Consider the following 44,462-nt stretch of genomic DNA (forward strand, 5'->3'; position numbering starts at 1 on the left):
GTACGGAGCGTACGGCGGGGCGGCCGGGCGGTGCGTCGTGCGTACGCGGCGCGGGGTGCGCGGTCGCGTCAGGAGGCGTTGTCCGCGACCTCGACCAGCTTGTCCTTGGTGACCGCGCCGACGTAGATCCGGCCGTCGTCGGTCATCAGGGTGTTGACCACGCGGGTCTTGAAGACCGTGCCGGAGCCGAACTTTCCGCTGACCTTGTCGCCCAGCGCGTCCAGGAACTGCCGGGCCTCGGGCGGGGCGGCCTCCGACGCCTTGTCGGGGAGACCAGCGGCTCCCGGGACCTTGATCTCGGCGACGGCGCTCCAGCCCTCGCCGATGACCCGGGTCTCCTTGACTCCCTGGTCACCGGCGCCCAGCTGCCCGGCGCCCGGGATCAGGCCGCCCAGGCCCCCGGGCCGCGCCTTCGCGTCGTCGGACCGGCCGGCCTTGTCGCTCCGGTCGTTCTTGCCGGCCTCGGTCACCTCGGTGCCCTTGGGCGGGGTGAAGGCGAACAGGGAGGCATCCGGCTTCCCGAAGTCCACCTTGGTGAACCCGGCGTCGACGATCGCCTTGCCGCCCGCGCTCGGCAGCAGCGTGAACTTCAGCGGTACGCCGTTCTCCGCGTCGACCGCGATGGTGGCCGAGCCGATCGTGGAGCCGCCCTGCTTCGGCTTGATCACCAGCCGGTACGCGTCGCGTCCGGCGACCTGCGCGGTGCCGTCGACCGTCACCGAGGTGGTCGTCCCGGCGGCCTCCAGCACCTGCTCGGCCAGGGCCTTCGGGGTGGTGGGCACGCCTTCGGGGGCGGACCGCTTCCCGGAGCGCGGCCCCGCGTGCTCACCCGCCCGGTCCTCGGTGGCGTGGTAGGCGGTGTCGGACTTGCTGTCGTACGCCCAGACCTGGTCGCCGTTGCGGATCAGGCTGTACTCGGCGGCGTCGTCCAGGATGGACAGCCGCTGCTTGTCGGGGCCGTCCGCGGCCACCCGGAGGGTGTGCGTGCCGGACGCCAGCTGCGTCATCCGGTCCTTCGGGTCGGCGCTCGCACCGCCCCGGCCGTCGGGACCGTCCTGGCCGCCTCCGGCGAAGGCCCCGGCCAGGCCGCCGAGCGACGGGATGCCGAAGTCCGTGCTGATCCGCATCGTCCCGGAGAGCCGCTGGGTGTCCGAGGCGGCGATCTTCTCGATGAGCTGCTGTGCGCTGATCTTCGGCAGTTCGGGGTCGCCGGAGCTCGCGAGTGCCGGGACCAGCCCGATCGTCGCGGCCGCCACCCCCGCCACCGCGACCGGGACGATGTAGCGCGCCGCCTTCCGGCGTCCGGCGCCGCTTGCGGCCGTGGCCGTGACGTCGGTCCCTGCGCTGTCGTTCGGTGCCATCTGTAGCCCTACCTCCGTGGTCGGCGGCTTCCATCCGGTTGCACGTTCCGTCCCCACTCCGCGCCGCCATTCTCACCCGATCTGGTCAGGAGTGGTTGTTCTCCATCTGACCAAATCGGGGACCCCGGAACGTCAGCCCGCGGGAGCAACTCCGCCTACCTCTGCGGTATGACTCGGTGCCGGGCCGTACTGCGGACCGTGGGGGACGGTCTCAGGGATACCCCTGACCCCGGCCACTCCCCAGCTCCGGCCCCAGCCTCAGCCCTCGGGAACGACGCGCAGGAACGACGCGCGGGAACGGCGCCCGGAAACGGCACCTGCGAACGGCCCCCGGGACCGGCCGCGGAACCCGCCGCGGAACCCGCCGTGGGACCGGACACGGGTCCGGCCGCGGAACCGGCCGCGGAACCGGCCGCAGATCCGTTCACGCCCGCCGCCCCGGCGGCCGGACCCGCCAAGCACCTCAGCCCGCGCGGTGCACCACCGCGTCGCACAGCTCGCGCAGCGCGGTCTTCGCGTAGCCGTCGGGCAGCGGCGTCAGCGTGGCGCGCGCCTCCTCGGCGTACCGGACGCTGGCCTGCCTGGCCTGCTCCAGTGCCGGGTGGGCGCGCAGCCTGCGCAGCGCCTCGGCGTGCCGGGCGTCGTCGCTGAGGTCGCCGTCGAGCAGTTCGAGGAGCTCCAGGTCCTCCGGCCGTCCCTCGGCCGCGGCCCGCGCCCGCAGATGGAGCACCGGGAGCGTCGCGACGCCCTCGCGGAGGTCGGTGCCCGGGGTCTTCCCGGACTCGTGGGAGTCGGAGGCGATGTCGAGTACGTCGTCGGCGAGCTGGAAGGCGACGCCGAGCCACTCCCCGTACTGGGTGAGCACGTCGATCGCCGACTCGTCCGCACCGGCCGTCATGGCACCGAAGCGGCAGGCCACCGCGACCAGCGAGCCGGTCTTGCCGCGCAGCACCTCCAGGTAGTGCTCGACCGGGTCGACGCCCTCGCCCGGCCCGGCGGTCTCCAGGATCTGGCCGGTGACCAGCCGCTCGAACGCCTCCGCCTGGATGCGTACGGCCTCCGGGCCGAGGTCGGCCAGTATGTGCGAGGCACGGGAGAAGAGGAAGTCGCCGGTCAGCACGGCCACCGAGTTGCCCCAGCGGGTGTTGGCGCTGGGCACACCGCGGCGGACCTCCGCCTCGTCCATCACGTCGTCGTGGTAGAGCGTCGCGAGGTGTGTCAGCTCGACGACCACGGCGGCGGGCACGACACCCGGCGCTTCCGGGTCACCGAACTGGGCCGCCAGCATGGCCAGCAGCGGCCGGAAACGCTTGCCCCCGGCGCGGATGAGATGCTGCGCGGCCTCCGTGATGAAGGGAACGCTGCTCTTGGTGGCATCGAGCAGCCCGGACTCGACAGCGGCCAACCCGGTCTGGACACCGGCCTCAAGGGCCTGGTCCCGCACGCTCAGCCCGAATGGCCCGACGACGGTCACGAGGGGATCTCCTGTCTGCTGACGATCACACGGAATGTCGATGTGTCGCTGTCATCACTCAAGTCAGCGTATCCGGTCCCCTTTGGATCACCGTGGGCGCCTTCCCGCCACCGCCGGTATGTTCGGGATCAGCTCATACGATCAGGAGTTCTCCCTTTGTCCCCCACAGCCTCCGACACACAGCCGACTCAGCGGCCCCACACCGACGACCATGCCTTTTTCGGCCAGCCACGGGGGCTTATGACCCTGTCGGGGCTGGAGGTCTGGGAACGTTTCTCGTTCCTGGGCATGCAGGCGATCCTGGTCCTGTACTTCGCGGACACGGTGGCCCGCGGCGGCATGGGCATGTCGGCGGGCACCGCGCTCTCGGTCTCGGCCGCCTACGGCACGCTGGTCTACCTGGTGTCCGTGGCGGGCGGCTGGCTGGCCGACCGGATGCTCGGCTCGTACCGCGCCGTGCTGTACGGCGGCATCCTCATCGCCTGCGGGCACTACGCCATGGCGGTGCCCACCGACGCGATGACCTGGATCGGTCTCGGGCTGATCAGTGCGGGAACGGGCCTGCTCAAACCCAATGTGGCCACGCTGGTCGGCAAGCTGTACCGCACCGACGACGACCGCCGCGACGCCGGATTCGCGCTCTACTACATGGGCATCAACATCGGCGCGTTCCTCGGCCCGCTGGTCACCGGCTGGCTCGGCGACCACGCGAGCTGGCACTGGGGCTTCTCGGCCGCCGCCTTCGGCATGACCCTCGGCCTGATCCAGTACGTACTGGGCCGCCGTCACCTGGCCGGGCGAAAGCACTCCGCCGAATTCGCGCTCGCCCCGGAGCCGATGCGGCGGGCCGTGCGGCTGATCGTGGCGGGCGCCGTGGTGGCCGCCGTCCTCGCCACCGCCCTGTCCCTGGCGGGGTGGCTCACCATGGGGCGCTTCGTCGACCTGCTCACCCTGGTCTCGGTGATCGCGCCGGTGGTGTACTTCGCGGTGATGTTCCGCAGCCCCCGGGTCACCGCCGAGGAGCGCGGCAGGCTGCGCCCGTACGTGGTGCTCTTCCTGGCCTCGGTGGTCTTCAACTTCATCCTGTTCCAGGCGTACTCGACGATGATCCTGCTCGCGTCGACCAACGCCCGCACCGAGATCTTCGGCTTCCACTTCCCGGCGAGCTGGTACGCCTCCGCGCTCGGCGCCTTCGAGGTGGCGCTCGCCCCGGTGGTCGCCGCCGTCTGGTCCCGGATGGGGCCGCGCCAGCCGCACGCCTCCAACAAGATCGCGATCGGGGTGGTCCTCGGCGGACTGTCCTTCCTGCTGATGGTCCTGCCCACCTCGGGCCACTCCGGCGACACGTACAAGATGGCCGCCTGGTGGATCGTCGGCTCCTACCTGCTGCTCGGCCTCGGCGACGTCCTGCTGGAGACCTCCGGCATGTCCGCGACCACCAAGCTCGCCCCCAAGGCCTTCGCCAGCCAGACGATGGCGCTCTGGTTCCTCTCACTGGCCCTCGCCAACGGCATCCAGTCCCAGGTCGTGAAGATCTACGGCGAGGTCTCCAACCCCGTCTACTTCGGCGTCAACGGCGCGATCGCGGTGGTGGGCGGCGCGGCCGTCGTCGCCGCCGCCCCGTGGCTCAGGCGCACCATGCACCCCGTTCACTGAGGTACCGCCATGCACATCCGCACCACGTTCCCGTACGAGACCGTCCGCGAGGACGTCCGTGTCCCGCTGCCGGACGGCACCCTGCTGTACGCCCGGATCTGGCGCCCGGTCACCGAGGAGCCGGTGCCCGCGCTCCTGGAGTACCTGCCCTACCGGCTGACCGACTGGACCGCGCCGCGCGACTGGCAGCGCCACCCCTGGTACGCGGGCCACGGCTACGCCTCCGTACGCGTCGACGTGCGCGGGCACGGCAACAGCGAGGGGATGCCGGGCGACGAGTACGACGCGACGGAGCTGGCGGACGGCGTCGCCGTCGTCCACTGGCTGGCCCAGCAGGAGTGGTGCTCGGGCCGGGTCGGCATGTTCGGCATCTCCTGGGGCGGCTTCAACTCGCTCCAGATCGCCGCGCTGGCCCCCGAGCCGCTGAAGGCGGTCGTCACCGTCTGCTCCACCGACGACCGCTACGACAACGACGTCCACTACATGGGCGGCTCGGTCCTCGGCGTGGACATGCACGCCTGGGCGGCCACCATGCTGGCCTTCGTCTCCCGCCCGCCGGACCCGGCGCACGTCGGCGCGGACTGGAAGTCCATGTGGCTGGAGCGGCTGGAGAAGGTCGAGCCGTTCATCCACACCTGGCTGGCCCACCAGACCCGCGACGCGTACTGGAAGCACGGCAGCGTCTGCGAGGACTACTCCGCGATCCGGGCGAAGGTCCTCGCGGTCGGCGGCTGGCACGACCCGTACCGCGACACCGTCCTCCGGCTCGTCGAGCACCTGCCGGCGGACCGGGTGCGGGGGCTGATCGGCCCGTGGTCGCACCAGTACCCGGACCGGGGGCTGCCGCCGGGACCGTCCATCGGCTTCCTCCAGGAGACGCTGCGCTGGTGGGACCAGCACCTGAAGGACGAGGACACCGGCGTGATGGCCGAGCCGCTGCTGCGGTCCTGGATCAGCGCCTCGCACCGCCCCGCCACGGTGTACGAGACGCTGCCGGGGCGCTGGGTCGGGGACGACTCCTGGCCGTCCCCGAACGTCTCCCCCGTCACGTACGCGCTGGGCGGCGGCCCGCAGACCGTCGACTCGCCGCAGCGCACCGGACTGGACGCCGGGCGCTTCTTCCCCTTCGGCAACGACGCCGACCTGCCGCCCGACCAGCGCGACGAGGACGCCAAGTCGGCCTGCTTCGAGTTCCCGGTCGAGGGCGCCCCGATCGAGATCCTCGGCCGCCCCCGGGTGACGCTGCGCATCCGGATGGACGTACCGCGCGGCCAGGTGATCGCCCGGCTCTGCGACGTGGCGCCCGACGGCTCCTCCACCCTGGTCACCCGGGGCGCGCTCAACCTCTCCGCCCGCCACGGCCGCGACCGCGCGGTGGACTGGCCGGTCGGCGCCACCGAGGACGTCACCTTCGAGCTGAACGGGATCGGGCACACCTTCCCGCCCGGCCACCGCATCCGGCTCGCGGTCTCCTCCGCGTACTGGCCGTGGATCTGGCCGCAGCCGGGGTCGGTGGGGTTCACCCTGGACGCCGACGGCAGCCTCGTCGAGCTGCCCGTGCGTCGGGCCGCCGCGGAGCCGGAGATCCGGTTCGGGGAGCCGGAGCAGTCGGAGCCGCTCGGCGTGGTGTACCCGGCGACCCTGGACGAGCAGCGCCCGGAACGGCTGGTGGTCCGGGACGTGGCCAGGGGCGAGTGGCGGCTGGAGGTCGACCCCCGCTACGGCGGCACCCGGGTCTACCCGGACGGCCTGGAGTTCACCGAGGACGCGCTGGAGACCTACACGATCCAGGAGGAGGACCCGCTCTCCGCCCGCACCCGCTCCGACTGGACGATCCGGCTGCACCGGCCCGAGATGGCCTGGGACGTACGGATCGAGACCCGCTCCGAGATCACCGCGGACGCGGACGACTTCGTCACCTCCGACGAGGTGGTCTGCACGGAGGGCGGCGAGGTCGTCTTCCACCGCACCTGGGAGAAGCGCATCCCGCGCACGGCGGGGTGAGCCCGGCCGACGTCCGGGGCAGAGCAGAACTTTCCGGGCATCGGCCCCAGTTGGGACACTCCCGCGACCGGGCGGCGCCGACGTAACGTGTCCCCCAAGCGACCTGGAAAGCGAGGCAGCAACACATGCCCGAGCAGAGCAGCCCGCTCGATCTGGCCGAGGGCGACCCCTTCGGCCCGCACAACCTTCCCTACGGTGTGTTCTCCACCCCCGACCACCCCGAGGACCGCCGGGTCGGCGTCCGCATCGGCGACCACGTCCTGGACGCCGGCGCGGCGGCGCACGCGCTCGGCTCGCCCTACGCCCGGCTCCTCGCGCAGCCGGACCTGACCGCCCTGCTGGCGGCGGGCCGCACCGCCTGGCGGGACGTCCGGCGGGCCCTCACCGCATGGGTGACCGTCCCCGCACACCGCGCGGACATCGAGCCGCTGCTGCACCCGCTCGGCACCGTCACGCTCCACCTGCCGTACCGGGTGGCCGACTACGTCGACTTCTACGCCAGCGAGAACCACGCCACCAACGTCGGGAAGATCTTCCGCCCGAACGCCGAGGCGCTGACGCCCAACTGGAAGCACCTGCCGATCGGTTACCACGGCCGCTCCGGCACCGTCGTCGTCTCCGGCACCGATGTCGTCCGCCCCTCCGGCCAGCGCAAGGCCCCGGCCGACCCGGCCCCGGTCTTCGGCCCCTCCGTCAAACTGGACATCGAGGCCGAGGTCGGCTTCGTCGTCGGCGTCGGCTCCGAGCAGGGGACCTCCGTCCCGCTGGGCGACTTCCGCGACCACGTCTTCGGGCTCTGCCTGCTCAACGACTGGTCGGCGCGGGACATCCAGGCCTGGGAGTACGTCCCGCTCGGCCCGTTCCTCGGCAAGTCCTTCGCCACCTCCGTATCGGCCTGGGTGACCCCGCTGGAGGCCCTGGAGCAGGCCCGGATCGCACCCCCGGCCCGCGACTTCCCGCTGCTCCCCTACCTGGAGGACGCCGACGCCGACGAGCCCGGCGGCCTCGACCTGCGGATCTCCGTAGCGATCAACGGCCAGGTGGTCGCCGAGCCGCCGTTCTCCACGATGTACTGGACGGCCGCCCAGATGCTGGCCCAGATGACGGTGAACGGCGCCTCGCTGCGCACCGGCGACCTGTACGGCTCCGGCACGGTCAGCGGCGCCGAGCCCGGCCAGCGCGGTTCCCTGCTGGAGCTGACCTGGAACGGCAGCGAGCCGCTGGACCTCCCGGACGGCAAGCGCACCTTCCTGGAGGACGGCGACACGGTGACGATGACGGCCTGGGCGCCCGGGCCGGACGGCACCCGGATCGGACTCGGCGAGGTCACGGGACGGATCGTGCCCGCGTCATGACCCAGCCCGCCCCGGAGCTCACGCTCCCCGAGGAACTGCTGCTCCTCGCGCTCGACCCGCTGCGCGGCAAACCGCTGTGCCGCGCCCGCTTCCTGGAGTACGGGACGGCCGGCGCGGCCCTGCGGGAGCTGGAGCTCCAGGGGCGGATCACCGAGGAGCGCGGCCGCGTCCGGGTCACCGGCCTGCCCGCGCCCCCGGACCCCTTCCTGGGTCAGGTCCTGGGGAGCCTCCCCGCGAGCGGGCACGAGATCTCCGTACGGGGCTGGGTACGGCAGGCCGGGCGGCACACCGGGGAGCTCTGCCTGGAACACCTGGTGCGCCGCTCGGTGCTGCGCCGGGAGACCGGCCGCCTGCTGGGCCTGCTGCCGTACCACCGCCACCCGGCGGCGGACCCGGCCCTGCCGCTCGCGGCCCGGGGCCGCTTCACCGCCGCGCAGGACGCGGGCTTCCCCGAACCGCGCGGCCGGGCCCTGGCGGCCCTGGCCGCGGCGGTCGGCCTGGCGTCCGAGGTGGGCCGGGGCGGCCTGCGCGCGAGCTGGGCACTGCACGGCCTGATCGACGACGACTGGGCCGCCCACGCCGTCCACCACAACGTCCGCCGCGACCGCTCGTCCGGCAACCGCGCCCCGTCCATCACCTCGAACACCACGTCCGGCGACGACTGACCGGACGGGCACCCCCGGGAAACCCGCTGGTCAGCCGCATGCCAGACGTTCACACGTTCGGGGGAGCCATGTCCCGTTCCCGGCGGATACGCTGAAAAGCCCCGCGAGACTCCACGTCATGGGAGCACTGATGAGCGTCGGACCCGAGGCCAACGAGCCGCGGTGGGCGGTTCCGCCCGTGGGCGGCTGGACCGCCGATGACCTGGACACACTCCCGAATCTGCCTCCGCACACGGAGCTGATCGACGGGAGCCTCGTTTTCGTGAGTCCGCAGACCTTGTTCCATATGCGAGCGGTCGACTTCTTCAACTGGCAGTTGCAGTCGCTGGCACCACACACCTACGAAGTCATGCGCGAGTTCACCATCGACATCGACCGCTACAACCGGCCCGAACCCGATGTGATCGTCGTGGACGGCGAGGTCGTCCAGGAGTCGAGCCAGACCCGCTTCCCCGCCGGTTCCGTGCACCTGGCCATCGAGGTCGCCTCCCCGGAATCCCTCACCCGGGACCGCGAGACCAAGCCCGTGAAGTACGCGCGGGCGAGGATCCCGCACTACTGGCGGGTGGAGAACCACGACGACCGGGCCGTGGTCTACGTCTTCGAGCTGGAGCCGTCGACCGGGGCCTACACCTCCACCGGCATCTTCCACGACCGGATGAAGGTCTCCGTCCCCTTCCCCGTCGATCTCGACCTCACCGCGATCACCGCGCGCCGCCGGGAGGCGGAGCGGTAGCGCACCACCCGCCGCCCCGCCCGCGCCCTCACTCGTACTCGGGCGGCTCCTCGTCCCAGCCGAACTCCGCGTCGTCGTACGGCACCTGGGCCTTCGGCGCGGGAGCCCGAGGCGGCGCGGCGGCCTGAGGCGGCGCGGAGGCCGGGACCGGCGCGGAGGCCGGGACCGGTGCGGGCGCCGGGGACTCCTGGGCGGCCGGGGACTCCTGGGCGGCCGGGGACTCCTGGGGGGCCGCTTCGCCGAACTCCGTCAGCACCTCCAGCACCCCCTCCCCGTACGTCGCCAGCTTCTTCTCGCCCAGGCCGCTGATGCCGCCCAGCGCGGACACCGAATCCGGCCGGGCCGCGGCGATCTCGCGCAGGGTCGCGTCGTGGAAGATGACGTACGCCGGGACGCCCTGCTCCTTCGCCCGGCCGGCGCGCCAGGCCCGCAGTGCCTCGAAGACCGGGACGGCCTCGGGGGCCAGCTCGGCGGTGGCCGCCTGCGCCTTCGGCCTGCGCTCGGCCTTCGTGGACCGCGACGCGGGCTTCGGGGCCTCCTTGCGCAGCAGCACCTCGCGCTGCCGCCCGAGCACCGAACCGCTCTCCTCGGTCAGCACCAGCGTCCCGTACTCGCCCTCGACGGCGATCAGCCCCTGGGCGAGCAACTGGCGTACGACACCGCGCCATTCGGCCTCGCCCAGCTCGTCGCCGATGCCGAAGACCGAGAGCTGGTCGTGGTCGAACTGGATGACCTTCGCGGTGCGGCGGCCGAGCAGGATGTCGATGATCTGGCCCGCGCCGAACTTCTGCCCGCGCTCCCGCTTCAGCCGTACCACCGTCGACAGCAGCTTCTGCGCGGCCACCGTGCCGTCCCAGCTCTCCGGCGGGGTCAGGCAGGTGTCGCAGTTGCCGCAGTCCGTCGTGGTGGGCACCTGGCCGAAGTACGTCAGCAGCCGGGCGCGGCGGCACTGGACCGTCTCGCACAGCGCCAGCATCGCGTCGAGGTGGGAGGCGGCGCGGCGGCGGAAGGCCTCGTCGCCCTCGCCGCCCTGGATGAGCTTGCGCTGCTGGACGACGTCCTGGAGCCCGTACGCCATCCAGGCCGTGGACGGCATCCCGTCCCGGCCCGCGCGGCCGGTCTCCTGGTAGTAGCCCTCGACCGACTTCGGCAGGTCGAGGTGGGCGACGAAGCGGACGTCCGGCTTGTCGATGCCCATGCCGAAGGCGATCGTCGCGACGACGACCAGGCCCTCCTCGCGCAGGAACCGGGACTGGTGGGCGGCGCGGGTGCCCGCGTCGAGCCCGGCGTGGTACGGAACGGCCTCGATGCCGTTGCGGCAGAGGTACTCGGCGGTCTTCTCCGTCGAATTGCGCGAGAGGCAGTAGACGATGCCCGCGTCCCCGGCGTGCTCGTCCTTGAGGAAGGTGAGCAGCTGCTTCTTCGGGTCGGCCTTCGCCACGATCCGGTACTGGATGTTGGGCCGGTCGAAGCTGGCGACGAAATGCTTCGCGTCGGGCATGCCCAGACGGCCGGTGATCTCCTGGTGGGTGGCGTCCGTCGCGGTCGCCGTCAGCGCGATGCGCGGTACGTCGGGCCAGCGCTCGCCGAGGACCGAGAGGGCCAGGTAGTCGGGGCGGAAGTCGTGGCCCCACTGCGCGACGCAGTGCGCCTCGTCGATCGCGAAGACGGAGACCTCGCCGCGGGCGAGCAGGCCGAGCGTGGAATCCAGCCGGAGCCGCTCCGGGGCCAGGTAGAGCAGATCGAGCTCACCGGCGACGAACTGCGCCTCCATCGAGCGGCGCTCGTCGAAATCCTGCGTCGAGTTGATGAATCCGGCGCGCACGCCGAGTGCCCGCAGCGCGTCGACCTGGTCCTGCATGAGGGCGATCAGCGGGGAGACCACCACGCCCGTACCCGCTCTGACCAGGGCCGGGATCTGGTAGCAGAGGGATTTGCCGCCGCCGGTGGGCATGAGCACCACGGCGTCGCCGCCCGCCACCACATGGTCGACGATCGCTTCCTGCTCGCCGCGGAACGCCTCGTAGCCGAACACCTTGTGCAGCGTCCGCCGTGCGTCGCTCTCGGTCACATCCATCGTTCCGCCCGTGCTCATCGCTCTGCTCCGTGTCGCCGTCTCCCCTGCCACGATAGGCGCCGCGTACGACAGCGCCGGACGGGCTTGACTCGCGGGGCCCGTCCGGCGCTGTTTCGTGGCGTGGGAAGTGCGCTACCTCACGAAGACTCCGGCCTGGCTCGCCAGGTCCAGGAAGTACTGCGGGGCCAGGCCCAGCACCAGGGTGACCGCGACTCCCACCGCGATCGTCGTCATCGTCAGCGGGGACGGGACGGCGACCGTGGGGCCGTCCGCCTTCGGCTCGCTGAAGAACATCAGCACGATGACCCGGATGTAGAAGAACGCGGCGATCGCCGAGGAGATCACACCGACCACGACCAGTCCGCCCGCGCCGCCGTCCGCCGCCGCCTTGAACACGGCGAACTTCCCGGAGAAGCCGGAGGTGAGCGGGATACCGGCGAAGGCCAGCAGGAACACCGCGAAGACCGCGGCGACCAGCGGCGAGCGGCGGCCGAGCCCGGCCCACTTCGACAGGTGCGTGGCCTCGCCGCCCGCGTCGCGCACCAGGGTGACGACGGCGAAGGCGCCGACCGTCACGAAGGAGTACGCGCCGAGGTAGAAGAGGACCGACGAGATGCCGTCCGGGGTCGTCGCGATCACACCGGCGAGGATGAATCCGGCGTGGGCGATCGAGGAGTAGGCCAGCAGCCGCTTGATGTCGGTCTGGGTGATCGCGACGATCGCCCCGCCCAGCATCGTGACGATCGCGACGCCCCACATGACCGGGCGCCAGTCCCAGGCGAGGCCCGGCAGCACCACGTACAGCAGGCGCAGCAGCGCGCCGAACGCGGCGACCTTGGTGGCCGCGGCCATGAAGCCGGTGACCGGGGTCGGGGCGCCCTGGTAGACGTCCGGGGTCCACATGTGGAAGGGCACGGCGCCGACCTTGAAGAGCAGGCCGGTGAGGATCATCGCGCCGCCGATCAGCAGCAGCGCGTCGTTGCCCATGGTGTCGGCGAGCGCCGGGTCGATCTGGATGACCGAGCCGTCGACGACCTGGGCGATCCGGGCGTACGAGACGGAGCCCGCGTACCCGTAGAGCAGGGCGATCCCGAAGAGCAGGAACGCCGAGGAGAACGCGCCGAGCAGGAAGTACTTCACCGCGGCCTCCTGCGACATCAGCCGCTTGCGGCGGGCGACGGCGCAGAGCAGGTAGAGCGGGAGGGAGAAGACCTCCAGGGCCACGAAGAGCGTCAGCAGGTCGTTGGCCGCCGGGAAGACCAGCATGCCGGCCACCGAGAACAGCACCAGCGGGAAGACCTCGGTGGTGGTGAACCCGGCCTTGACCGCGGCCTTCTCGCTGTCGCTGCCGGGGACCGAGGCGGCCTGGGCGGCGAAGGAGTCGACCCGGTTGCCGTGCGAGGCGGGGTCGAGCCTGCGCTCGGCGAAGGTGAAGACGGCGACCAGGGAGGTCAGCAGGATGGTGCCCTGCAGGAAGAGCGTCGGCCCGTCGATCGCGACGGCGCCCATCGCGGCGATGTGCGCCTTCGTCGTCGCGTAACCGCTGGCCGCCAGGCCGACCACCGCGGCGAACGCGGCGGCCAGCGCGACGACGGTGAGGAAGACCTGCGTGTAGTAACGGGCCCGGCGCGGCACGAAGGCCTCGACGAGTACGCCCACGACGGCGACACCGATCACAATGAGGACCGGCATCAGCTGGGTGTACTCGATGACCGGCGCCTTGAACCTCTCGACGGGGGCGGCCGATGTCACCCCGCCCGCCGTCGTCCACAAGCTGTGGACAGCTGTTGCGCTCACTTGGCGGCCTCCACCTCAGGCTGGGGGTCCTTCTTCTGGACGTCCGACATGGTGTGCTGCACCGCCGGGTTGACGATCTCGGTCAGCGGTTTCGGATAGACGCCCAGGAAGAGCAGCAGCCCGATCAGCGGCACCACCACCGCCAGCTCCCGGACCTTCAGGTCCGCCATGCCCTGGACCTCGGCCTTCACCGGGCCCGTCATCGTCCGCTGGTAGAGGACGAGGACGTAGAGCGCGGCGAGCACGATGCCGGTCGTGGCGACGATGCCCGCCGCCGGGTAGGCGCTGAACGCGCCGACCAGGACCAGGAACTCGCTGACGAACGGGGCGAGTCCGGGCAGCGACAGGGTGGCCAGGCCGCCGATCAGGAAGGTGCCGGCCAGGATCGGCGCCACCTTCTGGACCCCGCCGTAGTCGGCGATGAGCCGGGAGCCGCGCCGGGTGATCAGGAAGCCCGCCACCAGCATCAGCGCGGCGGTCGAGATGCCGTGGTTGACCATGTAGAGCGTGGCGCCGGACTGGCCCTGGCTGGTCATCGCGAAGATGCCCAGAATGATGAAGCCGAAGTGCGAGATCGAGGCGTAGGCGATCAGGCGCTTGATGTCGCGCTGGCCGACGGCGAGCAGCGCCCCGTAGACGATGCTGATCAGCGCCAGGACGACGATCACCGGCGTCGCCCACTTGCTGGCCTCCGGGAAGAGCTGGAGGCAGAAGCGGAGCATCGCGAAGGTGCCGACCTTGTCGACGACCGCGGTGATCAGGACGGCGACCGGGGAGGTCGCCTCGCCCATCGCGTTGGGCAGCCAGGTGTGCAGCGGCCACAGCGGGGCCTTCACCGCGAAGGCGAAGAAGAACCCGAGGAAGAGCCAGCGCTCGGTGCTCGTCGCCATGGAGAGCGAGCCGTTGGCACGGGCCTCGGCGATCTCGGAGAGCGAGAACGTCCCCGCGACGACGTAGAGGCCGATCACGGCGGCCAGCATGATGAGCCCGCCGACCAGGTTGTAGAGGAGGAACTTGACCGCCGCGTACGAGCGTTGCGCCGCCGCGTTCTCGTCGCTCCCGGCGTGTGCCCGGTCCCCGAAGCCGCCGATCAGGAAGTACATCGGGATGAGCATGGCTTCGAAGAGGATGTAGAAGAGGAAGACGTCGGTGGCCTCGAAGGAGAGGATCACCATCGCCTCGACCATCAGGATCAGGGCGAAGAAGCCCTGGGTCGGGCGCCAGCGGGACGACGGCTTCGTCTCCAGGGGGTCGGCGTCGTGCCAGCCGGCCAGGATGACGAAGGGGATCAGCAGGGCGGTGAGCGCCATGAGCGCCACACCGATGCCGTCCACGCCCAGCTCGTAGCGGACGCCGAAGTCCTTGATCCAGGCATGCGATTCGATGAGCTGGTAGCGCTCGCCGCCGGGCTCGAAGCGGGCGAGCGCGAGACCCGCCAGGACGAGCGTGGCCAGCGCGAAGACCAGCGCCGTCCATTTCGCGGCGGTGCGTTTGGCGGCCGGGACGGCGGCGGTGGCGACCGCGCCGATCGCCGGGAGCGCCGCGGTCGCCGTCAGGAGGGGAAAGGACATGTGATCAGACCGCCCTCATCAGCAGGGTCGCGGCGATGACGACCGCCGTACCGCCGAACATCGAGACCGCGTAGGTGCGGGCGTAGCCGTTCTGCAGTTTGCGCAGCCGGCCGGAGAGGCCGCCCATCGAGGCCGCCGTGCCGTTGACGACGCCGTCGACCAGGGTGTGGTCGACGTAGACCAGGGAGCGGGTGAGGTGCTCGCCGCCACGGACCAGGACCACGTGGTTGAAGTCGTCCTGGAGGAGGTCGCGGCGGGCGGCCCGGGTGAGCAGCGAGCCGCGCGGGGCGGTGACCGGCACGGGCTTGCGTCCGTACATCGCCCAGGCGAGGGCGACGCCGACGACGAGGACCACCATGGTGGCGGCGGTGACCGTCGTGGCGCTGACGGGCGCGTTCCCGTGGCTGTGCTGGGTGACCGGCTCCAGCCAGTTCAGGAAGCGGTCGCCGATGGAGAACAGCCCACCGGCGAAGACCGAGCCGAAGGCGAGGACGATCATGGGGATGGTCATCGACTTCGGGGACTCGTGCGGGTGCGGCTCGTTGCCGTCCGCGTCGGGCTGCCAGCGCTTCTCGCCGAAGAACGTCATCAGCATCACGCGCGTCATGTAGAACGCGGTGATCGCGGCGCCCAGCAGGGCCACCGAGCCGAGGATCCAGCCCTCGGTGCCGCCCTTGGCGAAGGCCGCCTCGATGATCTTGTCCTTGGAGAAGAAGCCGGACAGGCCGGGGAAGCCGATGATCGCCAGATAGCCGAGGCCGAAGGTGATGAAAGTGACCGGCATGTACTTCCGCAGGCCGCCGAACTTCCGCATGTCGACCTCGTCGTTCATGCCGTGCATGACCGAACCGGCGCCGAGGAAGAGCCCGGCCTTGAAGAAGCCGTGCGTCACCAGGTGCATGATCGCGAAGACGTAGCCGATCGGGCCGAGACCGGCGGCCAGGATCATGTAGCCGATCTGGGACATCGTCGAACCGGCGAGGGCCTTCTTGATGTCGTCCTTCGCGCAACCGACGATCGCCCCGAAGAGCAGGGTGACCGCGCCGACGATCACGACGACCAGCTGGGCGTCCGGCGCCTGGTTGAAGATCGCGCCGGAGCGGACGATGAGGTAGACGCCCGCGGTCACCATGGTCGCGGCGTGGATGAGGGCCGAGACCGGGGTCGGGCCCTCCATCGCGTCACCGAGCCAGGACTGCAGCGGCACCTGGGCCGACTTGCCGCAGGCCGCCAGGAGCAGCATCAGGCCGATCGCCGTCAGCTTGCCCTCGCCCGTCTCCCCGGTCGCTTCGAGGACCGGGCCGAAGGCGAAGGTGCCGAAGGTGGTGAACATCAGCATGATCGCGATCGACAGGCCCATGTCGCCGACCCGGTTGACCAGGAACGCCTTCTTGGCGGCCGTGGCCGCGCTGGGCTTGTGCTGCCAGAAGCCGATGAGCAGGTACGACGCCAGACCGACGCCCTCCCACCCGGCGTACAGCAGCAGGTAGTTGTCGGCGAGGACCAGGAGCAGCATCGCCGCGAGGAACAGATTCAGATAGGCGAAGAAGCGACGGCGGCGTTCGTCGTGCTCCATGTAGCCGATCGAGTAGATGTGGATCAGGGTGCCCACACCGGTGATCAGCAGGACGAACGTCATCGACAGCTGGTCGAGCTGGAAGGCCACGTCGGCCTGGAAGCCCTCGACCGGGACCCAGCTGAACAGCTTCTGGTGCAGCGCCCGGTCCTCCGCGCCCTTCCCCAGCATGTCGAGGAAGAGCACGGCACCGATGACGAAGGACGCGGCGGCGAGCAGGGTGCCGAGCCAGTGCCCGGTACGGTCCAGCCGTCGGCCGCCGCAGAGCAGGACCGCCGCTCCGAGCAGGGGCGCCGCCACGAGCAGCGCGATCAGGTTCTCCACGATTCAACGTCCCCTTACAGCTTCATCAGGCCGGCGTCGTCGACCGAGGCCGAGTGGCGGGAACGGAACACCGACACGATGATCGCGAGCCCGACCACGACCTCCGCGGCGGCGACGACCATCGTGAAGAAGGCGATGATCTGGCCGTCGAGATTGCCGTGCATCCGGGAGAAGGTCACGAGCGCCAGGTTGCAGGCGTTGAGCATCAGCTCCACGCACATGAACAGCACGATCGCGTTCCGCCTGATCAGCACCCCGGCCGCGCCGATGGTGAACAACAGGGCAGCGAGATAGAGGTAGTTGACCGGGTTCACTTGGCGACCTCCTCTTCTTCGTTGTCACGGCCGAGCCGCTCCTCGGAGCGCTGCTCGAGCGCCCTGAGCCGGTCCAGCGATTCGTGCGACACGTCGCGGATCTGGCCGCGGTCGCGCAGGGTCCCCATGACGGTGAGCTCGGCGGGTGTGCCGTCCGGGAGCAGACCGGGGATGTCCACCGCGTTGTGCCGGGCGTAGACGCCGGGGGCGGGCAGCGGCGGGAGCTGTGCACCGCGGACCCGGGCCTCGGACATCTCGCGCTGGGTCTTCGCCCGCTCGGTGCGCTCCCGGTGGGTGAGCACCATCGCGCCGATCGTCGCCGTGATCAGCAGGGCGCCGGTGATCTCGAAGGCGAAGACGTACTTGGTGAAGATGAGGCTGGCGAGCCCCTCGACGTTCCCGCCGTGCTCGGTGTTGGCGGTGGCGAGCCCGTTGAAACTGTTCAGCGAGGCGTTCCCGATGCCCGCGATCAGCAGGACCCCGAAGCCGAGCCCGCAGCCCGCGGCCAGCCAGCGCTGGCCCTTCAGGGTCTCCTTCAGCGAGTCGGCGGCGGTGACACCGACCAGCATGACCACGAAGAGGAACAGCATCATGATCGCGCCGGTGTAGACGACGATCTGGACGATGCCCAGGAAGTACGCGCCGTTGGCGAGGTAGAACACCGCCAGGACGATCATGGTCCCGGCGAGGCTCAGCGCGCTGTGCACGGCCTTCTTCATCAGTACGGTGGACAGCGCGCCGAGCACGGCGACGACGCCGAGCAACCAGAACTGGACGGCCTCGCCGGTCGAGGTCTGGGAGGCCGCTGCGGCCAGGGCGGTCATGCGCCCACCTCCTGCGCCGAGCCGTTGTTCCCGCGGTGGGCGTCGCCGTCCGGCTTCTCGCCCTTGGAGACGGCGACCTGACGCTCCGTACCGGGGGCGGCCTCGGTGACCAGGCCCCGGTAGTAGTCCTGCTCGTCCATCCCCGGGAAGATCGCGTGCGGGGTGTCGACCATGCCCTCCTCCAGGCCCGCGAGCAGCTCGTCCTTGGTGTAGATGAGGCTCTCGCGGGTGGTGTTGGCGAGCTCGAACTGATTGGTCATCGTCAGCGCCCGGGTCGGGCAGGCCTCGATGCACAGTCCGCACAGGATGCAGCGCGCGTAGTTGATCTGGTAGACGCGGCCGTAGCGCTCACCCGGGGAGTAGCGCTCCTCGTCGGTGTTGTCCGCGCCCTCGACATAGATCGCGTCGGCCGGGCAGGCCCAGGCGCACAGCTCGCAGCCGACGCACTTCTCCAGCCCGTCCGGGTGGCGGTTGAGCTGGTGCCGGCCGTGGAAGCGCGGCGCCGTCACCTTCGGCGTTTCCGGATACTGCTCGGTCAGCCGCTTCTTGAACATGGCCTTGAAGGTCACGCCGAAACCGGCGACGGGGTTCAGGAACTTCTCCCCCGAGGATCCCGGGGATCCCGCGGCCCCCTCGGACCCCGAGGCCCCCGAGGACTTGGGTGACTCAGACACCGTCGGCCTCCTTTCCGTCACTCGCGTTTCCGTCACTCTGAGTATCCGGCCCGCCACTGACAACGAGCTCCCGTTCGCCCCGTCGCCTGCGGCGCGGTACCGGCGGCAGGGTCTGTCCGGGCAGCGGCGGCACCGGGAATCCGCCCGCCATCGGGTCGAAGGCCGGCTCCGGCCCGGCGTCCGCCTCGGCGGCCCGGTCCTTCTTGTCGCGGAAGATGTCGGCGACGAAGGAGATCAGCAGGATCGCGATCACCGCCCCGGCCACGTACAGCACGATCTTCGAGAAGTCGTAGCCCTCGTTGCGCAGCGCGCGCACGGTGGCGACCAGCATCAGCCAGACCACCGAGACCGGGATCAGGACCTTCCAGCCGAGCTTCATCAGCTGGTCGTAGCGGACGCGGGGCAGCGTGCCGCGCAGCCAGATGAAGAAGAACAGCAGCAGCTGGACCTTGATGACGAACCAGAGCATCGGCCACCAGCCGTGGTTCGCGCCCTCCCAGAAGGTGCTGATCGGGTACGGGGCCCGCCAGCCGCCCAGGAACAGGGTCGTGGAGACTGCGGAGACGGTGACCATGTTGACGTACTCGGCGAGCATGAACATCGCGAACTTGATGGACGAGTACTCGGTGTTGAAGCCGCCGACCAGGTCGCCCTCGGACTCCGGCATGTCGAACGGGGCGCGGTTGGTCTCGCCGACCATCGTGACGATGTAGATGAGGAACGAGACCGGCAGCAGGACGATGAACCACCGGTCCTGCTGCGCCTCCACGATCTTCGAGGTCGACATGGACCCGGAGTAGAGGAAGACCGAGGCGAACGCGGCGCCCATCGCGATCTCGTAGCTGATCATCTGCGCGCAGGAGCGCAGACCGCCCAGGAGCGGGTACGTCGATCCGGACGACCAGCCGGCCAGCACGATGCCGTAGATCCCGACCGAGGCGACCGCGAGGATGTAGAGCATCGCGATCGGCAGGTCGGTCAGCTGCATCGTGGTGCGGTGCCCGAAGATCGAGACCTCGTTGCCGGACGGGCCGAAGGGGATGACGGCGATCGCCATGAACGCCGGGATGGCGGCGACGATCGGCGCGAGGACGTAGACCACCTTGTCCGCGCGCTTGACGATCACGTCCTCCTTCAGCATCAGCTTGATGCCGTCGGCGAGCGACTGGAGCATGCCCCAGGGACCGTGCCGGTTGGGGCCGATGCGCAGCTGCATCCAGGCGACGACCTTGCGCTCCCACACGATCGAGAAGAGCACGGTCACCATTAGGAACGCGAAGCAGAACACCGCCTTGATGACGACGAGCCACCACGGGTCGGTGCCGAACATCGACAGGTCCTCGGCGGCGAGCACGGCGCTGTGCGGTGCCGCGGCCAGTTGCGCGAAGGCGCTCACGCCCCCACCTCCGGTGTGACGTCGGGGGTCCCCGGCGCGGCGGGGCCGATCCGGACCAGTCCGCCGGGCCGGGCGCCGGTGTCGGCCGGCACGCCCCGGCCGACGGAGTTCAGCGGCACCCAGACCACCCGGTCCGGCATGTCGGTGACCTGCAACGGGAAGGTGACGCTGCCCGCCGGGCCGGTGACGGCCAGCAGGTCGCCGTCCTTCACACCGGTCTCGGCGGCGGTGGCCGGGGAGAGCCGGGCGACCGCGGCGTGCCGCGTACCGGCCAGCGCCTCGTCGCCCTCCTGGAGCCGCCCCTGGTCGAGCAGCATCCGGTGGCCCGCGAGGACGGCCTCGCCGTCGCCGGGACGGGGCAGCGGACGCGCCGGCTCGTCCGGCTCGGTGCCGTGCGCCCCGGTCCAGCCGCCGAACCGGTCCAGCTCACGGCGTACGGACTTCAGGTCCGGCAGCGCGAAGCGGGCGGCGGCCGCCACGTTCCCGGTACGGACCATGGCGTCGGCCAGCATGTGCAGCACCCGGGCGTCGGCCGGGGCGAGCGTACGGGTCATCTGCTCGGGCTTCAGCGCGGCATCGAACATCCGCACCCGGCCCTCCCAGTTGAGGAACGTGCCGGGCTTCTCGGCCACCGCGGCGACCGGGAGCACCACGTCGGCGCGCTCGGTGACCTCGCTCGGCCGCAGCTCCAGCGAGACCAGGAAGCCGACCTGGTCCAGGGCCTCCAGGGCCCGGGCCGGGTCCGGCAGGTCCGCGGTCCCGACGCCGGCGACGAGCAGCGCGGCCAGCTCGCCGGTGGCGGCGGCCTCGATGATCTGGCCGGTGTCGCGGCCGAAGCGGGAGGGGAGTTCGCCGACGCCCCACACGGACGCCACCTCGCCCCGGGCCCGCGGGTCGGTCGCCGGACGGCCGCCGGGCAGCAGCGACGGGAGCGCGCCCGCCTCCACCGCACCGCGTTCCCCGGCCCGGCGCGGGATCCACACCAGCGCCGCCCCGGTCGCGGTGGCCGTCCGCAGCGCGGCGGTGAACCCGCCGGGCACCCCGGCCAGCCGTTCGCCGACCACGATCACGGAACCCTCGGCGTGCAGCGCCTCGGCGGCCGCCGTGCCCTCGCCGTCGAGCCCGACGCCGCCCGCGATGGCGTCCAGCCACTCGGTCTCGGTGCCGGGGGCGGCGGGCAGCAGCGTGCCGCCCGCCTTGGTGAGGCCGCGGGTGGCGTGCGAGGCGATCGCGTACGTGCGCTGCTTGTGCTTGCGGTGGGCCTTGCGTAGCCGCAGGAAGACGCCGGGCGCCTCCTCCTCGGACTCGAAGCCGACCAGCAGCACCGTCGGCGCCTGCTCCAGCGAGGTGTACGTGACGCCCGTGTTGTCGAGGTCCCGGCCGCGGCCGGCGACCCGGGCGGCCAGGAAGTCGGCCTCCTCGCCGCTGTGCACGCGGGCCCGGAAGTCGATGTCGTTGGTGTCCAGCGCGACCCGGGCGAACTTGCTGTACGCGTAGGCGTCCTCGACGGTCAGCCGGCCGCCGGTGAGCACGCCCGTCCGGCCGCGCGCGGCGGCCAGTCCGGCGGCGGCGGCGGCCAGTGCCTCGGGCCAGCTCGCCGGTTCCAGGACGCCCTCGGCGTTGCGGACCAGCGGGGTGGTGAGCCGGTCGCGCTGCTGGGCGTAGCGGAAGCCGAAGCGGCCCTTGTCGCAGAGCCACTCCTCGTTGACCTCGGGGTCGTTGGCGGCGAGCCGCCGCATGACCTTGCCGCGCCGGTGGTCGGTGCGGGTGGCGCAGCCGCCCGCGCAGTGCTCGCAGACCGAGGGCGAGGACACCAGGTCGAAGGGGCGGGAGCGGAATCGGTACGCCGCCGAGGTCAGTGCCCCGACCGGGCAGATCTGGATGGTGTTCCCGGAGAAGTACGACTCGAAGGGGTCGCCCTCGCCGGTGCCGACCTGCTGGAGCGCGCCGCGCTCGATCAGCTCGATCATCGGGTCGCCCGCCACCTGGTTGGAGAACCGGGTGCAGCGCGCGCAGAGCACGCACCGCTCGCGGTCCAGCAGCACCTGGGTGGAGATCGGGACGGGCTTCTCGTACGTCCGCTTCTTCCCCTCGAAGCGGGAGTCGGCCTCGCCGTGCGACATCGCCTGGTTCTGCAGCGGGCACTCGCCGCCCTTGTCGCAGACCGGGCAGTCCAGCGGGTGGTTGATGAGCAGCAGCTCCATCACACCCTTCTGGGCCTTGTCGGCGACGGGCGAGGTGAGCTGCGACTTGACCACCATGCCCTCGGTGCAGGTGATGGTGCAGGACGCCATCGGCTTGCGCTGGCCCTCGACCTCGACGATGCACTGGCGGCAGGCGCCGGCCGGGTCGAGGAGCGGGTGGTCGCAGAAGCGCGGGATCTCGATGCCGAGGAGTTCGGCGGCCCGGATGACCAGGGTGCCCTTGGGCACGCTGATCTCGATGCCGTCGATGGTCAGCGTGACGAGGTCCTCGGGCGGGATCGCCGCCTCGCCGCCCCCGGAGGGCGCACTCGTGGTGACTGTCATGCGTTCACCCCCTGGTGAGCGTTCTTGTCGTCGGCCCAGACGGTCGACCTGGCGGGATCGAAGGGGCAGCCCTTGCCCGTGATGTGCTGCTCGTACTCCTCGCGGAAGTACTTCAGCGAGGAGAAGATCGGCGAGGCGGCACCGTCGCCGAGGGCGCAGAACGACTTGCCGTTGATGTTGTCGGCGATGTCGCCCAGCTTGTCGAGGTCGGACATCCGGCCCTTGCCGGCCTCGATGTCGCGGAGCAACTGGACCAGCCAGTAGGTGCCTTCGCGGCAGGGTGTGCACTTGCCGCAGGACTCGTGGGCGTAGAACTCGGTCCAGCGGGTGACGGCGCGCACGACGCAGGTGGTCTCGTCGAAGCACTGGAGCGCCTTGGTGCCGAGCATGGAACCGGCGGCGCCGACGCCTTCGTAGTCGAGCGGTACGTCGAGGTGTTCGTCGGTGAACATCGGGGTGGACGAGCCGCCCGGGGTCCAGAACTTCAGCCGGTGGCCGGGGCGCATGCCGCCGCTCATGTCGAGCAGCTGGCGCAGCGTGATGCCGAGCGGCGCCTCGTACTGGCCGGGGCTCGCGACGTGCCCGCTGAGCGAGTACAGGGTGAAGCCGGGGGACTTCTCGCTGCCCATCGACCTGAACCAGTCCTTGCCGCGGTTCAGGATCGCGGGAACCGAAGCGATGGACTCGACGTTGTTCACCACGGTGGGGCAGGCGTACAGGCCTTCGACGGCGGGGAAGGGGGGCCGCAGCCGGGGCTGGCCGCGTCGCCCTTCGAGCGAGTCGAGCAGTGCGGTCTCCTCACCGCAGATGTACGCGCCGGCGCCCGCGTGCACGGTGAGTTCCAGGTCGAGCCCGGAGCCCAGGACGTCCTTGCCGAGGTAGCCGGCCGCGTACGCCTCGCGCACGGCCTCGTGGAGCCTGCGCAGTACGGGGACGACCTCGCCGCGCAGGTAGATGAAGGCGTGCGAGGAGCGGATCGCGTAGCAGGCGATCACGATGCCCTCGATGAGGCTGTGCGGGTTGGCGAAGAGGAGCGGGATGTCCTTGCAGGTGCCCGGCTCCGATTCGTCGGCGTTGACCACCAGGTAGTGGGGTTTGCCGTCGCCCTGGGGGATGAACTGCCACTTCATCCCGGTGGGGAAGCCCGCGCCGCCGCGGCCGCGCAGGCCGGAGTCCTTGACGTAGGCGATGAGGTCGTCCGGCGTCATGGCGAGGGCCTTGCGCAGTCCCTCGTATCCGTCGTGGCGCCGGTAGGTCTCCAGCGTCCAGGACTCCGGTGCGTCCCAGAAGGCGGAGAGGACGGGGGCGAGGATTTTCTCCGGGCTGTCCCCGTTGCCGCTTCCGTTGTCGTCGAGCTCGGTCGTCAACGTCATCACTCCCCCTCCTCGGCAGTCCGGCGTTCGCCGCGCGGGGCGACGACGCGCGGGTGCGGCTCCTCGCCCTTGGCGAGCCGGAGGCCGACCAGCGAGGCGGGGCCCGCGCCGCCGGTGGCCTCGACGGCGCCGGGGCGCTCGTCGGGGAAACCGGCCAGGATGCGGGCGGTCTCCTTGTACGAGCAGATCGGGGCGCCGCGGGTGGGTTCGACGGTGCGCCCGGCGATGAGGTCGTCGACCAGGCCGGTCGCGCTCTCGGGCGTCTGGTTGTCGAAGAACTCCCAGTTGACCATCACCACGGGGGCGAAGTCGCAGGCGGCGTTGCACTCGATGTGTTCGAGGGTGATCTTCCCGTCGACCGTGGTCATGTCCGTACCGTCGTTGCCGACGCCGAGGTGTTCCTGGAGCCGCTCGAAGATGGCGTCGCCGCCCATCACCGCGCACAGCGTGTTGGTGCAGACGCCGACCTGGTAGTCGCCGCCGGGGCGGCGCCGGTACATCGTGTAGAAGGTGGCGACGGCGGTGACCTCGGCGGTGGTGAGGCCGAGCACGTCGGCGCAGAACGCCATGCCCGTACGGGAGACGTAGCCCTCCTCGGACTGCACCAGGTGGAGCAGGGGCAGCAGGGCGGAGCGGCTGTCGGGGTAGCGGGCGATCACCTCCTTCGCGTCCGCTTCGAGCCTGGCGCGCACCTCGGCCGGGTAGGCGGGGGCGGGGAGCTGCGGCATCCCCAGACTGACTTCCTTGGGTGCTTCGGTCACCGGTCGACGCCTCCCATCACGGGGTCGATGGACGCGACGGCGACGATGACGTCGGCGACCTGGCCGCCCTCGCACATCGCCGCCATGGCCTGGAGGTTGGTGAAGGACGGGTCGCGGAAGTGGACCCGGTAGGGGCGGGTGCCGCCGTCCGAGACGACGTGCACGCCGAGCTCGCCCTTGGGCGATTCGACGGCGGTGTACGCCTGCCCGGCCGGGACGCGGAAGCCCTCGGTCACCAGCTTGAAGTGGTGGATCAGGGCCTCCATGGAGGTGCCCATGATCTTCTTGATGTGGTCGAGCGAGTTGCCCAGTCCGTCCGGTCCGAGCGCGAGCTGGGCGGGCCAGGCGATCTTCTTGTCGGCGACCATCACCGGTCCGGGGGCGAGCCGGTCGATGCACTGCTCGACGATCCGCAGCGACTGGCGCATCTCCTCCAGGCGGATGAGGAAGCGGCCGTAGGCGTCGCAGCTGTCGGCGGTCGGGACGTCGAAGTCGTAGGTCTCGTACCCGCAGTAGGGGTCGGTCTTGCGCAGGTCGTGCGGGAGTCCGGCGGAGCGCAGGATCGGGCCGGTGGCGCCGAGCGCCATGCAGCCGGTCAGGTCGAGGTAGCCGACGTCCTGCATGCGGGCCTTGAAGATGGGGTTGCCGGTGGCGAGCTTGTCGTACTCCGGCAGGTTCTTCTTCATGGTCTTCACGAACTCGCGCAGCTGGTCGATCGCGCCGGGCGGCAGGTCCTGGGCGAGTCCGCCGGGGCGGACGAACGCATGGTTCATGCGCAGGCCGGTGATCAGCTCGAAGAGGTCGAGAACCAGTTCACGATCGCGGAAGCCGTAGATCATGATCGTGGTGGCGCCGAGCTCCATGCCGCCGGTGGCGATGCACACCAGGTGCGAGGAGAGCCGGTTGAGCTCCATCAGCAGGACGCGCAGGACGGTGGCCCGGTCGGGGATCTGGTCCTCGATGCCGAGGAGCTTCTCCACGCCGAGGCAGTACGCCGTCTCGTTGAAGAACGGCGTCAGGTAGTCCATGCGCGTGACGAAGGTGGTGCCCTGGGTCCAGTTCCGGTATTCGAGGTTCTTCTCGATGCCGGTGTGGAGGTAGCCGATGCCGCAGCGGGCCTCGGTGACGGTCTCGCCGTCGATCTCCAGGATCAGCCGTAGCACGCCGTGCGTGGAGGGGTGCTGGGGGCCCATGTTGACGATGATGCGTTCGTCGTCGGACTTGACCGCGGATTCGACGACCTCGTCCCAGTCGCCGCCGGTGACTGTATATACAGTCCCCTCGGTCGTGGCCCGGGGCGTTGCGTGGGGAGTAGACATCAGGAGTACGACCTCCGCTGGTCCGGAGCCGGGATCTGGGCGCCCTTGTACTCGACGGCGATGCCGCCGAGCGGGTAGTCCTTGCGCTGCGGGAAGCCCTGCCAGTCGTCCGGCATCATGATCCGGGTGAGGGCGGGGTGCCCGTCGAAGACCAGTCCGAAGAAGTCGTAGGCCTCGCGCTCGTGCCAGTCGTTGGTCGGGTAGACCTCGACGAGGGACGGGAGGTGCGGGTCCTCGTCCGGGACCGACACCTCCAGGCGGATCAGCCGCCCGTGCGTCAGCGAGCGCAGGTGGTAGACGGCGTGCAGCTCGCGGCCCTTGTCGCCGGGGAAGTGGACGCCGCTCACCCCCGTGCAGAGCTCGAAGCGCAGCGCGGGATCGTCGCGCAGGGTCCGGGCGACCCGGGCCAGGTGTTCGCGGGCGATGTGGAAGGTGAGCTCGCCCCGGTCGACGACGGTCTTCTCGATGGCGTTCTCCGGGAGGAGGTCCTGCTCCTCCAGGGCGCCTTCGAGCTCGTCGGCGACCTCGTCGAACCAGCCGCCGTACGGGCGGGAGGCGGCGCCGGGCAGGGCCACGGTGCGGACGAGGCCGCCGTAGCCGGAGGTGTCGCCGCCGTTGCCGGCGCCGAACATGCCCTTGCGTACGCCGATGACCTCGCCGGTGTCCGAGCGGGGCACGGGCACGCCGCTCCGGTTCTGCTCGTCCTGGTTACGGCTCTCGCTCACCGCAGCAGCCCCTTCATCTCGATCAGGGGCAGTGCCTTGAGCGCGGCGTCCTCCGCCTCGCGGGCGGCCTCCTGTGCGTTGACCCCGAGCTTGGAGCCCTGGATCTTCTGGTGGAGCTTGAGGATCGCGTCCATCAGCATCTCGGGCCGGGGCGGACAGCCCGGCAAATAGATGTCAACCGGAACAATATGATCAACACCCTGCACAATGGCGTAATTGTTGAACATTCCGCCCGATGATGCGCAAACACCCATCGAGATAACCCACTTGGGGTTGGGCATCTGGTCGTAAACCTGCCGCAGGACGGGAGCCATCTTCTGGCTGACCCGCCCTGCCACGATCATCAGATCCGCCTGCCGCGGCGATCCGCGGAAGACCTCCATCCCGAAACGGGCCAGGTCGTACCGCCCGGCCCCGGTCGTCATCATCTCGATGGCGCAACAGGCGAGGCCGAAGGTGGCGGGGAAGACGGAGGACTTCCGCACCCAGCCGGCGGCCTGTTCGACAGTGGTCAGCACGAAGCCGCTGGGCAGCTTCTCTTCGAGTCCCATGGTGTGCTCCTCAGCCCCTCAGTCCCATTCCAGGCCGCCGCGACGCCACACGTAGGCGTAGGCGACGAAGACGGTGAGCACGAAGAGCAGCATCTCCACGAGCCCGAAGATCCCCAGGGCGTCGAAGGAGACGGCCCAGGGATAGAGGAAGACGATCTCGATGTCGAAGACGATGAAGAGCATCGCCGTCAGGTAGTACTTGATGGGAAAGCGGCCGCCTCCGGCCGGAGTGGGGGTCGGTTCGATCCCGCACTCGTACGCTTCGAGCTTTGCCCGGTTGTACCGCTTGGGGCCGATAAGCGTGGCCATGACCACGGAGAAGATCGCAAACCCTGCCCCGAGGGCGCCGAGCACGAGGATGGGCGCGTAGGCATTCACGCTCCTCGCTCCTTCCAGTCGTCCTTGACCGTTGGACCGCATCGGGCGACCGGCTCACCGCCTCACCAAGATCGTGCTCATGTGAGGCAGTTCACAAGCCCGACTGCCCCGCATCCTATGCCCGCGATCCTGTGATCTGCGACACGGGGTACGACAACGCCTTTGTGATCTCCACCACCTGACGAAGGATCATGAAGTCGGATGAGCGGTGATCTTCACACGCGAAGCGGCCGAGTGATCACGAGACGTGACATCCGAGGGTGTTACCGCTGGTCAAACGGGTGTCGCCCTATCAAGGAATGGCACTACCAAGCAAATTGGCGATGGACGCCACAGGGTGATAGAGGCCCCCGGCACTCCCGATCACCCGCCACTCCCCGCCCCCGCTCCGGCATCGATGCCCGCACCGCCGGATCCCGTTCACGCGAAACGACCCGGGAAGCGAAGCGGGCGTATGCGCACACTTACGCTCTTACGGATGAACGGAGCATCTCGCCAGATCGGACGCCATTTTGGACGCATGGCGCATAACCGCCCCTCGCGCACCGATCGCACTGTGACCTGCATCACGTCGAATGAACCCCGCCGAAAGCGGGCTTGGCCATCAGTGTGAGCGGATGGTAAGTGGCGGGCAATTCGGACGTATTACCGAAAGCCCGTGATCACAGCGGTGATCGGGCGTGCCCGTTTTGCCCGTTAGGGCGTCAATAAGGCCCCTCGGAAAGCGGATTCACAGATTCCGAACGTAACTGTGTCGCAACACACGTTTCTTGATGGGAGGCCGGGGGCCCTGATAGCGCTAGTACTCATGTCCCACACCGCTCACATACCCAGCCACCGGAAGCCCCGCCGGAACGCCCCGAAGACGGCGCTGCGTGCCGGAGTCGCCGGTGGCGTCCTCAGCACCATCGCCGTGGCGGGCACCGCCGGTTCGGCCCAGGCCGAGCCGGTGACCCGGACCATCGAGATGCCCACCCTGACCTCCGGGGTCTCCACCGCCGTCGCGGCGTCGGCCGAGGCCACCCAGCAGGTCGCCCTGGACCTGCAGACGCAGGCCCAGGAGGACGCCGCGGCGACCACCGCCGCGAAGGCCGCCAAGAAGGCCAAGGCCGAGGCGGTCCGCAAGGCCGAGGCCAAGAAGAAGGCGGAGGCCGCCGCCAAGGCGAAGGCCGAGGCCGCCGAGCGTGCCTCCCGCACCGCCGAGCGCACGACGCTCAGCGCGTCCGCAGGCTCCACGGGCGTCACCTCCGTCTCGTCGAACGCGACCGGCTCCGCCGCGTCCGTCATCGCCTTCGTCAAGGCCCAGGTCGGCGACGCCTATGTGCCCGGTGGCACCGGCCCCAACTCGTGGGACTGCTCCGGCCTGGTCCAGGCCGCGTTCCGCTCGGTCAGCATCGACCTGCCGCGCGTCTCGCAGGCCCAGTCCACCGTGGGCACCCAGGTCTCGCTGAGCAACCTCCAGCCGGGCGACATCCTGTACTGGGGCAGCGCGGGCAGCGCGTACCACGTCGGGGTCTACGTGGGCGGCGGCCAGTTCGTCGGTGCGCAGAACTCCAGCACCGGTGTGGTGCAGCGCCCGCTCTCCTACGACCCGCCGTCGGGCGCGGTCCGCGTTCTCTGATTCACGAGCGCACCGGTCGCACCGGCGCGCGGACACGTCGCCGAAGGGCCGCCGCTCCCCCGCTCGGGAACGACGGCCCTTCGCCGTGCCCGGCCGGCACCGGGCCCGTGGTGGCCCATGGTGGGGACAGCCCCACCATGGGCTCGGTGCTGGCCCCCCGGACTATTCGGGGGGCCGCTTTACTGCCTGTGTCAAGGGCTGACAGCACGATGAATACATGCAGTCGACGCCCGCTCCTTCGCCCGGTCGTGCCCGCGATCCCTTCATAGACATCATCAGAGCCCTGTGCGTGCTGGCGGTGATTTCCCAGCATTGGCTCATGCCGGTACTGGCCTATGAGAACGGCCGGCTGAGCACCGGTAACGCACTGGCCAGCCCCGGCTGGTGGATCGTCACCTGGCTGACGCAGGTCATGCCGATGGTCTTCTTCGCCGGTGGCGCGGCGAACTTCTACTCGTTCCGCTCGGTGACCTCCGTGCCGGAGTGGCTCCGGAGCAGAATCGCGCGCCTTCTCGTGCCGGTCGTACCACTGGCCGCCGTCTGGCTGCTGCTGCCCCATCTGCTGATCGGCGCGGGCGTGCCCCGGCAGCCGGTGCTGCTGGCGGGCAAGATCGCGGGGCAGCTGCTCTGGTTCCTCGCGGTCTACGTGCTGGTCGTCGCGGTCACCCCGCTGATGTTCCGGTGGTACCGCCGGCACGGCTGGCGGGTGCTCGGGGTCCTCGCCGCGTGCGCCCTGGCCGTCGACGTGCTGCGGTTCCAGGTGGACCCGGCGATCGGCTTCGTGAACGCCCTGTTCGTCTGGCTGGCCGCCCACCAGCTCGGCTTCCACTACGCCGACGGCGGCCTGCGCGTGCTCCGCGGCCGGACGGCCGCCGCCCTGGCCGCCGCCGGTTTCGGTCTGACCGCCGCCGCGGTCTTCCTCGGCCCCTATCCGGCGTCCATGATCGGAATGCCCGGGGCCCCCGTCTCCAACATGAGCCCGCCGACCGCGGTGATGCTCTCGCTGACCGCCGGACAGCTCGGGCTCTGGCTGACGCTCAGGCCGCTGATCACCCGGTGCGCCGGACGCCCCCGCGTCACGGCCGTCCTGAAATGGTGCGGGGCGCGATTCATGACGCTGTATCTCTGGCACATGCCGGCCCTCGTCATGACGGCGGGGATCGCCGTGGTCGGATTCGGCTACGCGACTCCGGCGCCCGGCAGCCCGTTGTGGCTCGCGATGATCCCGCTGTGGGTCGGTGCCGCGGGATTCTTCCTGATGTGCTTCACCCGGATATTCGGCCGGTTCGAATTCCGGCGCCGCTCCGATTCCGGTGCGGTGACGCCTACGGGCCCCGGCAGGGTGGCCGCCGCCGCGGTGCTCGCCGCCGCCGGTCTCCTCGGACTCGCCGCCCAGGGCTTCATCGTCCCCGAGGGCGCGCCGACTCCGGTGCTCTGGGTACTGCTGGTACTGACGGCCCTGGTCGCCGTACAGCGGAAGTCCGTACGACGGAAGTCCGTACGGCAGGCGCCCGTACAGCAGGCGCCCGTACGGGAACCGCGTCCCGCCCCGTTCCCCGCCCCGCGACCCGCCCCCGCCCTCGCCGCACCGCTCCCCGCCGCACGGAAATCGGCATGAGCTAGGCTCGCCGGGGTGCAATGAGGGGCCCCGAACCGGTCACCTCTTGAGGTACCGGCCTGTTGGGCCAGGATGTGAGGCCGCCCGTGCGGGACTACTTGCTGATGCTGTTCGTCACGGCGGCGGTGACCCATCTGCTGACCGCGCCGGTACGGAAGTTCGCCATCTCGATCGGAGTGGTCCCCGAGGTCCGGGCGCGTGACGTGCATCGCGAGCCCACCCCGCGCCTCGGCGGCATGGCCATGTTCGGCGGGCTGCTGGCCGGACTGCTGGTCGCCTCGCACCTGCCGCAGCTGGAAGAGATCTTCACCCAGAGCTCCACGCCCCGGGCCCTGCTGTCCGGGGCGACGCTGATCTGCCTGCTCGGCGTACTCGACGACAAATGGGGCGTCGACGCACTGGTCAAGCTCGGCGGCCAGGTACTCGCCGCCGGGGTGATGGTCTTCCAGGGGCTCACCATCCCCTGGCTCCCCGTACCGGGCACGGACGGGATCTACCTCTCCGACTGGCAGAGCACCCTGCTGACCGTCGGGCTCGTCGTCGTCTCCATCAACGCGGTCAACTTCGTCGACGGCCTCGACGGACTGGCCGCCGGCACGATGGGCATCGCGGCGACGGCGTTCTTCCTGTACGCGTACCGGCTCTGGTACGGCTACGGGATCGAGGCCGCCGCGTCCACCACCCTGATCTCCGCGATCCTCGCGGGCATGTGCCTCGGCTTCCTGATCCACAACTCCCACCCGGCGCGCATCTTCATGGGCGACTCGGGCTCCATGCTGCTCGGCCTGCTCATCGCCGGCTGCGCCGTCTCCGTCACCGGGGACGTCGACCCGAGCCTCCTCAACCAGTCGGTGGACGGCACGTCCGGCTCGGCCGCGATGGTGCCGGTCTACATTCCGCTGCTGCTGCCGCTGTCCGTCATCGCGCTGCCCGTCGCGGACCTGGTGCTCGCCGTCGTACGGCGTACCTGGAACGGGATGTCCCCCTTCGCCGCCGACAAGGGCCACCTCCACCACCGGCTGCTCCAGCTCGGCCACTCGCACCGCCGGGCCGTGCTGCTCATGTACTTCTGGTCGGCGCTGTTCTCGTTCGGGATCGTGGCCTACTCGGCACGGGGCGCCAAGTCCTGGATGCTGTACGGCATCGCGGCCGTCTGCGCCCTGGGCCTGTTCCTGCTGCTCCAGCCCCGCTACGCGGCCCGCCTCACCCGCCGCCTGCGCTCCCGCGGGCCCAGGGGCCGGGTGATCGCCACCGGCGGCAGGGCCACCGGTCCCGACACCGCCCCCCGCCGCCACGCGGACGCCGCCCACCGGCAGGGCTGACCGCGCCACCGACCCAAGTCGCGGCCCCGCACGTCTGATTCATCCTTTGGTCGCGCCGCCGTGGACTTTCGGCGGACGCCCCCGCCCGCACCCGCTCGGAAGACTGGCGGCACCACCCCAACCGCCGACCGACCGGGAGCCGAAGTGCAGCACGACCAGCGCAGTGGAGGAATCAGCCGGGCGAAATTCCTGGCCGGGGCGGGGGCGGTCGGAGCCGCGGCGGCCGCCGGGTCGTTCCTGGCCGGTCCGCCGGCCTCGGCAGCCGCGACCGGCCGAAGGAGAGACCGTACGGGGCTGACGCACCGGGGGATCTGCTACACGGTCGGCGCGGGCGAGACCCCCGGCACCGCGTGGAGCACCACCCGCATGCGCGCGGACCTGCGCGCCATCAAGGACGAACTGCACGCCACATCGATCGAGGTGACCGGCGACGGCGTCGACCGTCTCGACGCCACCGCGTCCGAGGCCGCCGAGCTCGGTCTGCACATCTGGCTCCAGCCGACCCTGGGCGACCGGCCCGCCGGAGAGATCCTCGACCACCTCGCGGAGACCGGCCGGCACCTGGAGCGGCTGCGCCGCCAGGGCGCCCGCGCCGACCTGAGCGTGGGGTGCGAGTTCTGGCTGTTCGTACCGGGCATCGTGCCCGGCGACAACGCGCAGGAACGCATCCGCAATCTGATGGACGGAAACTTCGACCCGGAACGGATGATGCGCCGACTGGCGGCGTTCACGGAACGGGCCGCGGCGGTCGGACGGTCGGTCTTCGGCGGCAAACTGTCGTACGCGGCCGCCCAGGACGACGAGGTCGACTGGAACCTCTTCGACATCGTGGGCATCGACTACTACTCGTACTTCCCCGACCGCGCGGACTACGTGCGCGAGCTGCGCTCGTACCTGCGCTGGGGCAAGCCGCTGGCGATCACCGAGTTCGGCACCTGCGCGTACCGGGGGGCGCCCGAGCTGGGCGGCATGGGCTGGGACACCGTCGACTACACGAAACAGCCGCCCGAGATCAGGGGCGACCTGGTGCGCAGCGAACGCACCCAGGCCGCGTACCTCACCGACCTCCTCGGTGTCTTCGAGGAGATGGGCCTGTACGCCGCGATGGCCTTCGAGTTCGTCACCGCCGACGCCCCGCACTCGCCCGTTCCCCGCTACGACCTGGACATGGCGAGCTACGCGGTGGTGAAGCCGGTCAAGGACCGGTTCGACGACCCGGCCTCCGACTGGCACTGGGAACCCAAGCAGGCCTTCCACGCACTGGCCCGGTGCTACGGGCGGTCGGGGCACCGCCGCTGACGGGCGCGGGCCGGCATCCGCGCGCCTCAGGTCCGTGAGGACGGAGGGCTCTTCACGGACCAGAAGTCCGACGTGACGTCGGGGAAGGGAATCTTCCCTCCGGCATAGTTCGGGCCGACCGTCTCCGCCTTCGGCGGAGAAACCTTGGCGGCGTTCACGCAAGGTGTCGCAACTTCGAAGAAGGCTTGACCGTTACTGCCGACAAGAACACGCACATTGAATTGGTCGGGAGTCCGGTAATACATGGCCGGACTTTTCGAGTTGTTCACCGCGAGTTGCTCGTATCCCTGGCTCTGCCAGTAACGTTCGACAACTCCCAGGAAGCTCCCCCGGCGCTCCTCGGAGACAATCGTCATGACCGCGCGACGCCGTTGCACGTCACATCCGCCCTCGGTCGATCGACCGTGCGTCCAGTGCACCGACGGCTTGATGGCGGCGAACGTGCCATCAAGAATCTCGTCCGCCCGCACCGCCGCCTCCTGCATGTCCATCTGCACTTCCCTCCCGGTCGAATTACCTGACACAGTGCATCCGGCCAGGAGAAGCACCCCCACCACCGCCATTACGGAGTCAGAAATTTTCATCGCGGCGCCTCCAGCGTGATCCGCTCCGATCTACCCACCACGATGTTGGCAATGTTGTCGGCCGAGGGCTGATTCTTCGCCGGGTCGAAGTAGTTCGAATGTGCCGACAGCTCTCCACGGTCTTCCACAATGGTTTCCCCGTCGTCCACCAGGAACCGGGTCGCCCCGAAATCCCTGCTTGCGGGGTCGGTGCCGAACCAGCGCGCGCTGGGCTCGGCCTGTGCGTCCTGGGCCATGTAGCTGCCGATGCCTCCGACGACGGCTCCGGCGCCGCCGCCGATCAGCGCCCCCGGTGGTCCGGCCATGCCGGCACCCAGGACGAACCCGGCCGAGCCTCCGCCGACCGCGCCGGAGGCCATGCCGGTCGCTTCTCCATGGCTCGGGAGTTTGGTGACGATGTCGTTGTCGGCCGCGCCCACGAACACGTGCCCGTTGCCCACGTTGAGGTCCTGGGCGCTGTCCGCGCCCGTGCCGGGGCTTCCGACCAGAATGATGTCGTCGGCGCCGGGGATGCCCCCTTCCGCATGGGCGGCGAGCCCCACCGTGAGGGAACCGTAGGAATGTCCGACGGCGGTGACGTGCGGGGATCCGCCCTCGTGCGTCGCGGAGATTCCGGCCATGAAGGCGTTGTAGTCGGGCGCTCCCGACTCGGCGTCATTCGTGAACATGACGCTTCTGCCACTGGTCAGATCACCCGGAGTGGTCTGCGGGGCGTCGTATCCGAGCCACACGATCGAGGAAGTTCTGCTGCCCGGATCGGCCTCCTGCGCACCGAGAGCCGTCTGCAGCGCGCGGTTCACCGTTCCGTCGGCGAACTCCGCGTCCAGCTTGGTGCCGAGGCCGGGGACGTACGCCGAGACGTTGTCGGCGGTGTCGGGGTTGCCGTAGGCGATGATCGCGCGGCCGTTGCCCTTCTCGCCGATGCCCAGCAAGTACATCGGCGGATCGCCGCCCTGTTCCAGCTTCTCCCGGATCCTCGTCAGGCCGCCCAGCATGTCCCGGGAAGCGTCGTCGTGCCGTGCGCCGAGCCGCCCGATGAGCAGCTGAAGATTCTCACGGTTCGCCTCGTCGCGTGCCGTCGCCGGAATCCCGTCCAGGTTTCCGATCAGCCGGGGGAACGCGGAGATGTACTCCTCGCGCTGTTCCTTGCCGAGGTGGTCCCACCACGCCTTGCGTTCCGCCGGAGATCCGTCGAGCGGAAGGGTCCTCTCCAGGTACGGCTGGGCGGCTCGGCCCACCGCGTCGGTGTCCGAGGCCACGTCCGCCCACGTCGCGGTGGACACCGCGAGGCCCGGTGCCGCCTTGAGCCTGTTGAGCGCCGAGCTGTACCGCTCGTCGATCTCGTGCGCCTCCCGCAGGGCGTGGGCGATGCGGTCGGCGATCTCCTGGGCCTTCGCGCGGTGCGGGTTGGGGCTCTTCAGCCAAGGGGCGCCCGAGGCGCGAGCAGGGTCGTACATGCCGTTGGCGTCGAAGTACCGGCCCGGGTTTCCGGCACCGATGAGTCCGTTGTCGCCCGCCACGGAGCCGCCGGGAAATGGAGTGCCGGTCAGCTCGTCCCTGCCGCCGGCCGGATAGTCGACGCTTCCGTTGTCGTTGACGGCGTATCCGAGGGAGACGGCGTCCTCGAGTGCGTCGCGCAACCGGCGTTGCGGGGCGCCGAGTTCGGCGGCGAGCGCGTCGAGCGTTCCCCGGACGAGGCCGGTCCCGGAGTGGATGTAGTGGTAGTTCTCGCCCAGCCGCTTCAGCCGTCTCACGGCCGACCGGGCGGACTCGCCGTCCTGGGTCCTGGCGAGGCTGCCGCTCATGTCGCCGTCGACACGTTCGCGAGCCGCGTCGGCGAAGGCGGAGACGGCCCGCCAGCCGTCGGCCGCTTCGGTCAGTTCCGACAGCCCGAGGTCGCGGAGGCGCTGCCAGGTCAGCCCGGCTGCCGCACCCATGGCCTACTCGCCCCTGCGCGTGCCGGGCACCACGACCGACGCGGCCGCTTCCGCCGCCTCGGTGTCCGCCTCGCCGAGCTCCACGGCCGCCTGCCGCAACTTCGGCCGCAGGGAGGCGCACTCCTCGCGGACCTGGCCGAGGCGCGTGTCCCACGAACCGAGCACGGACGTGAGCGCGCCGAGGCTGCTCAGCCCGGCCAGGCCGCCGCCGACACCTCCGTGCGCCGTGTGCAGTCCGGCCTTCGCGGCGGACGTGCCGGCCGCCAGCTCGCCGGCGGAACCTGCCGCCTTCGCCCACGGACCGCGCCGGTGCCTCAGCGTTCCGGTGGCGTCCCCGCTCCCTGCCGGACCGGCGTGCCGTGCGGCGGCCTCTGCTTTCAGCTGTTCCCACTCGTCCCACGCCATGCGGGATCGCCCCTCCCGTGTCCCGAGCCCGGCTCGGAGGCCGCACAGCGCCCTCGCGCTGTGTACACCCGACGCGACGGTACGTTACGGGAGGAGCGTGCCGCGACCCGCGCCGTGGGCTCGGGTGGCGCGGGGATCAGGCGTTCGGGGCGACCTTGGAGAGGCCGTTGATGATGCGGTCCATCGCGTCGCCGCCGGTGGGGTCGGTGAGGTTGGCGAGCATCTTGAGGGTGAACTTCATCAGCAGGGGGTGCGTCAGACCGCGCTGGGTGGCGATCTTCATGACCTTGGGGTTGCCGATCAGCTTCACGAAGGCGCGGCCCATCGTGTAGTAGCCGCCGTAGGTCTCCTTGAGGACCTTCGGGTAGTTGTTCAGCGCCAGTTCGCGCTGGGCGGGGGTGGCGCGGGCGTGGGCCTGGACGATGACGTCGGCGGCGATCTGGCCCGACTCCATGGCGTACGCGATGCCTTCGCCGTTGAACGGGTTGACCATGCCGCCCGCGTCGCCGACGAGCAGCAGGCCCCGGGTGTAGTGCGGCTGGCGGTTGAAGGCCATCGGGAGCGCGGCACCGCGGATCGGCTGCGTCATGTTCTCCGGGGTGTAGCCCCAGTCCTCCGGCATCGAGGCGCACCAGGCCTTGAGGACCTCGCGCCAGTCCAGCTCCTTGAAGGCGGAGGAGGAGTTGAGGATGCCGAGGCCCACGTTGGACGTGCCGTCGCCCATCGGGAAGATCCAGCCGTAACCGGGCAGCAGCCGGTCCTGGGGGCCGCGGCGGTCCCACAGCTCCAGCCAGGACTCCAGGTAGTCGTCGTCGTGGCGGGGCGAGGTGAAGTACGTACGCACGGCCACGCCCATCGGGCGGTCCTCGCGGCGGTGCAGGCCCATGGCGAGGGACAGCCGGGTGGAGTTGCCGTCGGCGGCGACGACGAGCGGGGCGTGGAAGGTGACCGGGGTCTTCTCCTCGCCGAGCTTGGCGTGGACGCCGGTGATGCGGCCGGTGCGGGCGTCGACGACGGGGGCGCCGACGTTGCAGCGCTCGTACAGCCGGGCGCCCGCCTTCTGCGCCTGGCGGGCCAGCTGCTCGTCGAAGTCGTCGCGCTTGCGGACCAGCCCGTAGTTCGGGTACGCGGCGAGGTCGGGCCAGTCCAGTTCCAGCCGGACGCCGCCGCCGATGATGCGCAGGCCACGGTTGCGCAGCCAGCCGGCTTCCTCGGAGATGTCGATGCCCATGGCGACGAGCTGCTTGGTGGCGCGCGGGGTGAGACCGTCGCCGCAGACCTTCTCCCGGGGAAAGGTCGTCTTCTCCAGGAGGAGAACGTCCAGTCCCGCCTTGGCGAGGTAGTACGCCGTGGTGGAACCGGCCGGGCCCGCACCGACGACGATCACATCCGCGCTGTGCTCGGAGAGGAGCTGCTCGGTCACGGTCGGATCTCCCGAAGACTCGAATTCGCGTGCCGCGCGGCACCTGTCCCGTGCAGTCTAGGGGGGTTGGCTGATCGACTTCCCGAAGGGCTCCCCGATGTCGACCGTGCTCCCCGGCGCTCCCTCCGTACAGCTGCGTGTCCCGACCGACGAGGACGCGCTGTCCTGGCACCGCGCTTTCGACGACCCCGAGGTGATGGAGTTCTTCGGCGGTGTGCCGGAGGAACTCTCGCTGTACGAGGAGTGGACCGCCCGGCAGCGCAGGCTCGACGCCGAACTCGGCTACTGCCTCTGGACGGTGATCGGCGAGGACGGGGAGGTGGCCGGGTTCACCGGCGCCCAGCCCTGGTCCCGGACGGATTTCGGGCCGGTCGGCGAGATCGAGATCGGCTGGCGGCTGGCCCGCTCCGCCTGGGGCCGGGGGTACGCCACCACCGCCGCGCGCGTCACGCTGGAGCGGCTGCGGGCGGCCGGGCTGGAGCGGGTGGTGGCGGTGATCGACACGGGCAACGCGCGGTCGATCGCCGTGGCCCGGCGACTGGGCATGGAGCGGGCGGAGACCTTCGCGACGTCGCTGCCCGGCCAGGAGGCGGTCTGCTTCCGGCTGGAGTTGACGGCGCCGGCGTCCGCGTAGGGCCGGCGCCGTCGGCACGGGGCCGGGCGATGTCGTCGAGGACCCGGGTGGGCGGCGCGGTGCCGAAGGTCCGCCGAGCGGCTTACGAACTCCGGTGGCGGGAACGGGAACGAGGGCGGGGACGGAACCGGCGTCCGCGGAAGGACGCGTCCGTGGAAGCCCTGTGCGCACCCACGGAAGGATGCGTCCGTGGAAGCCCTGGGCGCCTCCACGGACGCATCCCTTCCGAGCGTCCGGTTTCCCTGCCGCGAAAGTCGCCGAACCGTTGCCTCAGGGGCGTACGCCCCGGTGCAGGGCCACGACGCCGCCGGTGAGGTTGCGCCAGGCGACCTTCGACCAGCCGGCCCGCTGGAGCGCGGCCGCGAGTCCCGGCTGGTCGGGCCAGTCGCGGATGGACTCGGCGAGGTAGACGTACGCGTCCGGGTTGGACGACACGGCGCGCGCGACCGACGGCAGCGCCCGCATCAGGTACTCGGTGTAGACGGTGCGGAACGGCGCCCAGGTCGGATGCGAGAACTCGCAGATCACCACCCGTCCGCCCGGCCTGGTCACCCGGTACAGCTCGCGCAGCGCCGCCTCCGTGTCCTGGACGTTGCGCAGCCCGAAGGAGATCGTCACCGCGTCGAAGGTCTCGTCGCGGAACGGCAGCCGGGTCGCGTCGCCCGCGGTGAACGGCAGCCAGGAGTTGCGCTTCTTGCCCTCCTGGAGCATGCCGAGGGAGAAGTCACACGGCACGACGTACGCGCCGGTCGCGGCGAAGGGCAGCGAGGACGTGGCCGTGCCCGCGGCCAGGTCGAGGATCTTCTCCGCGGGGCGGGCGTGCACCGCCTTCGCGACCTCCTTGCGCCACAGCCGGGCCTGGCCGAGTGACAGCACGTCGTTGGTGAGGTCGTAGTTCGCCGCCACGCCGTCGAACATCTCGGCGACTTCGTTCGGCTGCTTGTCCAGGGATGCTCGGGTCACCCACCCATTCAAGCAGCCCGCTCCCCGGGGCTCGGCTCCGGTGGTGGGTCGGGCCCCGGGGCCGGGGCGGGGACCGGTGTCCGGGCGGACTGAACCGATCGCTCGTATCCATGGTCAGTACAGGCAGGCGGCGCGACGCCGCCGGGAGTCAGGGGGGAGCCCGGATGTCCGCACGAGGTGCACGTACGGGGTCGGGGCCGGGGGGCCGTGGAGGGCGGTTGCCGGGTGCCGCAGTGGCGGTCGTGGTGCTCTGTGCAGCCGCCGTGCTGGTGCCCCGGTGGAACACCGGTGCCGAGGACCGGGCGGACACTCCCGGCGGGTCCGGCGGGTCCGGCGGGTCCGGCGGGTCCGGCGGGTCCGGCGGGTCCGGCGGGTCCGCCGCCTCCGGGAGCCCGGCCGCCACCGGCACGTTCACCGTCGCCCGGGGCGGCCCGGCCGGTTCCGGGGGCCGCGGCGGAAGCATGGCGTACCGCGTCGAGGCCGAGGACGGTTCGGGCGTGGACGCGGACCGGGCCGCCGACGAGATCGCCCGGATACTGGCCGCGCCCCGCGGCTGGGCGCACCGCGGCGAGCACCGCTTCCGCCGGGTCTCCTCGGGCCCGGCCGGGCTCGTCATCCGCATCGCCACCCCGGCGACCACCGACGCCCTCTGCGGGAAGGGCGGCCTCGACACCCACGGCGAGGTCAACTGCCGGGTCGGCACCGACGTCATGGTCAACCTCAAGCGCTGGCAGCAGGGGTCCCCCGAGTTCCGCGGGCCGCTCGCCGAGTACCGGGCCCTGATCGTCAACCACGAGGTCGGCCACTGGCTGGGCCACGGCCACGAGACGTGCCCGGGCCCGGGGCGCCCCGCCCCCGCGATGATGCAGCAGATCTACGGGCTGAAGGGGTGCGTCGCCAACGCCTGGCCGTACGGCGCCGACGGGCGCTACCTGGGCGGCCCGGCCGTGCCGTGACGGCCCTCAGCTGCGGCGGAACACCAGGCGTCCGCCGAGCACCGTCGCCACGCAGCTCCCGGCGCCCTCGGTGCGCAGCGCCGCGAGGTCCGGTACGCCGAACACCGCGAGGTCGGCGGGGCCGCCCACGGTCAGGGCCGACGCGAAGAGCGCGGCCGGGCCGTCCGGCTCCGCGAGGGCGGCCAGCGGGTCGAGCAGGGCCGGTCCGGCGGACCGTGCCGGGGCGTGCGGACGCAGTCCCGAGCGGGCGACCGCGGTGCGTACGGCGGGGCGGGTGAACGGGCCGCTCACGGCGGTCGTACCGTGCCGCAGCATCCGTTGCAGACCGCGGCGGGCGCTGGCGCCCCAGCGGGCGTCGTCCATCCCGAGCGCGGCGAGTGCGGCGCCGGTGAGCGGTTCGGTGCCGAGTTCGCCGGCCTCGCGCGGGTCGGGGTGGTACGCGGCTTCCAGCAGGGCCGGGGCCGCCGCGTTCAGCAGCCCCGGGGTGATCAGCCCGGACCAGCGCCGGACGCGGGCCGCCGGGTGGGCGGCGGCCAGCTCCGCGTACGCCCCGACCGCGACGACCGTGGCGCCGTCCACGGCCACGGCGTCCGCACCCTCCGGGACGCCGTCGGCCGGGCCGCCGTGCACCGCGTCCGCGGCGTGCACCGTCAGCACGGCCGCCGCCTCAGTTGGCGTCGAGGAGCTTCAGCTCCGGGTGGGCGGTGCCGCCCTCGATCGCGGTGGAGGAGATGTGCGAGACCACCCGGTCGTCGACCGGGTCGTTCGCCGGGTCGTCGTGCACGACGAGGTGCTCGTACGTGGTGGCGCGCTGGGCCGGGACCCGGTCCGCCTTGCGGATCAGGTCGATGATCTCCATCCGGTTGGAGCGGTGCCTGGCCCCGGCGGAGGAGACGACGTTCTCCTCCAGCATGATCGAGCCGAGGTCGTCGGCGCCGTAGTGCAGCGACAGCTGGCCGACCTCCTTGCCGGTGGTCAGCCAGGAGCCCTGGATGTGGGCGACGTTGTCCAGGAAGATCCGGGCGATGGCGATCATCCGCAGGTACTCGAAGAGCGTGGCCTGCGTCCGGCCCTTCAGCTTGTTGTTCTCCGGCTGGTACGTGTACGGGATGAAGGCGCGGAAGCCGCCGGTGCGGTCCTGCACGTCGCGGATCATCCGCAGGTGCTCGATGCGCTCGGCGTTGGTCTCGCCGGTGCCCATCAGCATGGTGGAGGTGGACTCGACACCGAGGCCGTGGGCGATCTCCATGATCTCCAGCCAGCGCTCGCCGGACTCCTTCAGCGGGGCGATGGCGGTGCGCGGCCGGGCCGGGAGCAGCTCGGCACCGGCTCCCGCGAAGGAGTCGAGACCGGCGGCGTGGATGCGCTGGACGGCCTCCTCGACGGAGACCTTGGAGATCCGGGCCATGTGCTCGACCTCGGAGGCGCCCAGCGAGTGGATGACCAGCTGCGGGAACGCCTTCTTGATCGCGGAGAAGTGCTTCTCGTAGTACTCGACGCCGTAGTCCGGGTGGTGTCCGCCCTGGAACATGATCTGCGTGCCGCCCAGCTCGACGGTCTCCGCGCAGCGGCGCAGGATGTCGTCCAGATCGCGGGTCCAGCCCTTGTCGGTGTCCTTCGGCGCGGCATAGAAGGCACAGAACTTGCACGCCGTGACACACACGTTCGTGTAGTTGATGTTGCGCTCGATGATGTACGTCGCGATGTGCTCCGTACCGGCGTAACGACGGCGGCGTACGGCGTCGGCGGCCGCGCCCAGCGCGTGCAGCGGCGCCGAGCGGTAGAGGTCGAGCGCCTCCTCCGGGGTGATCCGCCCGCCCTCGGCGGCTCGGTCGAGGATGGGCTGGAGGTCGGCCTTCTCGGTCACCGGGCGTCACCTTTCGGCGGTTTTTGAACGGGTCTACGGACCGGCTCAGCGTACGCCAGCCCTCTTCGGGCTCAGTCGTCGGACCTGCTGAGCGTGCCGTACGGAAGTCCGGCGCCGCGCTCCTCGGACCGGAAGCGCAGGGTGCCGTCGGCGGCCCGGGTGAAGTGCACATCGGTGGTGGTGGCGGTGCACAGGCCCGGGGTGCTGGGCCGGTCCGGGTCGGAGCGTTCGTGGAGCTTCAGTTCCTCGGCGGTGCCGGAGGCGAGGCTGGCGACGCTGTTGCAGCGGACGGTGAACCCGAGGCTGGTGATCTCGGTGGTCATGCGGACCACGTCCTTGCCCGTCTTCCCCGCGGTGAAGACGGCGGTGAGCGTGCCGTGCGGCTGGCCGGTGGTCTTCTCGGTGACCGGGCCCTTCCAGGTGCCGATGAACTCCTTGGGCAGTTCGCCGATCTCCTCCGGGCTCTGCGAGGCGGCCGGCAGGGTGCCGCCGTCCCCGCCGTGCTCGGCCTTGGTCCCGCCGCCCGGGAACAGGTCGAGGAGGAACGCGCCGCCCACGGTCACCGCCGCGAGCGCGCCCGCCACCGCGAGGGCGACGGTGCAGCTCACCCTCCGCCGCCGGTCCGCGCCCGTACTTCCGGGGCCGACGCCCGCGCCGACGGTGAGGGAGTGGTGGGCCTCGCGCGCGCCGGGCGGCCCGGACGCGCCGCCACGCGCCGGGGCCTCGGGGCCGCCCGCCGTGCCGAGGCTCCTCGCCGTCCCGTAACCGCTCGCCGTCCCGCCGGGCCCGCCGGGCCTGCCGTCCGGGCCGGGGGCCGCGGGCCACGAGGGCAGCACGCCCGGGTGGGTCAGCCGGGTCGGGTCGTGCGTGGGGAAGGGCCTGGCCGGAGAGCCGAACCCGCCGCCCACGCCACCGGCCCCGTTCGCCCCGCCGCCGTCCCCCTGCGTGTTGCCCGGGCCCCACTCCGAGCCGCTGAACGGCACCGGCCCCGACTGCACCGGCGCGTCCTGCGGCTCCAGGTCCAGCAGCGCCACCGCGGCCCGGCTCACCTCACGCTCCACCGGACCGGGCAGCCAGCCGGCCGTCATCAGCGCGGCGGCCCCGCCCGGTGCCAGTCGCCGGGCCAGCTCCCGGGGCGTCGGCCGGTGGCCCGGCTCCTTCTCCAGGCACCCGGCGACGACCTCCAGCAGGTCCCCCTCCAGCTCTCCCAGCTCCGGCTCCTCGTGCACCACCTTGTAGAGGAGCACCGCGGAGGAGTCGCCGAGGAAGGGGGCGCTGCCGGTCGCCGCGTACGCGAGGACCGCGCCGAGCGAGAAGACGTCGGCCGCTCCCGAGATGTCGGTGCCGCGGATCTGTTCCGGCGCCATGTAGCCGGGCGAGCCGACCGAGACCCCGGTCGAGGTGAGCGAGGCGGTGGCGCCGAGCGCCCGGGCGATCCCGAAGTCGATCAGCCGGGGGCCGTCCAGGGCGAGCAGTACGTTGGACGGCTTCACGTCGCGGTGGATGACGCCCTGCTCATGGACGGCGGCCAGCGCCTCGCCGAGCCCGGCGCCCAGGGCCCGTACCGCGTTCTCGGGCAGGGGGCCGTGCTCCTCGACCGCGTGGGAGAGCGGCGGCCCGGCCACGTAGCCGGTGGCGACCCAGGGAATGGGGGCGTCCGGGTCGGCGTCCAGCACGGGGGCCGTCCACTGCGCGCCGATCCGCCGAGCCGCCTCCACCTCTCGCCGGAACCGGGCACGGAACTGTTCGTCGAGCGCGAAATGCGGGTGGACCACCTTGACCGCGACGGTGCGTCCGCCCGCGCTGCGCCCCAGATAGACCCGTCCCATGCCGCCTGCACCGAGTCTGCCGAGCAATCGGTAGGCACCGATGGTCAGCGGTTCGCCGGCTTCCAGCGGCTGCATATGTGGACTCCCCCTGTGGACCGGCCCGACCTCCGACCGAAGCCTAGGGGGCGAAGGTCATCAGGTCCCAGAGGAAACCATCCGCCTATTTCGCCCCCAAGGGAACGAACGACAACTTTCGGCACAACAAAAGGCGCGAATGAGTCGTTCACCCGAGCGATTCCGCCCCGGGGCCGGCATCTGGTCCGGACCCATTCGAGAATCGGCTATTCATCGCTTATTCGTCCGAATCCAGGCGGACCGGCGGAAGGAACCCCGCAAGACGCGGGAGACGACGGAAGGAACGGCGGATGAGCGGGCGGGCGTGCGGCAGAAGGAACGGCGGGAGAACGCCGGACGGAACGGCGAAGGGAACAGCCGCAGGAACAGCCGCAGGAACACCGGAGGAACGCCGGAAGGACGGGACGGGATAAGCGGCCGGGAAAGCACGGCATTCACCCGCGCCCCGCCCTTGGGGCACACACCGATGCCGGCGGGCCCGGGCCGGACC

Annotated in this window: 36 protein-coding genes; 11 read left to right on the forward strand and 25 right to left on the reverse strand. The window is 71.0% G+C overall.

The genetic code is table 11. The features are described 5' to 3' along the window. Positions 1 to 68 precede the first annotated feature (68 nt). Together ACFCV8_RS14630 and ACFCV8_RS14635 are read right to left on the reverse strand one after the other, a co-directional pair. Entirely contained in the window at positions 69 to 1,361 is a 1,293-nt protein-coding gene (locus ACFCV8_RS14630) for an outer membrane lipoprotein carrier protein LolA (RefSeq protein WP_376685689.1), read from the reverse strand. A 463-nt stretch (positions 1,362 to 1,824) separates the two neighbouring features. After that, the gene (locus ACFCV8_RS14635; protein WP_376685690.1) at positions 1,825 to 2,835 is read right to left on the reverse strand and encodes a polyprenyl synthetase family protein; all 1,011 of its coding nucleotides are present in this window, start codon (positions 2,833 to 2,835) and stop codon (positions 1,825 to 1,827) included. A gap of 156 nt (positions 2,836 to 2,991) precedes the next feature. Here ACFCV8_RS14635 and ACFCV8_RS14640 point away from each other — a divergent pair, with 156 nt between their 5' ends. The 5 genes from ACFCV8_RS14640 (at position 2,992) to ACFCV8_RS14660 (ending at position 9,251) form a co-directional block, all read left to right on the forward strand. Beyond that, entirely contained in the window at positions 2,992 to 4,491 is a 1,500-nt protein-coding gene (locus tag ACFCV8_RS14640) for a peptide MFS transporter (RefSeq protein WP_376685691.1), read from the forward strand. 9 nt (positions 4,492 to 4,500) lie between these two features. Then, entirely contained in the window at positions 4,501 to 6,495 is a 1,995-nt protein-coding gene (locus ACFCV8_RS14645; protein ID WP_376685692.1) for a CocE/NonD family hydrolase, read from the forward strand. 125 nt (positions 6,496 to 6,620) lie between these two features. Next, on the forward strand, positions 6,621 to 7,850 hold the full coding sequence (gene fahA / locus ACFCV8_RS14650) for a fumarylacetoacetase (protein WP_376685693.1): 1,230 nt from the start codon (positions 6,621 to 6,623) through the stop codon (positions 7,848 to 7,850). Then, positions 7,847 to 8,515: a GPP34 family phosphoprotein gene (locus tag ACFCV8_RS14655; protein WP_376685694.1), complete on the forward strand. Its 669-nt coding sequence runs from the start codon at positions 7,847 to 7,849 to the stop codon at positions 8,513 to 8,515. The genes fahA and ACFCV8_RS14655 overlap by 4 nt, the downstream gene beginning before the upstream one ends. Positions 8,516 to 8,645: 130 nt before the next feature. Next, the gene (locus ACFCV8_RS14660) at positions 8,646 to 9,251 is read left to right on the forward strand and encodes a Uma2 family endonuclease (RefSeq protein ID WP_376685695.1); all 606 of its coding nucleotides are present in this window, start codon (positions 8,646 to 8,648) and stop codon (positions 9,249 to 9,251) included. 28 nt (positions 9,252 to 9,279) lie between these two features. On the opposite strand, the gene recQ is transcribed toward ACFCV8_RS14660, so the two are convergent. From recQ to ACFCV8_RS14735, 15 genes are all read right to left on the reverse strand, one after another. Beyond that, the gene (recQ, locus tag ACFCV8_RS14665; protein WP_376685696.1) at positions 9,280 to 11,346 is read right to left on the reverse strand and encodes a DNA helicase RecQ; all 2,067 of its coding nucleotides are present in this window, start codon (positions 11,344 to 11,346) and stop codon (positions 9,280 to 9,282) included. 114 nt (positions 11,347 to 11,460) lie between these two features. After that, positions 11,461 to 13,125, reverse strand: a complete 1,665-nt coding sequence (gene nuoN / locus ACFCV8_RS14670; RefSeq protein ID WP_376685697.1) for an NADH-quinone oxidoreductase subunit NuoN — start codon at positions 13,123 to 13,125, stop codon at positions 11,461 to 11,463. Next, complete coding sequence (locus ACFCV8_RS14675) at positions 13,122 to 14,696, reverse strand: NADH-quinone oxidoreductase subunit M (protein ID WP_376685698.1); 1,575 nt, start codon at positions 14,694 to 14,696, stop codon at positions 13,122 to 13,124. Before ACFCV8_RS14675 ends, nuoN begins: the two co-directional genes overlap by 4 nt. A gap of 4 nt (positions 14,697 to 14,700) precedes the next feature. Next, entirely contained in the window at positions 14,701 to 16,596 is a 1,896-nt protein-coding gene (nuoL, locus tag ACFCV8_RS14680; RefSeq protein ID WP_376685699.1) for an NADH-quinone oxidoreductase subunit L, read from the reverse strand. A gap of 14 nt (positions 16,597 to 16,610) precedes the next feature. Continuing rightward, entirely contained in the window at positions 16,611 to 16,910 is a 300-nt protein-coding gene (gene nuoK / locus ACFCV8_RS14685) for an NADH-quinone oxidoreductase subunit NuoK (protein ID WP_073785426.1), read from the reverse strand. Beyond that, positions 16,907 to 17,734 carry an NADH-quinone oxidoreductase subunit J gene (locus ACFCV8_RS14690; protein WP_376685700.1) on the reverse strand — a complete coding sequence of 276 codons (828 nt, stop codon included), beginning with the start codon at positions 17,732 to 17,734 and terminating at the stop codon, positions 16,907 to 16,909. Before ACFCV8_RS14690 ends, nuoK begins: the two co-directional genes overlap by 4 nt. After that, positions 17,731 to 18,408 carry an NADH-quinone oxidoreductase subunit NuoI gene (gene nuoI / locus ACFCV8_RS14695; protein ID WP_376685701.1) on the reverse strand — a complete coding sequence of 226 codons (678 nt, stop codon included), beginning with the start codon at positions 18,406 to 18,408 and terminating at the stop codon, positions 17,731 to 17,733. Before nuoI ends, ACFCV8_RS14690 begins: the two co-directional genes overlap by 4 nt. Next, positions 18,401 to 19,804, reverse strand: a complete 1,404-nt coding sequence (gene nuoH, locus ACFCV8_RS14700) for an NADH-quinone oxidoreductase subunit NuoH (RefSeq protein WP_376685702.1) — start codon at positions 19,802 to 19,804, stop codon at positions 18,401 to 18,403. Before nuoH ends, nuoI begins: the two co-directional genes overlap by 8 nt. Continuing rightward, entirely contained in the window at positions 19,801 to 22,332 is a 2,532-nt protein-coding gene (locus tag ACFCV8_RS14705; RefSeq protein WP_376685703.1) for an NADH-quinone oxidoreductase subunit G, read from the reverse strand. The genes nuoH and ACFCV8_RS14705 overlap by 4 nt, the downstream gene beginning before the upstream one ends. Continuing rightward, positions 22,329 to 23,705 (reverse strand): NADH-quinone oxidoreductase subunit NuoF, encoded by a 1,377-nt coding sequence (gene nuoF, locus ACFCV8_RS14710; RefSeq protein ID WP_376685704.1) that lies wholly within the window; start codon positions 23,703 to 23,705, stop codon positions 22,329 to 22,331. The genes ACFCV8_RS14705 and nuoF overlap by 4 nt, the downstream gene beginning before the upstream one ends. After that, positions 23,705 to 24,433 carry an NADH-quinone oxidoreductase subunit NuoE gene (nuoE, locus tag ACFCV8_RS14715; RefSeq protein ID WP_376685721.1) on the reverse strand — a complete coding sequence of 243 codons (729 nt, stop codon included), beginning with the start codon at positions 24,431 to 24,433 and terminating at the stop codon, positions 23,705 to 23,707. Before nuoE ends, nuoF begins: the two co-directional genes overlap by 1 nt. 29 nt (positions 24,434 to 24,462) lie before the next feature. Then, the gene (locus tag ACFCV8_RS14720; RefSeq protein ID WP_376685705.1) at positions 24,463 to 25,785 is read right to left on the reverse strand and encodes an NADH-quinone oxidoreductase subunit D; all 1,323 of its coding nucleotides are present in this window, start codon (positions 25,783 to 25,785) and stop codon (positions 24,463 to 24,465) included. Then, a complete protein-coding gene (locus ACFCV8_RS14725; RefSeq protein ID WP_376685706.1) occupies positions 25,785 to 26,510 on the reverse strand; it encodes an NADH-quinone oxidoreductase subunit C in 726 nt (241 codons plus the stop codon). Before ACFCV8_RS14725 ends, ACFCV8_RS14720 begins: the two co-directional genes overlap by 1 nt. Then, positions 26,507 to 27,061: an NADH-quinone oxidoreductase subunit B family protein gene (locus tag ACFCV8_RS14730; RefSeq protein ID WP_352276005.1), complete on the reverse strand. Its 555-nt coding sequence runs from the start codon at positions 27,059 to 27,061 to the stop codon at positions 26,507 to 26,509. The genes ACFCV8_RS14725 and ACFCV8_RS14730 overlap by 4 nt, the downstream gene beginning before the upstream one ends. An 18-nt stretch (positions 27,062 to 27,079) precedes the next feature. After that, positions 27,080 to 27,439, reverse strand: a complete 360-nt coding sequence (locus ACFCV8_RS14735) for an NADH-quinone oxidoreductase subunit A (RefSeq protein ID WP_003967084.1) — start codon at positions 27,437 to 27,439, stop codon at positions 27,080 to 27,082. Positions 27,440 to 28,247: 808 nt separating this feature from the next. Between ACFCV8_RS14735 and ACFCV8_RS14740 the strand changes: the two genes are divergently transcribed. The 4 genes from ACFCV8_RS14740 (at position 28,248) to ACFCV8_RS14755 (ending at position 33,299) form a co-directional block, all read left to right on the forward strand. After that, positions 28,248 to 29,060: a C40 family peptidase gene (locus ACFCV8_RS14740; protein ID WP_376685707.1), complete on the forward strand. Its 813-nt coding sequence runs from the start codon at positions 28,248 to 28,250 to the stop codon at positions 29,058 to 29,060. 217 nt (positions 29,061 to 29,277) lie between these two features. Beyond that, positions 29,278 to 30,678, forward strand: coding sequence for an acyltransferase (locus ACFCV8_RS14745; protein ID WP_376685708.1), 1,401 nt, complete (start codon positions 29,278 to 29,280; stop codon positions 30,676 to 30,678). Between the two features lie 86 nt (positions 30,679 to 30,764). Beyond that, complete coding sequence (locus ACFCV8_RS14750; RefSeq protein ID WP_376685709.1) at positions 30,765 to 32,000, forward strand: MraY family glycosyltransferase; 1,236 nt, start codon at positions 30,765 to 30,767, stop codon at positions 31,998 to 32,000. 144 nt (positions 32,001 to 32,144) lie between these two features. Next, a complete protein-coding gene (locus ACFCV8_RS14755; RefSeq protein ID WP_376685710.1) occupies positions 32,145 to 33,299 on the forward strand; it encodes an abortive phage infection protein in 1,155 nt (384 codons plus the stop codon). Positions 33,300 to 33,325: 26 nt separating this feature from the next. Here ACFCV8_RS14755 and ACFCV8_RS14760 read toward each other — a convergent pair whose 3' ends face one another. From ACFCV8_RS14760 to ACFCV8_RS14775, 4 genes are all read right to left on the reverse strand, one after another. After that, the gene (locus ACFCV8_RS14760) at positions 33,326 to 33,790 is read right to left on the reverse strand and encodes a hypothetical protein (protein WP_376685711.1); all 465 of its coding nucleotides are present in this window, start codon (positions 33,788 to 33,790) and stop codon (positions 33,326 to 33,328) included. Between the two features lie 89 nt (positions 33,791 to 33,879). Next, complete coding sequence (locus tag ACFCV8_RS14765; RefSeq protein WP_376685712.1) at positions 33,880 to 35,820, reverse strand: alpha/beta hydrolase; 1,941 nt, start codon at positions 35,818 to 35,820, stop codon at positions 33,880 to 33,882. A 3-nt stretch (positions 35,821 to 35,823) separates the two neighbouring features. After that, a complete protein-coding gene (locus tag ACFCV8_RS14770) occupies positions 35,824 to 36,225 on the reverse strand; it encodes an amino acid ABC transporter permease (RefSeq protein ID WP_376685713.1) in 402 nt (133 codons plus the stop codon). A 136-nt stretch (positions 36,226 to 36,361) separates the two neighbouring features. Continuing rightward, positions 36,362 to 37,648 (reverse strand): geranylgeranyl reductase family protein, encoded by a 1,287-nt coding sequence (locus tag ACFCV8_RS14775; protein ID WP_376685714.1) that lies wholly within the window; start codon positions 37,646 to 37,648, stop codon positions 36,362 to 36,364. 97 nt (positions 37,649 to 37,745) lie between these two features. Between ACFCV8_RS14775 and ACFCV8_RS14780 the strand changes: the two genes are divergently transcribed. After that, positions 37,746 to 38,282, forward strand: coding sequence for a GNAT family N-acetyltransferase (locus ACFCV8_RS14780; protein WP_376685715.1), 537 nt, complete (start codon positions 37,746 to 37,748; stop codon positions 38,280 to 38,282). Between the two features lie 270 nt (positions 38,283 to 38,552). Here ACFCV8_RS14780 and ACFCV8_RS14785 read toward each other — a convergent pair whose 3' ends face one another. Next, positions 38,553 to 39,245, reverse strand: a complete 693-nt coding sequence (locus ACFCV8_RS14785) for a demethylmenaquinone methyltransferase (protein ID WP_376685716.1) — start codon at positions 39,243 to 39,245, stop codon at positions 38,553 to 38,555. Positions 39,246 to 39,463: 218 nt separating this feature from the next. Here ACFCV8_RS14785 and ACFCV8_RS14790 point away from each other — a divergent pair, with 218 nt between their 5' ends. Next, entirely contained in the window at positions 39,464 to 40,201 is a 738-nt protein-coding gene (locus ACFCV8_RS14790) for a DUF3152 domain-containing protein (RefSeq protein ID WP_376685717.1), read from the forward strand. Between the two features lie 6 nt (positions 40,202 to 40,207). Here the strand turns inward: ACFCV8_RS14790 and ACFCV8_RS14795 are convergent, their stop codons facing one another. The 3 genes from ACFCV8_RS14795 to ACFCV8_RS14805 all read right to left on the reverse strand — a co-directional run bounded on the left by ACFCV8_RS14795 (position 40,208) and on the right by ACFCV8_RS14805 (position 43,972). Beyond that, a complete protein-coding gene (locus ACFCV8_RS14795) occupies positions 40,208 to 40,858 on the reverse strand; it encodes a hypothetical protein (protein WP_376685718.1) in 651 nt (216 codons plus the stop codon). Positions 40,859 to 40,868: 10 nt separating this feature from the next. Beyond that, positions 40,869 to 42,068, reverse strand: coding sequence for a cyclic dehypoxanthinyl futalosine synthase (mqnC, locus tag ACFCV8_RS14800; RefSeq protein ID WP_376685719.1), 1,200 nt, complete (start codon positions 42,066 to 42,068; stop codon positions 40,869 to 40,871). Positions 42,069 to 42,139: 71 nt separating this feature from the next. Then, positions 42,140 to 43,972: a serine/threonine-protein kinase gene (locus ACFCV8_RS14805; RefSeq protein WP_376685720.1), complete on the reverse strand. Its 1,833-nt coding sequence runs from the start codon at positions 43,970 to 43,972 to the stop codon at positions 42,140 to 42,142. Between the last annotated feature and the right edge of the window lie 490 nt (positions 43,973 to 44,462).

The sequence above is a fragment of the Streptomyces sp. NPDC056347 genome (assembly GCF_042262625.1).
In the GTDB taxonomy this organism is placed as follows: Bacteria; Actinomycetota; Actinomycetes; order Streptomycetales; family Streptomycetaceae; genus Streptomyces.

Bases quoted from the DNA above. Each gene is read 5' to 3' on its own strand.
- ACFCV8_RS14655 (WP_376685694.1), top strand. From the start codon at position 7,847: ATGACCCAGCCCGCCCCGGAGCTCACGCTCCCCGAGGAACTGCTGCTC.
- ACFCV8_RS14730 (WP_352276005.1), bottom strand. From the start codon at position 27,061: ATGGGACTCGAAGAGAAGCTGCCCAGCGGCTTCGTGCTGACCACTGTC.
- ACFCV8_RS14770 (WP_376685713.1), bottom strand. From the start codon at position 36,225: ATGGCGTGGGACGAGTGGGAACAGCTGAAAGCAGAGGCCGCCGCACGG.
- ACFCV8_RS14765 (WP_376685712.1), bottom strand. From the start codon at position 35,820: ATGGGTGCGGCAGCCGGGCTGACCTGGCAGCGCCTCCGCGACCTCGGG.
- ACFCV8_RS14745 (WP_376685708.1), top strand. From the start codon at position 29,278: ATGCAGTCGACGCCCGCTCCTTCGCCCGGTCGTGCCCGCGATCCCTTC.
- nuoE (WP_376685721.1), bottom strand. From the start codon at position 24,433: ATGCCGCAGCTCCCCGCCCCCGCCTACCCGGCCGAGGTGCGCGCCAGG.
- ACFCV8_RS14645 (WP_376685692.1), top strand. From the start codon at position 4,501: ATGCACATCCGCACCACGTTCCCGTACGAGACCGTCCGCGAGGACGTC.
- nuoF (WP_376685704.1), bottom strand. From the start codon at position 23,705: ATGACGTTGACGACCGAGCTCGACGACAACGGAAGCGGCAACGGGGAC.
- ACFCV8_RS14720 (WP_376685705.1), bottom strand. From the start codon at position 25,785: ATGTCTACTCCCCACGCAACGCCCCGGGCCACGACCGAGGGGACTGTA.
- recQ (WP_376685696.1), bottom strand. From the start codon at position 11,346: ATGAGCACGGGCGGAACGATGGATGTGACCGAGAGCGACGCACGGCGG.
- ACFCV8_RS14630 (WP_376685689.1), bottom strand. From the start codon at position 1,361: ATGGCACCGAACGACAGCGCAGGGACCGACGTCACGGCCACGGCCGCA.
- ACFCV8_RS14780 (WP_376685715.1), top strand. From the start codon at position 37,746: ATGTCGACCGTGCTCCCCGGCGCTCCCTCCGTACAGCTGCGTGTCCCG.
- ACFCV8_RS14805 (WP_376685720.1), bottom strand. From the start codon at position 43,972: ATGCAGCCGCTGGAAGCCGGCGAACCGCTGACCATCGGTGCCTACCGA.
- ACFCV8_RS14660 (WP_376685695.1), top strand. From the start codon at position 8,646: ATGAGCGTCGGACCCGAGGCCAACGAGCCGCGGTGGGCGGTTCCGCCC.
- ACFCV8_RS14740 (WP_376685707.1), top strand. From the start codon at position 28,248: ATGTCCCACACCGCTCACATACCCAGCCACCGGAAGCCCCGCCGGAAC.
- fahA (WP_376685693.1), top strand. From the start codon at position 6,621: ATGCCCGAGCAGAGCAGCCCGCTCGATCTGGCCGAGGGCGACCCCTTC.
- ACFCV8_RS14690 (WP_376685700.1), bottom strand. From the start codon at position 17,734: ATGACCGCCCTGGCCGCAGCGGCCTCCCAGACCTCGACCGGCGAGGCC.
- ACFCV8_RS14675 (WP_376685698.1), bottom strand. From the start codon at position 14,696: ATGTCCTTTCCCCTCCTGACGGCGACCGCGGCGCTCCCGGCGATCGGC.
- ACFCV8_RS14705 (WP_376685703.1), bottom strand. From the start codon at position 22,332: ATGACAGTCACCACGAGTGCGCCCTCCGGGGGCGGCGAGGCGGCGATC.
- ACFCV8_RS14760 (WP_376685711.1), bottom strand. From the start codon at position 33,790: ATGGACATGCAGGAGGCGGCGGTGCGGGCGGACGAGATTCTTGATGGC.